The organism is Streptomyces sp. NPDC037389 (assembly GCF_040636475.1).
In the GTDB taxonomy this organism is placed as follows: Bacteria; Actinomycetota; Actinomycetes; order Streptomycetales; family Streptomycetaceae; genus Streptomyces; species Streptomyces hesseae.
Map to the genome: position 1 here is coordinate 190,272 of NZ_JBEZUS010000004.1, position 56,361 is coordinate 246,632.

The 56,361-nt window shown below is 71.1% G+C and carries 51 protein-coding genes, 3 tRNA genes and 1 pseudogene (2 of these 55 running past the window's edge); 21 read left to right on the plus strand and 34 right to left on the minus strand.

Annotated elements, in window-relative coordinates:
• Window positions 1–167 carry the end of a phosphotransferase gene (locus tag AB0E98_RS10490; protein WP_361700956.1) on the plus strand. Its footprint begins 901 nt before the window's first position, so 167 of the gene's 1,068 nt are visible here — the last part of the coding sequence; the start codon falls outside the window, past its left edge; it ends in the stop codon at window positions 165–167.
• Between the two features lie 78 nt (window positions 168–245).
• On the opposite strand, the gene AB0E98_RS10495 is transcribed toward AB0E98_RS10490, so the two are convergent.
• Window positions 246–1,880, minus strand: coding sequence for a protein kinase (locus AB0E98_RS10495; RefSeq protein WP_361700959.1), 1,635 nt, complete (start codon window positions 1,878–1,880; stop codon window positions 246–248).
• 360 nt (window positions 1,881–2,240) lie between these two features.
• Between AB0E98_RS10495 and AB0E98_RS10500 the strand changes: the two genes are divergently transcribed.
• Complete coding sequence (locus AB0E98_RS10500; protein WP_361700962.1) at window positions 2,241–3,986, plus strand: protein kinase; 1,746 nt, start codon at window positions 2,241–2,243, stop codon at window positions 3,984–3,986.
• A gap of 139 nt (window positions 3,987–4,125) precedes the next feature.
• On the opposite strand, the gene AB0E98_RS10505 is transcribed toward AB0E98_RS10500, so the two are convergent.
• The 9 genes from AB0E98_RS10505 to pdhA form a co-directional block, all read right to left on the minus strand.
• Window positions 4,126–4,686, minus strand: coding sequence for a bacterial proteasome activator family protein (locus AB0E98_RS10505; protein ID WP_361700965.1), 561 nt, complete (start codon window positions 4,684–4,686; stop codon window positions 4,126–4,128).
• A 97-nt stretch (window positions 4,687–4,783) separates the two neighbouring features.
• Window positions 4,784–5,308, minus strand: coding sequence for a hypothetical protein (locus AB0E98_RS10510; protein ID WP_361700968.1), 525 nt, complete (start codon window positions 5,306–5,308; stop codon window positions 4,784–4,786).
• A gap of 118 nt (window positions 5,309–5,426) precedes the next feature.
• Window positions 5,427–6,404, minus strand: coding sequence for an NAD(P)H-quinone oxidoreductase (locus AB0E98_RS10515; protein ID WP_361700971.1), 978 nt, complete (start codon window positions 6,402–6,404; stop codon window positions 5,427–5,429).
• A 90-nt stretch (window positions 6,405–6,494) separates the two neighbouring features.
• Window positions 6,495–7,610: a potassium channel family protein gene (locus AB0E98_RS10520; protein WP_361700973.1), complete on the minus strand. Its 1,116-nt coding sequence runs from the start codon at window positions 7,608–7,610 to the stop codon at window positions 6,495–6,497.
• A complete protein-coding gene (locus AB0E98_RS10525; protein WP_361701517.1) occupies window positions 7,607–9,136 on the minus strand; it encodes a molybdopterin molybdotransferase MoeA in 1,530 nt (509 codons plus the stop codon). The genes AB0E98_RS10520 and AB0E98_RS10525 overlap by 4 nt, the downstream gene beginning before the upstream one ends.
• Window positions 9,137–9,564: 428 nt before the next feature.
• The gene (locus AB0E98_RS10530) at window positions 9,565–10,419 is read right to left on the minus strand and encodes an NTP transferase domain-containing protein (protein ID WP_361700976.1); all 855 of its coding nucleotides are present in this window, start codon (window positions 10,417–10,419) and stop codon (window positions 9,565–9,567) included.
• Between the two features lie 78 nt (window positions 10,420–10,497).
• Window positions 10,498–11,934 carry a dihydrolipoamide acetyltransferase family protein gene (locus tag AB0E98_RS10535; protein WP_361700978.1) on the minus strand — a complete coding sequence of 479 codons (1,437 nt, stop codon included), beginning with the start codon at window positions 11,932–11,934 and terminating at the stop codon, window positions 10,498–10,500.
• Complete coding sequence (locus AB0E98_RS10540; RefSeq protein ID WP_361700980.1) at window positions 11,934–12,980, minus strand: alpha-ketoacid dehydrogenase subunit beta; 1,047 nt, start codon at window positions 12,978–12,980, stop codon at window positions 11,934–11,936. Before AB0E98_RS10540 ends, AB0E98_RS10535 begins: the two co-directional genes overlap by 1 nt.
• Window positions 12,977–14,146: a pyruvate dehydrogenase (acetyl-transferring) E1 component subunit alpha gene (pdhA, locus tag AB0E98_RS10545; protein WP_361700983.1), complete on the minus strand. Its 1,170-nt coding sequence runs from the start codon at window positions 14,144–14,146 to the stop codon at window positions 12,977–12,979. The genes AB0E98_RS10540 and pdhA overlap by 4 nt, the downstream gene beginning before the upstream one ends.
• Before the next feature lie 170 nt (window positions 14,147–14,316).
• Here pdhA and AB0E98_RS10550 point away from each other — a divergent pair, with 170 nt between their 5' ends.
• Window positions 14,317–14,823, plus strand: coding sequence for an Lrp/AsnC family transcriptional regulator (locus tag AB0E98_RS10550; protein ID WP_229348933.1), 507 nt, complete (start codon window positions 14,317–14,319; stop codon window positions 14,821–14,823).
• A gap of 54 nt (window positions 14,824–14,877) precedes the next feature.
• On the opposite strand, the gene AB0E98_RS10555 is transcribed toward AB0E98_RS10550, so the two are convergent.
• Both AB0E98_RS10555 and AB0E98_RS10560 read right to left on the minus strand, forming a co-directional pair.
• On the minus strand, window positions 14,878–15,471 hold the full coding sequence (locus AB0E98_RS10555; protein ID WP_361700987.1) for a TetR/AcrR family transcriptional regulator: 594 nt from the start codon (window positions 15,469–15,471) through the stop codon (window positions 14,878–14,880).
• Window positions 15,472–15,473: 2 nt separating this feature from the next.
• The gene (locus AB0E98_RS10560) at window positions 15,474–16,997 is read right to left on the minus strand and encodes a 3-hydroxyacyl-CoA dehydrogenase (RefSeq protein WP_361700990.1); all 1,524 of its coding nucleotides are present in this window, start codon (window positions 16,995–16,997) and stop codon (window positions 15,474–15,476) included.
• 138 nt (window positions 16,998–17,135) lie between these two features.
• On the opposite strand from AB0E98_RS10560, the gene paaN reads away from it, so the two are divergent.
• Window positions 17,136–18,839, plus strand: coding sequence for a phenylacetic acid degradation protein PaaN (gene paaN / locus AB0E98_RS10565; protein ID WP_361700993.1), 1,704 nt, complete (start codon window positions 17,136–17,138; stop codon window positions 18,837–18,839).
• A gap of 18 nt (window positions 18,840–18,857) precedes the next feature.
• Here the strand turns inward: paaN and AB0E98_RS10570 are convergent, their stop codons facing one another.
• The 3 genes from AB0E98_RS10570 to AB0E98_RS10580 are packed head-to-tail and all read right to left on the minus strand — an operon-like array spanning window position 18,858 to window position 21,654.
• Window positions 18,858–19,625: a TrmH family RNA methyltransferase gene (locus tag AB0E98_RS10570; RefSeq protein WP_361700995.1), complete on the minus strand. Its 768-nt coding sequence runs from the start codon at window positions 19,623–19,625 to the stop codon at window positions 18,858–18,860.
• 5 nt (window positions 19,626–19,630) lie between these two features.
• Window positions 19,631–20,980 (minus strand): HTTM domain-containing protein, encoded by a 1,350-nt coding sequence (locus tag AB0E98_RS10575; RefSeq protein WP_361700998.1) that lies wholly within the window; start codon window positions 20,978–20,980, stop codon window positions 19,631–19,633.
• Window positions 20,977–21,654, minus strand: a complete 678-nt coding sequence (locus tag AB0E98_RS10580) for a DUF5819 family protein (RefSeq protein WP_361701001.1) — start codon at window positions 21,652–21,654, stop codon at window positions 20,977–20,979. The genes AB0E98_RS10575 and AB0E98_RS10580 overlap by 4 nt, the downstream gene beginning before the upstream one ends.
• Window positions 21,655–21,870: 216 nt before the next feature.
• Here AB0E98_RS10580 and paaA point away from each other — a divergent pair, with 216 nt between their 5' ends.
• The 6 genes from paaA (at window position 21,871) to AB0E98_RS10610 (ending at window position 26,688) form a co-directional block, all read left to right on the plus strand.
• Window positions 21,871–22,833 carry a 1,2-phenylacetyl-CoA epoxidase subunit PaaA gene (gene paaA, locus AB0E98_RS10585; protein ID WP_361701003.1) on the plus strand — a complete coding sequence of 321 codons (963 nt, stop codon included), beginning with the start codon at window positions 21,871–21,873 and terminating at the stop codon, window positions 22,831–22,833.
• Window positions 22,830–23,117, plus strand: a complete 288-nt coding sequence (gene paaB, locus AB0E98_RS10590) for a 1,2-phenylacetyl-CoA epoxidase subunit PaaB (protein WP_126915001.1) — start codon at window positions 22,830–22,832, stop codon at window positions 23,115–23,117. The genes paaA and paaB overlap by 4 nt, the downstream gene beginning before the upstream one ends.
• Window positions 23,114–23,842 carry a 1,2-phenylacetyl-CoA epoxidase subunit PaaC gene (paaC, locus tag AB0E98_RS10595; protein ID WP_361701006.1) on the plus strand — a complete coding sequence of 243 codons (729 nt, stop codon included), beginning with the start codon at window positions 23,114–23,116 and terminating at the stop codon, window positions 23,840–23,842. Before paaB ends, paaC begins: the two co-directional genes overlap by 4 nt.
• On the plus strand, window positions 23,836–24,348 hold the full coding sequence (gene paaD / locus AB0E98_RS10600; protein ID WP_361701008.1) for a 1,2-phenylacetyl-CoA epoxidase subunit PaaD: 513 nt from the start codon (window positions 23,836–23,838) through the stop codon (window positions 24,346–24,348). Before paaC ends, paaD begins: the two co-directional genes overlap by 7 nt.
• A complete protein-coding gene (locus AB0E98_RS10605) occupies window positions 24,348–25,436 on the plus strand; it encodes a 2Fe-2S iron-sulfur cluster-binding protein (protein ID WP_361701011.1) in 1,089 nt (362 codons plus the stop codon). The genes paaD and AB0E98_RS10605 overlap by 1 nt, the downstream gene beginning before the upstream one ends.
• Window positions 25,437–25,539: 103 nt before the next feature.
• Window positions 25,540–26,688, plus strand: coding sequence for an acyl-CoA dehydrogenase family protein (locus AB0E98_RS10610; protein ID WP_361701013.1), 1,149 nt, complete (start codon window positions 25,540–25,542; stop codon window positions 26,686–26,688).
• A gap of 32 nt (window positions 26,689–26,720) precedes the next feature.
• Here the strand turns inward: AB0E98_RS10610 and AB0E98_RS10615 are convergent, their stop codons facing one another.
• The 3 genes from AB0E98_RS10615 to AB0E98_RS10625 all read right to left on the minus strand — a co-directional run bounded on the left by AB0E98_RS10615 (window position 26,721) and on the right by AB0E98_RS10625 (window position 29,452).
• Entirely contained in the window at window positions 26,721–27,068 is a 348-nt protein-coding gene (locus tag AB0E98_RS10615; RefSeq protein WP_361701016.1) for a rhodanese-like domain-containing protein, read from the minus strand.
• Between the two features lie 22 nt (window positions 27,069–27,090).
• Complete coding sequence (locus AB0E98_RS10620; protein WP_361701019.1) at window positions 27,091–27,906, minus strand: J domain-containing protein; 816 nt, start codon at window positions 27,904–27,906, stop codon at window positions 27,091–27,093.
• A 118-nt stretch (window positions 27,907–28,024) separates the two neighbouring features.
• Window positions 28,025–29,452: a DUF2252 domain-containing protein gene (locus AB0E98_RS10625; protein WP_361701021.1), complete on the minus strand. Its 1,428-nt coding sequence runs from the start codon at window positions 29,450–29,452 to the stop codon at window positions 28,025–28,027.
• Window positions 29,453–29,700: 248 nt separating this feature from the next.
• Between AB0E98_RS10625 and AB0E98_RS10630 the strand changes: the two genes are divergently transcribed.
• Entirely contained in the window at window positions 29,701–31,404 is a 1,704-nt protein-coding gene (locus tag AB0E98_RS10630; protein ID WP_361701023.1) for a proline--tRNA ligase, read from the plus strand.
• A gap of 146 nt (window positions 31,405–31,550) precedes the next feature.
• On the opposite strand, the gene AB0E98_RS10635 is transcribed toward AB0E98_RS10630, so the two are convergent.
• Window positions 31,551–31,634 (minus strand) — tRNA-Leu (locus AB0E98_RS10635).
• 345 nt (window positions 31,635–31,979) lie between these two features.
• Between AB0E98_RS10635 and AB0E98_RS10640 the strand changes: the two genes are divergently transcribed.
• From AB0E98_RS10640 to pknB, 6 genes are all read left to right on the plus strand, one after another.
• Entirely contained in the window at window positions 31,980–32,825 is an 846-nt protein-coding gene (locus AB0E98_RS10640) for a DUF3662 and FHA domain-containing protein (protein WP_361701025.1), read from the plus strand.
• Between the two features lie 10 nt (window positions 32,826–32,835).
• Entirely contained in the window at window positions 32,836–33,369 is a 534-nt protein-coding gene (locus tag AB0E98_RS10645) for an FHA domain-containing protein (RefSeq protein WP_361701028.1), read from the plus strand.
• Between the two features lie 75 nt (window positions 33,370–33,444).
• Complete coding sequence (locus AB0E98_RS10650) at window positions 33,445–34,977, plus strand: PP2C family serine/threonine-protein phosphatase (RefSeq protein ID WP_361701519.1); 1,533 nt, start codon at window positions 33,445–33,447, stop codon at window positions 34,975–34,977.
• Between the two features lie 23 nt (window positions 34,978–35,000).
• Window positions 35,001–36,419: an FtsW/RodA/SpoVE family cell cycle protein gene (locus tag AB0E98_RS10655; protein WP_361701031.1), complete on the plus strand. Its 1,419-nt coding sequence runs from the start codon at window positions 35,001–35,003 to the stop codon at window positions 36,417–36,419.
• The gene (locus AB0E98_RS10660) at window positions 36,416–37,870 is read left to right on the plus strand and encodes a penicillin-binding protein 2 (protein WP_361701034.1); all 1,455 of its coding nucleotides are present in this window, start codon (window positions 36,416–36,418) and stop codon (window positions 37,868–37,870) included. Before AB0E98_RS10655 ends, AB0E98_RS10660 begins: the two co-directional genes overlap by 4 nt.
• 162 nt (window positions 37,871–38,032) lie before the next feature.
• A complete protein-coding gene (gene pknB / locus AB0E98_RS10665; protein ID WP_361701037.1) occupies window positions 38,033–40,078 on the plus strand; it encodes a Stk1 family PASTA domain-containing Ser/Thr kinase in 2,046 nt (681 codons plus the stop codon).
• Window positions 40,079–40,245: 167 nt separating this feature from the next.
• Here the strand turns inward: pknB and AB0E98_RS10670 are convergent, their stop codons facing one another.
• From AB0E98_RS10670 to AB0E98_RS10700, 7 genes and pseudogenes are all read right to left on the minus strand, one after another.
• Window positions 40,246–40,833: an RICIN domain-containing protein gene (locus tag AB0E98_RS10670; protein WP_361701520.1), complete on the minus strand. Its 588-nt coding sequence runs from the start codon at window positions 40,831–40,833 to the stop codon at window positions 40,246–40,248.
• Between the two features lie 612 nt (window positions 40,834–41,445).
• Window positions 41,446–42,096: a class E sortase gene (locus tag AB0E98_RS10675; protein WP_361701522.1), complete on the minus strand. Its 651-nt coding sequence runs from the start codon at window positions 42,094–42,096 to the stop codon at window positions 41,446–41,448.
• 105 nt (window positions 42,097–42,201) lie between these two features.
• Window positions 42,202–42,915: pseudogene (locus AB0E98_RS10680) on the minus strand (class E sortase); the annotation flags it as partial.
• A gap of 278 nt (window positions 42,916–43,193) precedes the next feature.
• On the minus strand, window positions 43,194–43,832 hold the full coding sequence (locus tag AB0E98_RS10685; protein WP_361701040.1) for an aminodeoxychorismate/anthranilate synthase component II: 639 nt from the start codon (window positions 43,830–43,832) through the stop codon (window positions 43,194–43,196).
• Window positions 43,829–44,026: a hypothetical protein gene (locus AB0E98_RS10690; protein ID WP_361701042.1), complete on the minus strand. Its 198-nt coding sequence runs from the start codon at window positions 44,024–44,026 to the stop codon at window positions 43,829–43,831. Before AB0E98_RS10690 ends, AB0E98_RS10685 begins: the two co-directional genes overlap by 4 nt.
• 69 nt (window positions 44,027–44,095) lie before the next feature.
• The gene (locus tag AB0E98_RS10695) at window positions 44,096–44,941 is read right to left on the minus strand and encodes a class E sortase (RefSeq protein ID WP_361701045.1); all 846 of its coding nucleotides are present in this window, start codon (window positions 44,939–44,941) and stop codon (window positions 44,096–44,098) included.
• Window positions 44,942–44,962: 21 nt separating this feature from the next.
• A complete protein-coding gene (locus AB0E98_RS10700) occupies window positions 44,963–45,727 on the minus strand; it encodes a DUF881 domain-containing protein (protein WP_361701047.1) in 765 nt (254 codons plus the stop codon).
• 162 nt (window positions 45,728–45,889) lie between these two features.
• Here AB0E98_RS10700 and crgA point away from each other — a divergent pair, with 162 nt between their 5' ends.
• The gene (crgA, locus tag AB0E98_RS10705) at window positions 45,890–46,144 is read left to right on the plus strand and encodes a cell division protein CrgA (RefSeq protein ID WP_361701050.1); all 255 of its coding nucleotides are present in this window, start codon (window positions 45,890–45,892) and stop codon (window positions 46,142–46,144) included.
• Between the two features lie 280 nt (window positions 46,145–46,424).
• Here crgA and AB0E98_RS10710 read toward each other — a convergent pair whose 3' ends face one another.
• A complete protein-coding gene (locus AB0E98_RS10710) occupies window positions 46,425–47,285 on the minus strand; it encodes a rhomboid family intramembrane serine protease (protein ID WP_361701052.1) in 861 nt (286 codons plus the stop codon).
• Window positions 47,286–47,435: 150 nt separating this feature from the next.
• Window positions 47,436–47,963 (minus strand): peptidylprolyl isomerase, encoded by a 528-nt coding sequence (locus AB0E98_RS10715; protein ID WP_361701055.1) that lies wholly within the window; start codon window positions 47,961–47,963, stop codon window positions 47,436–47,438.
• A gap of 228 nt (window positions 47,964–48,191) precedes the next feature.
• On the opposite strand from AB0E98_RS10715, the gene AB0E98_RS10720 reads away from it, so the two are divergent.
• On the plus strand, window positions 48,192–48,842 hold the full coding sequence (locus AB0E98_RS10720; RefSeq protein WP_361701057.1) for a DUF5324 family protein: 651 nt from the start codon (window positions 48,192–48,194) through the stop codon (window positions 48,840–48,842).
• Between the two features lie 177 nt (window positions 48,843–49,019).
• Here the strand turns inward: AB0E98_RS10720 and AB0E98_RS10725 are convergent.
• A tRNA-Ala gene (locus tag AB0E98_RS10725) sits at window positions 49,020–49,092 on the minus strand.
• Window positions 49,093–49,210: 118 nt separating this feature from the next.
• Between AB0E98_RS10725 and AB0E98_RS10730 the strand changes: the two genes are divergently transcribed.
• The gene (locus AB0E98_RS10730) at window positions 49,211–49,756 is read left to right on the plus strand and encodes a DNA-binding protein (protein ID WP_229357762.1); all 546 of its coding nucleotides are present in this window, start codon (window positions 49,211–49,213) and stop codon (window positions 49,754–49,756) included.
• Window positions 49,757–49,807: 51 nt separating this feature from the next.
• The gene (locus tag AB0E98_RS10735) at window positions 49,808–50,950 is read left to right on the plus strand and encodes a serine/threonine-protein kinase (protein WP_361701060.1); all 1,143 of its coding nucleotides are present in this window, start codon (window positions 49,808–49,810) and stop codon (window positions 50,948–50,950) included.
• Window positions 50,951–51,106: 156 nt separating this feature from the next.
• Here the strand turns inward: AB0E98_RS10735 and AB0E98_RS10740 are convergent, their stop codons facing one another.
• The 5 genes from AB0E98_RS10740 to gyrB all read right to left on the minus strand — a co-directional run.
• Window positions 51,107–51,241 (minus strand): DLW-39 family protein, encoded by a 135-nt coding sequence (locus AB0E98_RS10740; protein WP_208809277.1) that lies wholly within the window; start codon window positions 51,239–51,241, stop codon window positions 51,107–51,109.
• A 210-nt stretch (window positions 51,242–51,451) separates the two neighbouring features.
• A tRNA-Ile gene (locus AB0E98_RS10745) sits at window positions 51,452–51,525 on the minus strand.
• A 77-nt stretch (window positions 51,526–51,602) separates the two neighbouring features.
• On the minus strand, window positions 51,603–52,370 hold the full coding sequence (locus tag AB0E98_RS10750) for a DUF3566 domain-containing protein (protein ID WP_361701523.1): 768 nt from the start codon (window positions 52,368–52,370) through the stop codon (window positions 51,603–51,605).
• 195 nt (window positions 52,371–52,565) lie between these two features.
• Window positions 52,566–55,193 (minus strand): DNA gyrase subunit A, encoded by a 2,628-nt coding sequence (gene gyrA, locus AB0E98_RS10755; RefSeq protein ID WP_361701062.1) that lies wholly within the window; start codon window positions 55,191–55,193, stop codon window positions 52,566–52,568.
• A 50-nt stretch (window positions 55,194–55,243) separates the two neighbouring features.
• A protein-coding gene (gyrB, locus tag AB0E98_RS10760; protein WP_361701065.1) for a DNA topoisomerase (ATP-hydrolyzing) subunit B crosses the window boundary here: on the minus strand, window positions 55,244–56,361 show its 3' portion. It continues 925 nt past the right edge of the window; 1,118 of the gene's 2,043 nt are visible here — the last part of the coding sequence; the start codon falls outside the window, past its right edge — the gene reads right to left on this strand; the stop codon is at window positions 55,244–55,246.

Here is a 56,361-nt window from a genome sequence, read left to right on the forward strand (position 1 = left end):
CCGCCGTGCACCGGGTGTGGTGGGAGCGGCTGAACGACTTCTGGATGCTGCGCTGGCGCTACCAGCTGCGCGACCACCGCGCCGACCCCGGCTTCCCGGCCTCGGCGGCGCTGGCGGTGTGGTGGACGGGCGCGTACGAGTCCGTGCGCGAGGCGTTCACGGACTGACGCGAGGTCTTCACGGGCGGGACGCCTTCACCGGACGAGGCCGGGCCCCCGATGGGGTCCGGCCTCGTTGGTGTCGGCTCAGCCGCCGACGGCGCCCTGGGCGGCGCCGCCCTGCGTGGAGCCGCCCGGGGTGCCCTTGTCCGGCGGGTCCGCCGTGTGGGTCGGCGGCTTCCCGTCGTCCGGGGACTTGGACGGGTTGGCCGACGGGTCCTTGTCACCCGACGGGTTGGGCGACGGATTGCCGCTCGGCTGCTTGCTCGGGTGCTTCGACGAGTCGTCGGAGGGCTCGCGCGAGCGGTCCCAGGTGTTGTCGTTCCAGTCGCCGGTGTCGCTGCCCGTGCCGGTGTTCGTGTCGGACGAGTGGCCCTTGGAAGGCTTCTTGCTGGGCTTCTCGCTGCTGGGCGTGGGCGCGCTGGGGGTGGTGGTGACCTTGTCGGAGGTCGTCTTCTGGTTGTTGCCGCTCGTCTTGTCCGGCTTGAGAATGAACGCGATGCCCGCCACGACCGCTACCACCGCGAGCGCGGCGACCAGCCACAGCTTGCCCTTGCCGCCGCCCGAACCGCCGCGGCCACCGTTGTAGCCACCGTTGTAGCCGTTGAAACCGCCGTCGTCGGCTCCCTGGCGGCGCGGGATCACCGGCTGCTGCGAGGTGTCGCCGTGCTGCGGGTGCGGCATGGCCGTAGTGGCGCCCACACCGCCGCCGATGCCCACGCCGCCCATGACCTGGGTCGCGGCGGTGACGTGGTCGATCGGGCCGGTGTTCCAGGCACCCGTGTGGCTGCCCGCCTCGTGCAGCATCTGGAGCGCGTACTGGACCAGCCCGCGCATCTCCTCCGCGCTCTGGAACCGGTCGTCCGGGTCCTTGGCGAGGGAGCGCATGACGAGCCCGTCCAGCTCCGGCGGCACCGAAGCCTGCACCTGGGACGGTGCCACGGGGGTGTCCTGGACGTGCTGGTAGACCACCGACAGCGGGGTCTCACCGGTGAACGGCGGACGCAGGGAAAGCAGTTCGTAGAGCAGACAGCCGGTGGCGTAGAGGTCCGAGCGGGCGTCGACGGTCTTGCCGAGGGCCTGCTCGGGGGAGAGGTACTGGGGCGTACCCATGACCATGCCGGTCTGGGTCATGGTGGACGCCGCGCCGTGGAGGGCGCGGGCGATGCCGAAGTCCATGACCTTGACCGCGCCCGTGTTGGTGATGATCACGTTGGCGGGCTTGATGTCACGGTGCACGATGCCGTGCTGGTGGCTGTAGGCCAGCGCCTCCAGCACCCCGGAGACGATGATCAGCGCCTGCTCCGGCGGCGGCGCCTCGGAGTTGAGCAGGAGGTCGCGAATGGTGCGGCCCTCGACCAGCTCCATGACGATGTACGGCACGACGCCGCGGCCGACGGTGTCCTCGCCGGAGTCGTAGACGGCGACCACGGCGTGGTGGTTCAGCCCGGCGACGGACTGTGCCTCGCGGGTGAAGCGCGCCTTGGAGACCGGGTCCTCGGCGAGGTCGGCGCGGAGCAGCTTCACCGCGACGGTACGGCCCAGCCGTACGTCCTCGGCGGCGAAGACCTCCGCCATGCCGCCGCGGCCCAGGCGGTGGGTCAGGCGGTAGCGGCCGTCACCGACCAGCCCTCCATTGCCCCACATTTCAGGCGCATCGGGCATTCCGCCCCCGTTGGCGTCAGGGTCGGACGGCCCCTGGGCGCTCTGCGTCTGTGCCATCAGTCCTCGCCGTCGTGTCTGGTCCGCCGCCGTCGCTTCGCGTCGGAAGGCGATTGCGCGGGGTAACTCGAGAAAGCAGTCTTCCGCTAGGGCACGCTACAGGCTTTGCGACGTGTCCCGGTCCGGGATGGACCGGTTATCAAACCCGTACCGGTACGAGCAAGGCAAATCCCGTGACACCTTGTCGCGCATCCGGTCACGGAACGGGCACGCGGCTTGACGTGCCCGGCGCCTCGGGCAGACTTGGCCGGGATACGTCGAAGAACAGCTGGATCAACGCGCCCGGGGCGCGTCACGAAACCACTCCAGCGACGCCAGTTTCGCCAGGCAGTGCGCCGAGGCCGAGGGGGAAGCAACACCATGAGCCAGGACGGCGCTCAGGGCCGCTACGCGGGACGATCTGTCGGCCGGGGCCGCTACCAGCTGCGTGACCTGCTCGGCGAGGGCGGCATGGCGTCCGTGCACCTGGCCTACGACACGGTGCTGGACAGACAGGTCGCGGTCAAGACCCTTCACACCGAGCTGGGCCGCGAGTCCTCGTTCCGCGAGCGTTTCCGCCGCGAGGCCCAGTCCGTGGCCAAGCTCACCCACACCAACATCGTCTCGGTGTTCGACACGGGCGAGGACGACCTCGACGGCTCGACGATGCCGTACATCGTCATGGAGTACGTCGAGGGACAGCCGCTGCGCTCGGTGCTCGACGCGGACGTCGCCCAGTACGGCGCGATGCCCGTCGGCAAAGCGCTCAAGATCACAGCCGATGTGCTGGCCGCGCTCGAGGTCAGCCATGAGATGGGCCTGGTCCACCGCGACATCAAACCCGGCAACGTGATGATGACCAAGCGCGGCGTGGTCAAGGTCATGGACTTCGGCATCGCCCGCGCCATGCAGTCGGGCGTCACCTCCATGACCCAGACCGGCATGGTCGTCGGCACCCCGCAGTACCTCTCGCCCGAGCAGGCCCTGGGCCGCGGCGTGGACGCCCGCTCCGACCTCTACTCGGTCGGCATCATGCTCTTCGAGCTGATGACCGGCCGGCTGCCCTTCGACGCGGACTCCCCGCTGGCGATCGCCTACGCGCACGTCCAGGAGGAGCCGGTCGCGCCCTCCACGATCAACCGCTCGATCCCGCCGGCCGTGGACGCGCTGGTCATGCGCGCCCTGAAGAAGAACCCGAACGAGCGCTTCCCGAGCGCCGAGGCCATGCGCGACGAGTGCGCCCGTGTCGCGGGCACCGCCCAGGCGGCACCCGCGCCGATCATCATCGCGGGCGGCCCGCCGGCCCGCAGCGGCGCCGGCGTCGGCTCGGCGGTCTTCCCGCCCGTGGACGGCCAGACGCCCGCTCCGGGCCCCCAGAGCGTCCAGACGCCGTACCAGCCCCACCCGGCCCCCGCGAGCCCGTACAACGGCGGCTACGGGCCTTCCACGCCCCCTCCGGCCCCGCAGGCCTACCCGACGCCCGCGTACACGGACGCGCCCGCGTACGCCGCTCCCTCGGCGCCTATCGGCGCCACCGGCGGCTCCGGCTCCGGCGGCAAGAGCAACAAGCCGGTGCTCATCGGCTCCGCCGTCGTCGCGGTGCTCGCGGTCATCGGTGTGATCGCCGCCTTCGCTCTCAAGGGCGGCTCCGACAACAACAAGACCGAGGCGGGCGGCAACGGCCAGAGCTCCGCCCCGGCCCCCGCCGACCCCGGCGGCGGCAACGGCAGCACCACCGGCGGCTCGGGCGGCGGCGCGGGCGGCTCGGCCGGCGGCAACGCCAACGGGACGGGCAAGGGCACCGGGAACGGCAACGCCAACGGTGCCCAGACGAAGGTCAAGGAAGGCGACAAGTCCAAGGTCATCGAAACGGACAAGTGCACGAAGGCCTACGACAACTTCCAGGACAAGACCAAGAAGAGCGCTCCGGGCTTCCAGTACATCTACATCGACTCGGTCAAGGAGTGCCTCCAGGCGGCCGGCTGGAAGTACCGCGTCGACAAGGTGAACGAGAACACCTGGGGCAAGGGCACCGTGATGACCCAGCAGCCGCAGTCGGGCGACCCGTTCGACCCGAAGACCGACCAGTTCGTCCTGACGGTGTCGACGGGCGAGTCGGGCTCCTGACGCCGTAACGGTTCGTAACGGCTCGTACGGAGCCGTGAAGCAGCACGAAGGCCGGTTGTCGCGTCTCATGCGACAACCGGCCTTCGCGTGTCCATGGCCCCGGCGGCCTTCGCGTGTCCATGGCCCCCGGCCGAAGTGACTACAGATACGGGCCGGAGCGGGCGCCGCCGTGCTGATGGACTTCGTGGTCGTCGTCGATGGAGACGCCGGCCGGCAGGGCCCGCCGCATCTGTTCCAACTGGGCGCGGGCGGCCATCTGCTGGGCGAACAGCGTGGTCTGGATGCCGTGGAAGAGCCCCTCCAGCCAGCCTACGAGCTGGGCCTGCGCGATCCGCAGCTCCGCCTCGGTGGGGATCGTGTCGTCGGTGAAGGGCAGCGACAGCCGCTCCAGCTCCTCCACCAGCTCGGGCGCGAGACCGTCCTCCAGCTCCCTGACCGAGCTGTGGTGGATCTCCTTGAGGCGCACCCGGCTCGCCTCGTCGAGAGGAGCCGCCCGGACCTCCTCCAGCAGCTGCTTGATCATGCTTCCGATGCGCATGACCTTGGCGGGCTGTTCCACCATCTCCGTCACCGGGACCTCGCGCGACTCGTCGTCGCCCTCCCCGCCGCCGGGGCTGGCGCTGCCGAGAGCCATGCCGTCCGGTCCCACGACCAGGACGTGCGGGCTCTCCTGCGACCGTTCATTCCTCGGCATATCCATGCCGCCATTCTCTCGCACAGGTGATTTCCCCCTCTTGATGCCCTCGTACACGCCTGATCCACCGTGGGGGGCGCATGGAAGCGCGCTGTGTTTCCGGCTATCTGCGCCGCAAACGGAGCGCGATAAAGCCCAGTCCCAGTCCCGTCAGCGTCATTCCGGTCCCCAGCGGGAGCACCCGCATCACCCGGTCCGGCTCTCCGGCGGCCTCCCGCCGCCCCGGCGCGTGAGCGGCGCCGCCCGGCACGGCACCGGGGCCCGCGCCGCCTGATCGCCCGCCCCGGGTGGCCCCGGCGGGGGCGGACAGCGACGGTGATGACGATGACGCCGGCGATATCGCGGACGGGGATATCTCCGTACGGCCGGGGTGCCCCCGCCCCTCGCCCGCGACGGTCCCGGCGAGCAGACCGGCCACGGGGGAAGACGGCGCGGACGGGAACACCGTGGTCGACGTCGTGGCCACGAGCGGAACGGAGGGCGCCGGGGCCGTCGGCTCCCGCTCGTCCGCCCACGCCCCCTGGGGGACGGCCAGCGCCATCGATGCCGCCGATATCGCCATCCCGAAAAGGAACGTCCTGCCCGTCCTGCCCGTCCTGCGCGGTCTGTTGGTCGATCCGGTGGTCATGGTCGCCGGCCTCCGTACGGGAGACCCCCCTACGGACCCCTCCACCCTCACACGCCGCCCGGCGCGAGGCGCGCTGGGCGGCGCGTACGAGGGTGAAGAGGGTGAAGAGGGTGAACGGTCAGACGGTCAGCAGGACCTTCCCGACGTGCGCGCTGTCCTCCACCACGCGATGGGCGGCCGCCGCGTCCCGCATCGGCATGGTGCGGTCGACCACCGCCCGTACCCGGCCGCCCGCGATCAGCGGCCACACGTGTTCGCGCACCGCCGCCACGATCGTGGCCTTCTCGGCGAGCGGGCGGCCGCGCAGCGAGGTGGCCGTGATCGCCGCGCGCTTGGCGAGCAGCTTCCCCAGGTCCAGTTCGCCCTTGCGGCCGCCCTGGAGGCCGATGATGGCGAGCCGGCCGTTGACGGCCAGGACGTCGAGGTTCCGCTCCAGGTACTTGGCGCCGATGATGTCGAGGACGACGTCCACGCCGATGCCGCCGGTGAGTTTGCGCAGCTCCTCGACGAAGTCCTGCTCGCGGTAGTCGATGAGGATGTCCGCGCCCAGCTCCCGGCAGCGCTCCAGTTTCTCCGCCCCGCCCGCCGTGACCGCGACGCGCGCGCCGACCGCCTTGGCCAGCTGCACGGCCATGGTGCCGATGCCGCTGCCGCCGCCGTGGACCAGGAAGGTCTCACCGGGCCGCAGATGGGCGATCATGAAGACGTTCGACCAGACCGTGGCCGTGACCTCGGGCAACGCCGCCGCCGAGATCAGGTCCAAGCCGTCGGGCACGGGCAGCAACTGCCCCGCCGGGACACAGACCTTCTCCGCGTAACCGCCGCCGGCCAGCAGCGCACACACCTCGTCGCCGACGGCCCAGCCGGTCACCCCGGGGCCGAGCGCGGCGATCCGGCCGGAAACCTCCAGGCCCGGGTAGGGGGAGGAGCCGGGGGGCGGGTCGTAGAAGCCCTGCCGCTGGAGCAGATCGGCGCGGTTGACACCCGCGGCCACGACCTCGACCAGGACCTCTCCCCCGCCGGGCGCGGGGTCGGGGACCTCGGCCCAGACCAGGGCCTCGGGTCCGCCGGGTACGGGAATGGTGATCGCATGCATGACCGCGAGGCTACTCCGGGGGCCGCCGACTCCCGGGGGACGCGCGGCGGTTCGTACGACCGTTCGTACGGCCGCGCGTCCCGCTCCCGGTCACTCGTCCGCCGCGGCCGGGCGGGCCCGGACGATCGTGATCAGCCGGTCCGTGGCCTTCAGGGGGCTGGCCTCGGGGTCGTCGTAGCCGAGCAGCCGGTGGCCGCGCAGCACGGAGACGACCAGATCGTCCGTGTCGCGCACGCTCCGCCCCACCTCGGCCTTGACCACGGGGCGTTCGACGAGGTCGAGGCCGCTGCCCTGCTGGATGAGGTCCTCCATGACCGTCCCGGCGCTGGGGCTGATCACGGACATGCCCAGCAGCCGGCCGGCGGCGCTCGCGCTGGTGATGACCGCGTCCGCGCCGGACTGCCGCAGCAGCGGGGCGTTCTCCTCCTCGCGCACGGCGGCCACGATCTTGGCGGCCCGGTTGAGCTGGCGGGCGGTGAGGGTCACCAGGACGGCCGTGTCGTCGCGCTGGGTGGCGACGATGACCTGACGCGCCTTCTGGACCTCGGCACGCAGCAGGACGTCGCTGCGGGTGGCGTCGCCGATGACGCCCGCGTAGCCGAGGGCGGTGGCCGACTCGACGACCTTGGGGTTGGGGTCGACGACGACGATCCGTTCCCTCTCCCGGGCCTGCCCGCCCGCGCAGAGGGCCTGTACGGCCGAACGGCCCTTGGTGCCGAAGCCGACGACGACGGTGTGCTCGCGCAAGGCGGACCTCCAGCGGGCCAGCCGCCACTGCTCACGGGTGCGCTCGGTGAGGACCTCGAGGGTGGTGCCGACCAGGATGATCAGGAAAAGGACACGGAGCGGCGTCACGAGCAGGATGTTCGACAGCCGCGCGCTGTCGCTGTACGGGACGATGTCGCCGTATCCGGTGGTGGACAGGGTGACGGTGGAGTAGTAGACGGCGTCGAGGAAGTCGACGCTGCCGTCGGCGTTGTCGTGATAGCCGCCGCGGTCGCCGTAGACGATGGCGACGGTGGCGACCATGACCAGCAGCGCGAGCAGCAGTCGCCGGCCCACCTGCCGTATCGGGGCCACGGTGTAGCGGGGCAGACGGACACGGGAGTCGGTGGCGTGCTGGTCGCGCGATCGGCCGTCCTGCTGGGCCTCGCGTTGGGCCTCACGTTGGGCGTCGCGCTGCGCGTCGTGCTCGGGGAGCTTCACCGGTCGCCCTCCCAGGGGAGGGCGAGGAGTTCGGCCTCACCATCCGGGCCCGGCCCGCCCGGCGGTACGACGGCCAGCGCGTCGGCAGCGGCCAGGCCGCGCAGCATGGCGGGGCCGTGGAAGCGCAGCGGCCGGGCGTACCCGTCGGACGTACGGACCACGGGCACCAGCCGGGTGCTGGTGGCGTGGCCGGGTACGTCCTCGGTGAGCGGGGCCCGGCACGGGCGCCGCGCGGGGCGGCCCGCGAGCGTACGGAGCAGCGGCTCGGCCAGCGTCAGCAGACCGGCGACGGCGGCGAGGGGGTTGCCGGGCAGCCCCACCAGATGACGGCCGGGCGCGAGGCGCGCGAGCAGCATCGGATGCCCCGGGCGCACCGCGACCCCGTCGACCAGGGGCTCGGCGCCCAGCAGGCGCAGCGTGGGGCGCACGTGGTCGACGGGCCCCGCGGCCGTGCCGCCGGTCGTCAGCACGAGATCGGCGTCCGACGCCTCCAGCGCGGTGCGCAGCACTGAGGCGTCGTCGCCGAGGCGGCGCGTCGCCACGACCTCGGCGCCGAGAGCGGCGAGCCAGGGCCCGAGCATGGGCCCGAGCGCGTCCCGGATCCGTCCGTCGTGCGGCAGCCCCTCGCGGAGCAGCTCGTCCCCGAGGACGAGCACCTCGACCCGGGGCCGTGGCACGACGGGCACCTCGTCGTACCCGCTGGCCGCCGCCAGCCCGACCACGGCGGGCGTCACGACGACCCCGGCGGGCAACAACTCGTCCCCCTCCCGGCACTCCTGCCCCCGGGGCCGCACGTCCTGCCCCTGCGTCAGGTGCCGGTCGGCGTACAGCTCTCCGTGCGGACGTACGACGCCGTGCTCGCTCCGCAGTACGGCGGTGGCACCGGGGGGCACCCGGGCCCCGGTGGCGATCGCGACGGCCTCGCCGTCGCTCAGCCGCAGATCACCGCCCTGCCCGGCGAGGATGCCGGGATGGCTGCCGGGACGGCTGCCGGAATGGTTCCGGCTGTCGGGCAACCGCCAGGGCCCGGGCCCGGCGACGGCCCAGCCGTCCATCGCGGAGGAGTCGAACGAGGGCAGATCGGTAAGCGCCACCAACGCCCCGGCGAGCGTCTGCCCCACAGCCCGATCGAGCGCCACCGTCCGAGCGGCTTCTTCCTTCCGCCCGGCTGCCCGTCGGGCTACGTTCCGCGCGACGTCCCAGGGGGTGACGGCCGAATGCCCGGGACGGGCTTCGTGGTGGGAGGGGGAGGGGGGTGTGGGTTCCTCGGGTGCGGGTGCGGGGGTGGGTTCCTGGGGTGCGGGGTCGGCGCCGGCGGTCGCGGAGTCCGTTGCGGCGGTGGCCGCACGGGACGGATCGGCCGACTCGGCGTCTACGGGCGCGACAGCGGCCCGACGCCGCTTGGCGGACGCGGGGCGCTTCTTCGGCTTGGCCGCGGCACGACCGCGATCGGCCGCATCGGCATCGGGCTGGTCAGCGGGCGAAGCCGGAGCGCCGGAACGGCGTACGGAGCCCTGCACGGCCAGGGGCCGGGTGTCCGGCTCCTGGCCGGGCGCGGGGATCGAGGCGGCCGGCGCGGAGGGGGTCCGGGGCGCAGCCCCGGTTTCGGGAAGGGGAGGGTCAGGGGCGAACAACGTGTCGTAAAACCGCACCCCCGCGAACGGCACATCCAGCCGCCCCGCGTCCACCACCCCCCGCTCGCCCTCGGGCGGCACAAACGGCTCCGCGAACGGATCCGCGTCGAAGTCGAAGCGGAACCGCCCGTCCCGTCCCCGGGACGCCTCCTCGGCCGCGACGGCCGCCTGAGCCGCCTCGGCCGGACGACCGCCCCGCGGCACCCAAGACGCATCCCGCCGCTCCCCGGCAAGCAGCGCCAGCGCCTCCTCCGTGGCGCGCTCGAGGGCGTCCTCGCCGTCCCGGTCCCGGCCACCCACGCGCCCGCGCTCGCCCCCGCTCACGACGGCTTCCCGTCCGCTTCCGCTTCCGCCGCCCACCGCTCGGCCAGCGCACCGGCCACGCGGGCCGCATCGGCCACGGCCTCCGCGCCCCCGCCCCGCAGCGCGGCGGCGTATCCGACGAGGAAGGTCGTCAGGGGCGCGGCGGGGCGGGCCACGCCGTGCGCGGCGTCGCGCGCGAGGTCCAGGAGACCGGCTCTGTCGACGTCGAGTTCGATGCCCAGCTCGGCCTTGACCGCGGAGATCCATTCATCCAGCACATGCCTATCGTCCCTGATGCGCGCGCGGGCCTCGCTGATGTCCTCCCAGGTGTCGCAGTCGAAGGAGGCGCCGGCGTGGGGCAGCCGGGCGAGCGCCAGCTCACCCGTGAGCATCCGCAGCGGCAGGCCGACGAGCGTGCCGTGCTCGGCGACGAGCAGCCCGAGCTCCCGCCGCAGCGCTTCCGCCCGGTACGCGGCGACCAGCGGCTGCTCCCGCCCGTCCCCGTCCACGAGAACCGCGCCTTCGGCACCCGCGACGCCGTCGTCGAGGGCGGCGACCAGCTCCCGCACCGCTCCCGCCGCCAGGAACGGCAGGTCGGCCGAGAGCAGGAGCACCCGCTCCGCGCGGACCTCGCGCAGCCCGGCGGCCAGGCCCGCGAGGGGCCCGCCGCCGGGCGGGTCCTCAAGGGCCCAGGTCACGGGCCGGACCGTGGGCCGCCGGGGGCCGACGACCACGGTCCGCCCGGCGTCGGCGCAGGCGCCCAGCACCCGGTCGAGCAGCGCCCGGCCGCCGACCCGCACGGCGGGCTTGTCCGCTCCTCCGAGCCGCCGGGCGGCGCCTCCGGCCAGTACTACCGCGTCGAAAACCGTCACCCGTCGAGTATGGCGACTCTGCCGCGACCGCCCGGATCAGCCCGCCCGGATCAGACCACCCCGATCAGGCCACCCCGATCAGACCGTCCGCAGCAGCACCGCCGGCTGCTCCACGCAGTCGGCCACGTACCGCAGGAAGCCGCCCGCCGTGCCGCCGTCGCACACCCGGTGGTCGAAGGTGAAGGACAGCTGCACCACATGTCGCACGGCCAACTCCCCCTCGTGCACCCATGGCTTGGGGACTATGCGGCCGACTCCCAGCATGGCCGCCTCGGGGTGGTTGATGATCGGCGTGGAGCCGTCGACGCCGAACACCCCGTAGTTGTTGAGGGTGAACGTGCCGCCGGCCAGCTCGGCCGGACTGATCTTGCCCGCCCGCGCGGCCTCCGTGAGCCGGGCCATCTCGACGGACAGCTCGACCGCGTTGCGCGCGCTGGCGTCGCGCACCACGGGCACGACCAGGCCGCGATCGGTCTGGGCGGCGAAGCCCAGATGGACGTCCGGCAGCCGGACTATCTCCTGGGCCTCGGTGTCCACGGTCGCGTTGAGCTCGGGGTACTTGGCGAGCGCCGCCGTGCAGATGCGGGCCAGCAGGGCGAGCAGGGACACCTTGGCGCCGCCGGAGGCGTTCATCGCCCGGCGCGCGGCCAGCAGTTCGGTGGCGTCCGCGTCCACCCAGCACGTGGCGTCGGGTATCTCTCGGCGGCTGCGGCTGAGTTTCTCGGCGACCACGCCGCGCACGCCACGCAGCGGTACGCGCAGGCCGTCGGCCACCCGTCGCCCGCCGGAGGCGCGGCGGGCGGGCCGGGCCGCCTCGGGGCGGGCGGTGTGCCGCGCCGCCTGGCCCACCGGCGCCGTGCGGGGGGCGTGCGCGGTGAGCGCGGTGAGCGCGGTGAGCGCCGCCTCCTCGACGTCGGCGCGCAGGATCAGCCCGTCGGGTCCGGTACCCCGGACCCGGGTCAGGTCCACGCCGCGCTCGCGGGCGAGTCGCCGGACGAGCGGGGAGATCACCGCCACGGCCGTGGGCGCCGGTGCCCGTTCGGCCGGGCGTTCGGTCTCGCGGGCCTGTGGCCTGACCCGGCGGCGACGCGCCGCGGGGGCCTGGGTGCCGTAGCCGACCAGCACATTGCCCGAGCCCTCCTCACCGTTGGCCTTGGCCCCGGTGGTGACCCCGGCGGCGTCGCCGCGGTCCCCCGGCGACGCCTCGACGACCGCCGGGCCGGCCGGAGACGTGGCGTCCGTGCCATCCGTGCCGCCCGTGGGCGCCGTCTCCCCGACCGCCACGGTCAGCAGCGGTGCTCCGACGGGGAGTTCCTCCCCTTCCTCACCGAAGCGGGCGGTGACCACGCCCCCGTAGGGGCAGGGCACCTCCACCATCGCCTTGGCCGTCTCCACCTCGACCACGGGCTGGTCGACGGCGACCACGTCGCCGATCTTCACCAGCCAGCGGACGACCTGCGCCTCCGTGAGGCCTTCGCCCAGGTCGGGCAGCGTGAACTCGCGCACCACCGCCATCAGCGCGCACCACTCTCATTTTCGTCAGGGGTCCATTCCGATTCCCATTGCAGCCGTGCCACCGCGTCCAGGACCCGGTCCACGCCCGGCAGATGGTGCTTCTCCAGCATCGGCGGCGGGTACGGGATGTCGAAGCCCGCGACGCGCAGCACCGGTGCCTCCAGGTGGTGGAAACAGCGCTCCGTGATCCGGGCCGCCAGCTCCCCGCCCGGGCCGCCGAATCCGGTCGACTCGTGGACGACCACCGCGCGCCCGGTCCGCCGTACGGACGCGCAGACGGTCTCCTCGTCGAAGGGGACAAGCGACCGGAGGTCGACGACCTCCAGGTCCCAGCCCTCCGCCACGGCCGCCTCGGCGGCCTCCAGGCAGACGGGCAGCGACGGCCCGTAGGTGATGAGCGTCGCGGACGTGCCTCGTCTGCGGACGACCGCCTTGCCGATGCCCGGCACGTCGTCGGGGTGGTCCGGGTTCCAGTCGGCCTTGGACCAGTAGAGCCGCTTGGGCTCCAGGAAGATCACCGGGTCGTCGGAGGCGATCGCGGCGCGAAGCAGCCCGTAGGCGTCGGCGACGGTCGCCGGGGCGACGACATGGAGGCCGGGGGTGGCCAGGTAGTAGGCCTCGGAGGAGTCGCTGTGGTGCTCGACGCCGCCGATGCCGCCGCCGTAGGGGACGCGGACGGTGATGGGCATGGGCATGGCTCCCCGCGTGCGGTTGCGCATCCGGGAGACATGGCTGACGAGTTGCTCGAAGGCGGGGTAGGCGAAGGCGTCGAACTGCATCTCCACGACGGGCCGCAGCCCGTACATGGCCATGCCCACGGCCGACCCGAGGATCCCGGCCTCGGCCAGGGGGGTGTCCGTGCAGCGGTCCTCGCCGAACTCCTTGGCCAGCCCGTCGGTGACCCTGAAGACGCCGCCGAGGGCGCCGACGTCCTCGCCGAGGACGTGGACCGCGGGATCCTCGGCCATGGCGTCGCGCAGCGCGCGACCGAGCGCCTGCGCCATGCTGGCGGGCCTGCGGCCGGTTTCGACGGAAGCGGTGGTCATCGCTGGCTTCCTTCCTGGGGGCCACCCGTGTGGGCGCCCGGGAGCTCTCCCGCGGCGGACAGCTCAGCACGCAATTGTGCTGCCTGCTCGCGCAGTTGGGCAGTCTGCTCGGCGTAAACATGCGTGAACAGTTCCATCGGATCGAGCACCGGGTCCTGGTGCATCCGCTCGCGGAGATCGGCCGCCATGCGTTCGGCGGCGTCCTGTTCGGCCCGTATGGCGGCGTCGTCGAGCAGCTCGCGGTCGCGCAGTTCGCGCTCCAGCAGGGCGATGGGGTCATGGGCGCGCCAGGCCTCGACCTCGGCGTCGCTGCGGTAGCGGGTGGCGTCGTCGGCGTTGGTGTGGGCGTCGATGCGGTAGGTGACGGCTTCGACCAGGGTGGGGCCGCCGCCGGTCCTGGCCCGGTGGACCGCCTCGGTCAGGACCTGGTGGAGAGCGGCCGCGTCGTTGCCGTCGACGAGCCGGCCCGGCATGCCGTAGCCGACGGCCTTGTGCGCCAGGGAGGGGGCGGCGGTCTGCTTGGCGAGGGGGACGGAGATGGCGAAGCCGTTGTTCTGCACGAAGAAGACGACGGGGGCCCGCCAGACGGCCGCGAAGTTCAGCGCCTCGTGGAAATCGCCCTCGCTGGTGCCGCCGTCGCCGACCATGGCGAGGGCCACGACGTCGTCGCCCTTGAGGCGGGCGGCGTGTGCGAGCCCGACCGCGTGCGGCAGCTGGGTGGCCAGCGGGGTGCACAGCGGGGCGACGCGGTATTCGTGCGGGTCGTAGCCGGTGTGCCAGTCGCCGCGGAGCAGGGTCAGGGCCTGCACGGGGTCCATGCCGCGGGCGACGGCGGCGAGGGTGTCGCGGTAGCTGGGGAAGAGCCAGTCCCGGGACTCCAGGGCCAGGGCCGCGGCGACCTGGCAGGCCTCCTGGCCCGTGGAGGAGGGATAGACCGCGAGCCGGCCCTGCCGCGTCAGCGCGGTGGCCTGTGTGTTGTAGCGGCGGCCGCGTACGAGCTGTCCGTACAGCCGCAGCAGAAGTGCCGGGTCGGACCCGCCGGCGGCCGGGGTGCCGAGCACCCGGAACGGCTCCGCGTCGGGCAGCAGCGGCGCGGGGTCGGTACGGGGTTGCCAGGCCGGGGGCGGGGTGGGCCGGTACGAGCCGGGCTGCTCCAGAACCGTCATGGCGAGCACCTCCTCTTGGGACGAGCTTGACCGGAAAGCGTCCTGCGCTCTCCCTACCGATTGTTCGGTCGTCGGCACTTTTTGGCTACAGGCGACCCGAGCCTGTGGACAAACGGTTCTCCACAACCTGAGATATGGGCAGGACGTCCATGAAGGGGAGGCAGGGCGGTATGCCGGACGAACAGATGGCCACTTCGGGCGGCAGACCGCCCGCCCGCCCGCTCGACGACATAGACCGCTCGATCCTGCGCATGCTCCAGACGGACGGCCGGGCCTCGATACGGTCCGTGGCCGAGCGGGTACACGTGTCGCGAGCCAACGCCTACGCGCGGATCAACCGGCTCATCGACGACGGCGTGATCAAGGGGTTCGGCGCCCGGATCGATCAGGAGCGGGCCGGGCACGGCGCCTCGGCCTACATCACGTTGAAGATCGTCCAGAATTCCTGGCGCACGGTCCGCGAAAAGCTCCGGGAGCTGCCGGGCGCCGCTCACATCGCCCTGGTGAGCGGGGACTTCGACGTCCTGCTGCTCGTCCACACCAAGGACAACCGCGCCCTGCGCGAGCTCGTCCTGAGCCGTATCCAGGCGATCGAAGAGGTCCTGAGCACGCGGACGCTGCTGGTCTTCGAGGAGACGGACCTCAAGGAGGACCGCCCGCTCGACGACGGCCGCTAGGGCGCCCGGGGGCGCGGTGCGGCCGCCGACGGCGGGCGGTGACGGGCGGAGGCGTCAGCGGTAGGTGCGCAGGCCCGCGAAGGCCGTATGGACCACCGCGTCGGCCACCTCGTCGCTCGTGGCGGCCCCGCCCCGCTCCGGCCGGTACCACTCCACGACCGAGTTGATCATTCCGAAGAGCAGCCGGGTCGCCAGCCGGGCGTCCACGTCCTGCCGGAGGTCGCCGTCGTCGGCGGCCTCCTTCAGCAGTCCGGCGACGCGGTGGTCGAATTCGCGCCGCCGCTCCATCGCCCAGCGCTCGGTGTCCGTGTTGCCCCGTACGCGCAGCAGCAGCGTCACGTAGGGCAGCTCCGTGAGCAGCACCTCGACGGTCCGCCGGGTGACGTACTCCAGCCGCTCGACCGCCCGCCCGCCGGTGGCGCCCGGCTCGTCCAGGACCGCGAAGAGACCGTCCAGCGCGCGGCTTATGGCAAGCCGCAGCAGCTCCTCCTTGCCCTTGACGTGGTGGTAGATCGAGGACTTGGAGATCCCGGCCGCCTTGGAGAGGTGCTCCATGGAGGTGCCGTCGTAGCCCCGCTCGTTGAACACCTTGACGGCGACCGCGAGCAGCGATTCGGGCGTGTAGGTGTCGCGCTTGGCCATGGTCATGATTACAGCAGGCTCTCTTCGACGGCCGCTCGGCGGCGGAGGGACTGGCAGGCGCCGTAGCGCCCGCCGGGGTACTCGTGGTCCATGTTCAGCAGGAACTGCCGCAGCCAGGTGATGTGGAGCGACCGTCCCCATTCCAGCGGGCCGGCTGGGTAGTTCACCCCGAGGCGCATGGCGGTGTCGATGTCCTCGGGGGTCGCGACGCCCCGGCCGGCGGCGTCCTCGGCGAGATCGACGAGAAGCGCGACCGTACGGGCGACGATCATTCCGGGGAGGTCGCCGATGACGCTGACCTTCTTGCCGAGTGCCTGGAACAGGCCGATGGCCGCCCGTACGTCCGCCTCCGGCGCGGTCCCGGAGGGGGCGAGGGCGACACGGGCGCAGGTGCGGTAGTCCAGGGCGAGGTCGAAGTCGATGCGGGGGCCGAGGTAGGCCACGTTGGTGGGTCCCCGGCCGTCCGTGAGACACAGCTCCGTCCCGCCGGGCAGGACGATCGAGCCGTCGTACGTGTCCTGACCGCCGTCCCGAGTGATCTTGATGCCCGCTTCCTCGATCATCCGGGGCAGGGCCGCGGCGGGGCCGGTGAGACGGTGGCGATACCCCACCTCCACAGGGGCCTCGCAGGGTCCCGCCGTACTCGGCTCGGGCCTCTCCCCACCGTCGGCGTACGGGAACCATCCCGCGCCGGTCTTCCGGCCCAGCAGCCCGGCCTGTACGAGCCGCCTCTGTGCCAGCGACGGCGTGAACTTCGGGTCGTGGGAGAACGCCTCGTGGACCGAACGGGTGACGGCGTCGTTCACGTCCTGGCCGATGAGGTCGGTCAGCTCGAAGGGGCCCATCGCGAAGCCGCCGCTCTCCCGGAGCACGGCGTCGATGGTGGCGGGGTCGGCGCCCCGCTCCTCGTACACGCGGAAGGCCTCGGCGTAGAAGGGCCGGGCCAGGCGGTTCACGATGAAGCCCGGGGTGTCGGCGCAGGCCACGGGGGTCTTGCCCCATGCGGCGACGGTGGCCCGGGCCCGCTCGGCGGCCGCGTCGTCGGTGGCGTGGCCGCGCACGACCTCGACGAGGGGGAGCACCGGGGCGGGGTTGAAGAAGTGCAGGCCGACGAAGCGGCCGGGCAGGCGCAGGGCCCCTGCGACGGCGGTCACCGGCAGGGACGAGGTGTTGGTGGCGAGCAGGCAGTCGTCGGCGACGGCTGATTCCAGCTCCTGGAAGAGCTTCTGTTTGGCGTCCAGCCGCTCCACAATCGCTTCGATGACGAGCGCGGAGTCGGCGAGTTCGGCGAGCCGCGCGGCGGGCCGCAGACGGGCGAGAGCCGCGTCCCGGCCGGCCGCGTCGAGCCTGCCCTTGTCCACCAGGCGGCCGAGCCGGGCGGCGATCGCCCGGGCCGCCTCCTCCGCCTGGCCTGGCACCGCGTCGTACAGCCGTACGGGGTGGCCCGCGACCAGGGCGACCTGGGCGATGCCCTGGCCCATGGTGCCGGTGCCGACGACGGCGACGGCTCGGGCCGGGTCGATTGCGGTCATGACAGTGATCCTCCCCGATGAGTTGTCCACAGGTTCGCCGGGCCCCCTTGCCCCGACCGATCGTTCGGTTACTGTATCCACCGGGGGCGCGTCTGATCCCCCGTATCGGAGCCCCGCTCGACGAGGAGTTGGTCTGACGTGACCACCGGACTCACCACCGCCCAGCTGATCGAGAAGCACCGCCCCACTCTTGACCAGGCCCTGGACGCCATCCGTTCGCGCGCGTACTGGTCCCCGCACGCCGAACACCCGAAGGCCTACGGGCCCGAGGGCGCGCCCGGCAGCCTTGGCGCCGCCGAGGGCCAGGCCGCCTTCGACGCGCAGCGCGGCAAGCGCTTCGAGCTGGACCAGCCCGGCACCGACGGCTGGACGGGCTCGGAGGTCTCGCCGTACGGCTTCGAGCTGGGCATCGAGTATCCGCACGCCGATGTCGACGTCCTCCTGCCCACCCTGCGCGCGGCGATGCCCGCGTGGCGGGAGGCGGGCCCGCGGGCGCGGGCGGCGGTCTGTCTGGAGATCCTGGCCCGGATCAACGCCCGGACGCACGAGTTCGCGCACGCGGTCATGCACACCAGCGGTCAGGCGTTCATGATGGCCTTCCAGGCCGGCGGGCCGCACGCGCAGGACCGCGGCCTGGAGGCCGTCGCCTACGCCTACGCCGAGCAGACGGGCGCCGCCCCGGAGACCGCCGAGTGGGTCAAGCCGCAGGGCAAGCGCGATCCCCTGAAGCTGAACAAGCAGTTCACCGCCGTGCCGCGCGGTGTCTCCCTGCTCATCGGCTGCAACACCTTCCCCACGTGGAACGGCTACCCGGGCCTGTTCGCCTCGCTGGCCACCGGCAACGCCGTCCTGGTCAAGCCCCACCCGCGCGCGGTGCTGCCGCTCGCGCTGACCGTGCGTGTCGCCCGCGAGGTGCTGGCCGAGGCCGGTTTCTCCCCCGATCTGGTCGCGCTGGCCGCCGAGCGGGACGGCGAGGGCATCGCCAAGTCCCTGGCCGTCCGGCCGGAGATCCGCATCATCGACTACACGGGTTCCACCGCCTTCGGCGACTGGCTGGAGGCCAACGCCCGCCAGGCGCAGGTCTTCACGGAGAAGGCGGGCGTCAACACCGTCGTCGTCGACTCCACCGACGACTACAAGGGCATGCTCTCCAACCTGGCCTTCTCGCTGTCCCTCTACAGCGGCCAGATGTGCACCACCCCGCAGAACCTGCTCGTCCCGCGCGAGGGCATCTCCACGGACGCCGGGCACAAGTCCTTCGACGAGCTCGTCGCCGACCTCGCCACGGCCGTGGAGCGGCTCCTGGGCGACGACGCCCGGGCCAACGCCCTGCTCGGCGCCATCGTCAACGACCAGGTCAAGGCCAGGGTCGACGCCGCCTCACAGCTCGGCGAGGTCGCTCTCGCCTCCCGTACCGTGGCCAACCCCGACTTCCCCGGCGCCACGGTCCGCACCCCGGTCATCGTCAAGCTCGACGGCGCCAAGCCGGATGCCGAGGCGGCCTATCTCTCGGAGTGCTTCGGCCCGGTGTCCTTCGCCGTGGCGGTCGACTCCATCGCCGACGCGGTGGAGCTGCTGCGCCGCACGGTGCGGGAGAAGGGCGCGATGACGGTCGGGGCGTACACGACCTCGGCCGATGTCGAGCGGCTGATCGAGGACGCCTGCCTGGAGGAGTGCGCCCAGCTCTCCCTCAACCTCACCGGCGGGGTGTACGTCAACCAGACGGCCGCGTTCTCCGACTTCCACGGCTCGGGCGGCAACCCCTCGGCCAACGCGGTCCTGTGCGACAGCGCCTTCGTCGCCACCCGCTTCCGCACGGTGGAGGTACGCCGCCAGGCCTGAGCCGGCCGGGGCCGGGGCTCAGCCCGCCGCGGGCGCCGCCCCGCCCCAGTGGAACAGCGCCATCGCCACACTCGTGGCCAGGTTGTAGCTGGACACCTGCGGTCGCATCGGCAGGGCGATCAAGTGGTCCGCCCTGCCCCGCAGCTCCGCCGAGACCCCGTGCCGCTCCGACCCGAACACGAGCAGCGCGTCGTCGGGCAGGGGGACGCCCCGGATGTCGTCGCCCTCCGGGTCCAGGACGTACAGCGGCCCCGGGGGCAGCTCATCGGCCGGCAGCCGTTCCACGGCCGTCGCGTAGTGCAGCCCGGCCCCCGACCGCACGGCGTTGGGGTGCCAGGGGTCGATGTCCCCGGTGGTGACCACGCCGGTCGCGCCGAAGCCGGCCGCCAGCCGGACCACCGCCCCGACGTTGCCGAGGTTGCGCGGGTTGTCCAGGACGACGACGGGCGCGGGCCGGGGCAGCCGGGCCAGTGTGCCGAGGTTGGCCCGGCGGTCCCGCCGCGCGGCCAGGGCGGCGACGCCCGTGGGGTGGATCCTGGGCACGAGTGCCCGCAGCGTCGCCGCGGGCACCTCCACCAGGAGGTCGTCGAGGGTGTCCGTCAGATCGCCGGCCAGGTCGGCGGAGAGCGCCAGGACGGAGGCCTTGTCGCTGGTGAGGGCGGGCCCCACGGGCGCCCCGAAGCGCAGGGCGTGCTTGAGCGCGTGGAAGCCGTCGAGCAGCACGGCGCCGGGCGCGTCGGCGGCCCACCGCCGCAGCGCGGCGGTACCGGGATCGTCCTGGGTCATGGGCCTCAGCCTACGGTCCGCCGGCCGGGCCCCGGCACGGCGGCCGGGCCGTCCGCCGAGCCGTCGACCGGGCCGTCGGCCTTCTCCTCGGCCTCCTCGGCCGGGGTCCGGGGAGCGGGGCAGGGCCCCACCGGCTCCGGCCGCCTATGGACCAGGGGCAGAGGCAGCAGACGCCGGGCGCCCTCCAGCCGGCGCAGGAAGGACGTCGGCAGGAACACCGCGTCCGCGACGATCATCGCGAGGGAGAAGAAGGGCAGGCCCAGCAGCACGGCGATGCCGAGATGCTCGGCCATCATCAGCGCCAGCAGCACGTTCTTCACCCGCCGGTTGAGCAGGGTGAAGGGGAACGCGACCTGGACGGCCACCGTGCCGTAGCTGAGCAGCAGGACGACGAGGCTGCTGGCGGCGAGGGCGTGGGAGAGCCAGGGCCAGGGCGAGAAGTAGTCGATGTGCATCGGGTAGAACAGCGCGGTTCCGTCCTGCCAGCGCGTTCCCTGAACCTTGTACCAGCCGGCCGTGGCATAGATCAGACAGACCTCCGCCATGATCACCAACAGGGCGCCGTTGTGCGCCAGATGGGCCAGCGCGTCGAGTACGGCGCGCGGCTCTCCGGGGGCGTGGCGCCGCACGGCCCACCACAGTCCCTGGACGGCCCACAGCCCCCACAGGGCGACGGGCCAGGAGAGGCCGGGCAGCGGTCCCTCTCCGGTCCAGGACATGCGGTCGTCGCCCAGGAACTGCGCGAGGACGAGCCCGAGCCCGCACACCACCCACAGCACGACGCCCGTCAGGTCCCACAAGCCCGCGCCAAATCTCTGGCCGCTCTCGTCACGCTTGCCACCCTCGTCGCCGCCGTCGCCGCCGTCGCCAGCGGCACCCTCCCGCGCCCGGCGGGCCGCGCACCGGGCGTCGAGGGACCAGACCTGGCCGCAGCGGGTCAGGACCATGTAGAGCGCCATCAGATGGACGACGTTGTCGCCGCCGTCCCCGATGAACACGCTGCGGTTCTGGATCGACAGCACGCCGAGCATGGAGAGGACCGACATGGTCCGGGTGCGCCACCCGAGCATCAGCAGGGCGCTGAAGACGATGGCCAGCGCGTAGACGGTCTCGAACCACACGGAGCTGTCGGACCACATCAGCGCGGTGAAGGCGTGGTTGTCGCCGGTGAGCTCGCGGGCCATCTCCCAGCTCCAGGGGGCGTTCGGCCCGTACAGCTCATGGCGGTTGGGCCATTCGCGGAGCAGGTAGCACAGCCAGGTGAAGGAGAGCCCGATCCGCAGGAGGGCCGTCTGATAGGGGCCCAGGGAGGCGCCGGTGACGCGGGCGAGAGCGCGCGACAGTGAGGTGGTCATCGGTTCCTCGCCTCCGCGAGATCGGCGGTGGTCACCGGCCACCAGCCCAGCACCCGGTACACCGGCTTGGTGTCGGCCTTCTCGTCGCTCCAGGGCGGTGGCGCGATGGGGGTGGACACGGACCGCACCTGGACGCGCTCGACCGGCCGGCCGTCCTGGACCGCGCCCAGCCGGGAGACGGCGATGCGGCGGACGTACTGCTCGGCGAGGCGACCGCGCAGGCCGCTGGGGTGCTCCTGAGCATCGTGGGTGCCCGCGTAGAAGTCCCAGGCGCGGCGGAGCTCGTTCTGCCGGGTGTGGCTGGGGACGGGGTTGTGGAGTATGTCGGCGCCGTCGCGGGCCGACAGGTCGGTCCAGGGGGTGACGGTGGTCCGGCCGTCCTGGCCGGTCAGCTCGGCACGCGCCTGGACGGCGACGTTCTGCTGGAGCGGGTTGGGGGCGAAGAACTTCCAGTTCTGCTCGAACTCCGGGTAGACGTAGTCGTCTATCTCCGCCGCGTGCTGTTTGCTGACCGTGTTCGGCGGCGCCACGTGCAGGAACATCATCGTCAGGTGCACCGCGACCGCCAGCGTCACCACCGCGGCGCCCGCGGCGACGACGACGCGTGACGGCAGGGACAGCCCTTCCGGCCCGGCGGCGCCGCCGGCCCGCTCGCGCGCCTCGTCCGTCTCCATCGCCCCGCCCCGATCCCGTGTCCGCCGGTCCATGCGCCCGTGGCGCGCCGCCGGGCGCCCGAGTGCCCCGGCGTGCACCCGAACCGTACCGACGTGGCCCCACGAGGCCCAGCCGTCCACGGGTTATCCACAGGCTTGACAGGGTCTGGGGCTCGCCCCACCATTGAACCGAACGATCGGTCGGTAGGGAGAGTCATCAAGGCGAGGGGGCACGGCATGACCACGACGGCGCCGGAGACGGAAACGCTGGAGGCGGTGTTCCAAGCCGCCGTGGCCTCCGACGAGCGCATCGAGCCACGCGACTGGATGCCCGACGCCTATCGCGCCACGCTCGTCCGGCAGATCGCCCAGCACGCGCATTCCGAGATCATCGGCATGCAGCCCGAGGCCAACTGGATCACCCGTGCGCCCTCGCTGCGCCGCAAGGCGATCCTCATGGCCAAGGTGCAGGACGAGGCGGGCCACGGCCTCTATCTCTACAGCGCCGCCGAGACCCTCGGCACCGGCCGCGACGAGCTGCTCGACAAGCTCCACGCCGGCCGCCAGCGCTACTCCTCGATCTTCAACTATCCGACTCTGACCTGGGCGGACGTCGGCGCCATCGGCTGGCTCGTGGACGGCGCGGCCATCACCAACCAGGTCCCCCTCTGCCGCTGCTCCTACGGCCCCTACGCCCGGGCCATGGTCCGCATCTGCAAGGAGGAGTCCTTCCACCAGCGCCAGGGCTACGAGCTGCTGCTCGCCCTCAGCCGGGGCACCGAGGCCCAGCACGCGATGGCGCAGGACGCGGTGGACCGCTGGTGGTGGCCGTCCCTGATGATGTTCGGCCCGCCCGACGACGAGTCCGCGCACTCCGCGCAGTCAATGGCCTGGAAGATCAAGCGGCATTCCAACGACGAGCTGCGCCAGCGCTTCGTGGACATCTGCGTCCCCCAGGCCGAGTCCCTGGGCCTCACCCTCCCCGACCCGGACCTCCGGTGGAACGAGGAGCGCGGCCACCACGACTTCGGCGCCATCGACTGGGACGAGTTCCACGAGGTCCTCCGCGGCAACGGCCCGTGCAACGAACAGCGGATCACCCAGCGCCGCAGAGCCCATGAGGAGGGCGCCTGGGTCCGCGAGGCAGCCGCCGCGTACGCCACCAAGCACGCGGCCGAACACGGAGAGGCGACAGCATGACCGGCACCGACTGGCCCCTGTGGGAAGTGTTCGTGCGCAGCAGGCGGGGCCTGTCCCACACCCACGCCGGCAGCCTCCACGCCCCGGACGCCGAGATGGCCCTGCGCAACGCCCGCGACCTCTACACCCGGCGCTCCGAAGGCGTCTCCATCTGGGTGGTGCCGTCCACGGCCGTCACCGCCTCCTCCCCGGACGAGAAGGACCCCTTCTTCGAGCCCGCCGCCGACAAGCCCTACCGCCACCCGACCTTCTACGACATCCCGGAGGGGGTGAAGCACCTGTGACCGCCCCCGTGAAGGCTCCCGCGAGCGCCGCCCTCTCCCTCGGCGACGACGCTCTGGTGCTCTCCCACCGGCTGGGCGAGTGGGCCGGGCACGCCCCCGTGCTGGAGGAGGAGGTCGCCCTCGCCAATATCGCGCTCGACCTGCTCGGACAGGCCCGCGTCCTGCTCTCCCTCGTGGGCGACGAGGACGAGCTCGCCTACCTCCGCGAGGAGCGCGCCTTCCGCAACGTCCAGCTCGTCGAGCAGCCCAATGGCGACTTCGCCCACACCATCGCCCGCCAGCTCTTCTTCTCCACCTACCAGCAGCTGCTGTACGAGCGGTTGGCGGTCGACGGGGAGTCGCCCTTCGCGCCGGTCGCGGCGAAGGCCGTCAAGGAGGTCGCCTACCACCGGGACCACGCCGAGCACTGGACCGTGCGGCTCGGCGACGGCACGGCGGAGAGCCACTCCCGGACGCAGCACGCCCTCGATGCCCTGTGGCGGTTCACCGGCGAGCTCTTCGAGCCCGTGGAAGGGCTGTCCGTCGATCCGGCCGCGCTCCGCGACGGCTGGCTGACCTCCGTGACCGACATCCTCCGGCGCGCCACGCTGACCCTGCCCGAGGGCCCCCAGGCCGGTGGGTGGACGGCCGGCGCGGGCCGGCAGGGCATCCACACCGAACCGTTCGGGCGGATGCTCGCGGAGATGCAGCATCTGCACCGCAGCCACCCGGGGGCGACATGGTGAGCACGTCCGCGGGAGCCCCCGCCTCCCGCCTCGAAGAGGAGCTCCTGGCCCTGGCCGGGTCCGTCCCCGACCCCGAGCTGCCCGTGCTCACCCTGGCCGAGCTGGGCGTTCTGCGCGGTCTGCGCGTCACCGGCCCCGGCAGGGTCGAGGTGGAGCTCACCCCCACCTACACCGGCTGCCCCGCCGTCGAAGCGATGTCCGCCGACATCGAACGCGTTCTCAATGAACAGGGGCAGCCCGAGGTCACCGTCCGTACGGTCCTCTCCCCGCCCTGGTCCACCGACGACATCACGGCCGAAGGCCGCCGCAAACTGGAGGAGTTCGGCATCGCGCCACCGGGGCCGACGGGGGCGAAAGGCCCTGTCATGGTCGGCCTGGCCATTCGGTGCCCGCACTGCGGATCCACCGACACCACGCTGCTGAGCCGTTTCTCCTCCACCGCCTGCAAGGCGCTGCGCCGCTGCGAGGCATGCCGCGAACCGTTCGACCACTTCAAGGAGTTGTGATGGCAGCGGCCCGCCATGGCGCCTTCCACCCGCTGCGAGTGACGGCCGTCGAGCCCCTCACCGACGACTCGGTCGCCGTCACCCTCGCGGTCCCGCCCGCCCTGCGCGCCGGTTTCCGGCACGCGCCCGGCCAGCACCTCGCCCTCCGCCGGACCGTGGACGGCATGGAGATACGCCGCACCTACTCCATCTGCGGCCGGGCCCCCGGCCCCGACGGGCCCGAGACGCTACGGGTCGCGGTACGGCTGGTGGACGGCGGGGCGTTCTCGACGTACGCCCTCAAGGAGCTGGCCGCAGGGGACACGGTGGAGGTGATGGCCCCGGCAGGACGGTTCGTGCTGCGGCCCCGGCCCGGCCGCTTCGCCGCGATAGTCGGCGGCAGCGGGATCACGCCCGTCCTCAGCATCGTCTCGACCCTGCTGGCGAGCGAGCCGGAGGCCCGGTTCTGCCTGATACGCAGCGACCGCACCACCGCCTCGACGATGTTCCTCGACGAGGTCGCCGACCTCAAGGACCGCTACCCCGACCGGCTCCAGCTCGTACAGACCCTCTCCCGCGAGGAGCAGCAGGCCGGGCCCGCCTCCGGCCGGCTGGACGAGGAGCGGCTGACCCGGCTGCTGCCCGCGCTGCTGCCGGTCGGGACGATCGACGGCTGGTTCCTGTGCGGCCCCCATGGGCTGGTGGAGGGCGCGGAGCGGGCGCTACGCACCCTGGGTGTCCCACGCGAGCGGATCCACGAGGAGATCTTCCATGTGGAGGAGACCCCGACGGGCGCCACGGCCCCGCCGGCGGGCACGGCGACGTCCCTCACCCACAGCAAGGTGACAGCCAAGCTCGACGGCCGCAGCGGCAGTTGGCCCGTGCGTGACGGGGAAACGCTGCTGGAGACGGTGCTGCGCAACCGCGCCGACGCGCCCTACGCCTGCAAGGGCGGCGTCTGCGGCACCTGTCGCGCGTTCCTGGTGTCGGGCGAGGTAAGGATGGACCGCAACTTCGCTCTGGAACAGGAGGAGTTGGACGCGGGATACGTACTGGCCTGCCAGTCCCACGCCACCACGGAGAAGGTGGAACTGGACTTCGACCGCTGACCGCATTCCCAATCACTTCCCCCTGCCCTACCTTGACGGATCGTCAGATCGGAATAAGGCAAGGATCTGATTCATCGGATATCCGTACGAGGAAGGGGCGGCCATGGACTTCACCTTCACCGAGGAGCAGCAGGCGGCGGCCGAGGCGGCCCGGGCCGTCTTCGGCGGGGTGAGCATCGGCGGGGTGCCCAGCCCCGCCCTGGTGGCGGGAGCGGTCGCCGAGGACCTCGACCGCCAGCTGTGGCGCCGCCTCGCCGACGCGGACCTGCTGAGCCTGCTCCTGCCCGAGGGGCACGGCGGTGCGGGGCTCGGGCCGATCGCCCTGTGCCTGGTGCTCCGCGAGGCCGGCCGGGTCCTGGCCCGCGTCCCCCTGCTGGAGACCAGCGCCGCCGCCCTCGTCCTGGGCGCGTACGGCGGCGCCGCGACGAGCCCGCTACTGGATGCCATCGGCCGGGGCGAGCTCGTCGTCACGGCCGCCGCCCAGGGGCGCACCGGGCATGACGCCCCCGAACGCGCCGTCACCGCCCGGCAGGACAGCGACGGCCACTGGATCCTCGACGGGCAGCAGACCGCCGTGCCCTGGGCGCCCACCGCCGACCGGATCCTGTCGCCCGCCCACACCGGGGACGGCCGCACGGTCCTCGCCCTGGTGCCGCCCGGCCGCCCCGGGGTCACACTGGACGACCAGGTCTCCACCAACGGCGAGCGATACGCCCGGGTGACCCTGGACGCGGTGCGCGCGGGGGAGGACGAGGTGATCACGGCGGACGGCGCCTGGGCACGGCTGCGCGAGCTGCTCACCGTCGGCACCTGCGCCCTGGCGCTCGGCGTCGGCGAGGCGGCCGCCCGGATGACCGGTGACTACACGAGCAAGCGGGAGCAGTTCGGCTTCCCCCTCGCCACGTTCCAGGCCGTGGCGGTCCAGTGCGCGGATCGCTATATCGACTTGAGGGCGATGGAGGCCACACTCCTCCAGGCGGCCTGGCGCATCGAGACCATCGAGAACCACACGACGGACACGGACGCCCTGCCCGTCGACGCCGACATCGCCGTCGCCAAGGTCTGGGCCTCCGAGGGCGTACGCCGCGTCGTCCAGACCGCCCAGCATCTGCACGGCGGCTTCGGCGCGGACACCGAGTGCGCCCTCCACCGCTATCACGCCTGGGCCAAGCAGCTGGAGCTCTCCCTCGGCCCGGCGGCCGCCCACGAGGAGGCCCTGGGCGACCTGCTGGCCGCCCACCCCCTGAGCTGAGGAACGGCTAGATCAACGGCTGGATCACAGCACTAGATCACAGCGCCCGGAGCGCCGACGGCGTCCACGACCGGACGGCCGGCGGCCTCCCACACCTGCATCCCGCCCTCGACGTTCGCCGCGTCGAGGCCCTGCTGCACCAGATAGGCCGTGACCTGCGCGGAACGGCCCCCGGACCGGCAGATGACATTGATCCGGCCGCCCTCGGGGGCCTTCTCCGTCAGCTCACCGAAGCGCGCCACGAACTCGCTCATCGGGATGTGCAGCGCGCCCTCGGCATGCCCCGCCTGCCACTCGTCGTCCTCACGCACGTCCACCAGGAAATCGTCGGCGGACAGGGCGTCGACGCCGACCGTGGGCACTCCGGAACCAAAAACCATGCCCCCGACGCTACCCGACCGGCTAGCCGGTCAGCGAGGCCAGATGAGCCTCCCGTTCCGCGATCTGCGCCAGCAGCCCGTCGGCGATCTCCACCAACAGCCCGTCCGGGTCCTCCGGCGCCATCCGCAGCATCGCGCCGATCGCGGAGGCCTCCAGTTCGGCGGCCACCGCCGACAGCATGTCCTTCCGCCGCGCCAGCCACTCCAGCCGCTCGTACAGCTCCTCGCTGGGGCTGGCGCGCCGCTGCGCCGGCACGGGACCCGCGGCCCACTCCTCGGCGAGCTCCCGGAGCAGCGCCTCGTCGCCGTCGGCGTAGGCGGCGTTCACCCGCACGATGAAGGCCTCGCGGCGCAGCCGGTCCGCCTCGTCCGGGGCCAGGTCCGGATGGGCCTTGCGGACCAGCTCGCGGTAGGCGCGCCGGGCCGCGTCGCTGGGCCGCACCCGGGCCGGCGGGCGCACCCGCTGCTCGGTGAGCATGGCCGCGGCCTCCGGCGACATCCCGGAGTCGTCGATCCAGCCGCCCAGCAGGTCGGCGACCCCCGGCATGGGCTGCACCAGCGCCCGGGCCTCCCGGGCCCGCCGGGCGTCCTCGGGGTCGCCCGAGCGTGCCGCGACGGCCTCCGCGATCAGCGCGTCGAGCTCGTCGAGGCGGGCGTACATCGGGCCGAGGCGCTGGTGGTGCAGGCGGGAGAAGTTCTCCACCTCGACCCGGAAGGTCTCCACCGCTATCTCGAACTCGATCAAGGCCTGTTCGGCCGACCGCACGGCCTGGGCAAGCCGCTCGGTACCGGGTTCCTCCGCACGCGGCTCGTCGGCCGTCTCAGCTTCCGGGTTCATCACCAGCCCAGGGTACGAGGTGGCCTCCGGCCCGGGCCCCGGGTTCCGGCCGGACCGCCCCACCGGCGCGAGGGCCGGGCCCCCACCGACGCCCCGGGACCGGAGGGCTCCGCGCCCGTCAGACCCCCGTCTCCGCCGCCACCCGCCCGGTACGCACGGCCGCCGCCAGCTCCGTGTGGTCGGCTTCCATGCGGTCCGCGTACGTGACGGCGAAGGCGGCGATCGCCTCGTCCAGCTCCTCGCCCTTGCCGCAGTAGCCGGCGATCAGCAGCGGGTCGGCGCTGTGCGCGTGCGCCCGTGCCAGCAGGGCGCCCGTCATCCGCCCGTAGTCGTCGAGCTCGCCGGGGGCCAGCGCCGCCGGGTCCACGCTGCCCTTGCGGTTGCGGAACTGCCGTACCTGGTACGGGCGTCCCTCGACCGTCGTCCACCCCAGCAGCACATCGCTGACGACCTGCATCGACTTCTGTCCCAGCACCACGCGCCGCCCCTCGTGCCCGGCGGGCGGGGCCTCGAAGCCCGTCTTCTCCGCGTAGGGCAGCAGCGCCGACGGCCGGGCCTCCTTCACCTGGAGCACCAGCGGCTCGCCCCGGTGGTCGTGCAGCAGCACCACGTACGACCGCAGCCCCACGCTTCCGGTGCCCACGATCCGGAACGCCACATCCTGGATCGTGTACCGGGCCAGCAGCGGCAGCAGCTCCTCCGGCAGCGTGCCCAGGTACGGGCCGAGCGAGGCCGCGACGGCGGCCGCCTCCTGGTCCGGCACCCGGCGCAGCACGGGCGGCGCGTCCACGAACCGGCGGCCGCCCAGCCCGTCCTCCTCCGTCGCCTTGGCGGCGAAACGGGCGCTGGTGTTCCGCCGGGCCTTCGCCCCGACCCGCTCCAGCGTGCCCACCAGCTGGTGGGCGTCGGCGTGGGAGACGAGTTCCTCGTCGGCGATGGCGTTCCAGGCCTCGGACGCGGGCATCCGGGCCAGCAGCCGCATCGTGTGCCGGTAGGCGCCGGCGGCGTCGCGCGCCGCCGTGCGGCAGGTGTCCTCGTCGGCCCCCGCCTCGCGCCCGGCCAGCACCAGGGAGGCGGCGAGGCGCTTCACGTCCCACTCCCACGGCCCGTGGAGGGTCTCGTCGAAGTCGTTGAGGTCCATGACTATTTCGCCCCGCGCGTCGCCGTAGAGGCCGAAGTTCGCGGCGTGCGCGTCCCCGCACAGCTGGGCGCCCACGCCCGTGACGGCCGTGTCCGTCAGGTCGTACCCCATCAGCCCGGCCGAGCCGCGCAGGAAGGCGAAGGGGGAGGCCACCATGCGGCCCACGCGGATCGGGACGAGCTCGGACAGCCGCCCGGCGTTGGCCTCCTCGACGCTCTCGACCGCGCCGGGGCGCCCGGCGGCGGGCCGCCACCGGGCGTGCGCGGCGCGCGGCACCGCGTCGCGCAGGGCCTTGCCCGCCACCTGGGCGGCCTTACCAGGCCGGCGACCGGCCCTGCGCGCGGGCCCGGCCGGCTCTCCGGCCGTCGGCTGGGCGAAACCCGGTACGTACGGCAGTCGCGTCATCGCGGCGCCACCTCCCCCATCGGCGTCAACCGCCCGTTGGTGTCGATCTTCCCCGACCGTACCGCCCCACCGGGGGCCGTGTCCGGCCGGACCGCCGCCCGGCAAGTCCCCTCGCGCGCGGGACCATTGACCCGTCACGCATATCAGACCTTCCCCATGAAATCCGCTTCTGGGCGATGGGGATCGCTGGATACCCTGCACACCCATCGCATCGTTCGTATCGCTCTCCCCCCTCGCAAGGAGTCATCGTGTCCCAGGTCCAGCGCATGTCCCGGCTGATGGTGAAGACTCTGCGCGACGATCCGGCCGACGCCGAGACGCTCAGCCACAAGCTGCTGGTGCGGGCCGGTTATGTGCGCCGCAACGCGGCCGGCGTCTGGACCTGGCTGCCCCTGGGCAAGAAGGTCCTGGACAACGTCTCGGCCGTCGTGCGCGAGGAGATGGACGCCATCGGCGCCCAGGAGGTGCTGCTCCCGGCGCTGCTGCCCAAGGAGCCGTACGAGGCGAGCGGCCGCTGGGAGGAGTACGGCGAGCTGCTGTTCCGGCTGAAGGACCGCAAGGGCGCGGACTATCTCCTGGGCCCGACGCACGAGGAGATCTTCACGCAGACGGTCAAGGACCAGTGCGTGTCCTACAAGGACCTGCCGGTGATGCTCTACCAGATCCAGACGAAGTACCGGGACGAGGCCAGGCCGCGCTCCGGGGTGCTGCGCGGCCGGGAGTTCCAGATGAAGGACTCGTACTCCTTCGACATCACGGACGAGGGCCTGGCCGAGTCGTACGCCCTCCACCGGGCCGCCTACCAGCGGATCTTCAACCGCCTGGGGCTGGACCACCGGATCGTGTCGGCGGTGTCGGGCGCGATGGGCGGCTCGGCCTCGGAGGAGTTCCTGGCCCCCGCCGCGGCCGGTGAGGACACCTTCGTCGACTGCCCGGCGTGCGGGTACGCGGCGAACACGGAGGCGGTGACCTTCCCCGCGGACCGGGCGGAGCCGGCGGACGGTTCCGGGACCGGCCCGATGGAGGAGCTGGACACCCCGGACACCCCGACGATCGAGTCCCTGGCCCGGCAGCTGGACGTCCCCGCCTCCGCGACGCTGAAGAACCTCCTGGTCAAGGTGGACGGGGAGATCGTGGCCGTGGGCGTGCCCGGGGACCGCGAGGTGGACCTGGGCAAGCTGGGCGAGCACCTGGCCCCGGCGGTCGTCGAGCTCGTCACCGCCGAGGACTTCGCCGGCCGCCCGGACCTGGTGCGCGGCTACGTGGGCCCGCAGGGCCTCGAAAAGGTCCGCTACATCGCCGACCCGCGCGTCGCCCCCGGCACCGCCTGGGTGACGGGCGCCAACAAGCCGGACACCCACGCGCGCGACGTCGTCTGCGGCCGGGACTTCGAGGTCGACGACTATCTGGACGTCGTCGTGGTCGAGGAGGGCGACCCCTGCCCGTCCTGCCGCGCGGGCCTCCGGCTCGGCCGGGCGATCGAGATCGGGCACATCTTCCAGCTCGGCCGCAAGTACGCCGACACCTTCCAACTGGACGTGCTGGGCCCGCAGGGCAAGCCGGTGCGGGTGACCATGGGTTCGTACGGCATCGGCGTCTCACGGGCGGTGGCGGCGCTGGCGGAGCAGACCGCCGACGCCAAGGGCCTGTGCTGGCCCGCCGAGGCCGCCCCGGCCGACGTCCATGTGGTCGCGGCCGGCAAGGCGGCGCAGATCGAGCTCGCCCTGGACGCCGCCGAGCGGCTGCGCGCGGCGGGCCTGCGGGTGCTGGTCGACGACCGGGCCGGGGTCTCTCCCGGGGTGAAGTTCACCGACGCGGAACTGATCGGCGTCCCGAGGATCCTGATCGTCGGCCGCCGGGCCGCCGAGGGCGTGGTGGAGCTCAAGGACCGCCGCAGTGGGGAGAGCGAGGAACTGCCGCTGACGGAGGCGGTCACGAAGCTGACAGCCTGATCGTCCGCCGGTCCGACCGGTCAGACCGTTCCGCGCTCCGCTCCGCCCGGTGCCCCCGGGTGGAGCGGAGTGTGAGCACTCCCACATACCGGACGAGGACATAGCAAGACGGTCGGCATCGTGAACGATGCCGACCGTCTCGTCTGTGCGCGAGGGGGGAGTTGAACCCCCACGCCCTTTCGGGCACTGGAACCTGAATCCAGCGCGTCTGCCTATTCCGCCACCCGCGCATGGGTGTGTCTTCCGCTTTCCGGACCGTTCCCCCGGCGTTTCCGCCCGGTTCTTGTCCGTTCGCCTTCCGACATCGAGAACATTAGCACGCCCTCGACGGTGCGTTCACACCCATTGCCCCCGGCCCATGCCCGGAGGAGGGCCCGGGGAGGGCTCCGGTTGCGGGACACTGGCTTCGGGGCACCTCTACGATCCGCGTGGAGGCGATCCGCGTGGAGGCGACACTCGTCACTCCTGGCGTCGAAGGGGAACCAGCCGTTTTCCCGACGCGTGGATACGATCAGTAAGCAGTATCAGGAACGACACTGAGCATCAGAGACGTCACTGAGGGAAGGAGGTGCCCCGTGGGAGTACTGAAGCGTTTCGAGCAACGACTCGAGGGTCTCGTGAACGGCACCTTCGCCAAGGTGTTCAAGTCCGAGGTGCAGCCGGTCGAGATCGCGGGCGCACTCCAGCGGGAGTGCGACAACAACGCCACCATCTGGAACCGTGACCGCACCGTCGTCCCCAACGACTTCATCGTGGAGCTGAGCGCCCCGGACTTCGAGCGCCTCAGCCCCTACTCCGGCCAGCTCGGCGACGAGCTGTCCGGCATGGTCCGCGACTACGCCAAGCAGCAGCGGTACACCTTCATGGGGACCATCAAGGTCCACCTGGAGAAGGCCGACGATCTCGACACCGGTCTGTACCGGGTGCGCAGCCGCACCCTCGCCTCCAGCGAGTCGCAGGACCCGCATGCCCGGCAGCAGCAGCCCGCGCGCCCCGGCCCCGGCCCGTCCGGTGCCACCCAGGGCGCCGGCCATCCGCCGCAGCCCTCCGGCGTGCCGCCCATGCCCGCGTCGCCGCCGCCCGGCGGCCGTCCCCAGCCGCGCACCGGCGGGCCGGGTCCCGGCGCGGTGCCCGGGGCACAGACGCGCCGCTGGATCGAGATCAACGGCACCCGCCATCAGATCTCGCGGTCCACGCTCGTGCTGGGCCGCAGCACCGAAGCGGACGTACGCATCGACGACCCCGGCGTCTCCCGCCGGCACTGCGAAATCCGGGTCGGCACCCCCGCGACGGTCCAGGACCTGGGGTCGACCAACGGGATCGTGGTGGACGGGCAGCACACCACGCGCGCTACGCTCCGCGACGGCTCACGGATCGTCGTGGGCAGTACCACCATCGTTTATCGGCAAGCCGAAGGGTGAAGCGGGGGCAATGTCAGAGCTGACCCTCACGGTCATGCGGTTGGGTTTCCTCGCCGTACTGTGGCTGTTCGTCATCGTGGCCGTCCAGGTCATCCGCAGCGATCTGTTCGGCACTCGCGTGACCCAGCGCGGTTCCCGCCGCGGCGGGGAGGCCCGCCCGCAGCGCGCGCAGGCCCCGTCCGCGCCGCCGCAGCAGCGCCAGCAGCAGCAGCCCGGCGGCGGCCGTCGCGCCGACCGCGGCCGCCGTGGCGCGCCCACCAAGCTGGTGGTCTCCGAAGGCAGCCTGACCGGCACCACGGTGGCCCTCCAGGGCCAGACCATCTCCCTCGGCCGCGCCCACGACTCGACGATCGTGCTGGACGACGACTACGCCTCCAGCCGGCACGCCCGGATCTACCCCGACCGCGACGGCCAGTGGATCGTCGAGGACCTCGGGTCGACCAACGGCACCTACCTCGACCGGACCCGGCTGACCACCCCGACCCCGATTCCGCTCGGCGCGCCGATCCGTATCGGCAAGACCGTCATCGAGCTGCGGAAGTAGTAGGACCATGACGACCGGAGGGTGGGCAGCGTGGCTGGGAAGGGGCTGTACCCGGAGCCGACGGGCGAGGTGCGCATGAGTCTGTCACTGCGCTTCGCCGCCGGATCGCACAAGGGCATGATCCGGGAGGGCAACGAGGACTCCGGTTACGCCGGCCCCCGGCTGCTCGCCATCGCCGACGGCATGGGCGGCCAGGCGGCCGGCGAGGTCGCCTCCTCCGAGGTGATCTCCACCCTCGTCGGGCTCGACGACGACGTCCCGGGCTCCGACATCCTCACCTCCCTCGGCACCGCCGTGCAGCGCGCCAACGACCAGCTGCGCGTCATGGTCGAGGAGGACCCCCAGCTGGAGGGCATGGGCACCACGCTCACGGCCCTGCTGTGGACCGGTCAGCGGCTCGGTCTCGTCCACGTCGGCGACTCCCGCGCGTACCTCCTCCGCGACGGTGTGCTCACGCAGATCACCCAGGACCACACCTGGGTGCAGCGGCTGGTCGACGAGGGCCGGATCACCGAGGAGGAGGCCACCACCCACCCGCAGCGCTCCCTGCTGATGCGCGCGCTGGGCAGTGGCGACCATGTGGAGCCGGACCTGTCGATCCGCGAGGTGCGGGCCGGCGACCGCTATCTGATCTGCTCCGACGGACTCTCCGGTGTCGTCAGCCATCAGACGATGGAGGAGACCCTCGCCAGCTACCAGGGTCCCCACGAGACGATCCAGGAGCTGATCCAGCTCGCCCTGCGCGGCGGCGGCCCGGACAACATCACCTGCATCGTGGCCGACGTCCTCGACGTCGACGGCGGGGACACCCTCACCACCGAGTTCAACGACACTCCGGTGATCGTCGGCGCGGTGGCCGAGAACCAGCTGCACATCATCGACAAGCGGGCCATGCAGACCCCGGCCGGCCGCGCCGCCGGGCTGGGCCGGCCCGTGCCCCCGCAGGAGGCGGCGCCCGGCGGCTTCGGCCCGCCCGGCAGCGGCGACCCGGGGACGGCCGGCATGCCGGACGGCGCCTTCGGCCCGTTCACGGACGAGGACTTCGTCAAGCCGCGGCGCAAGGGCCGCTGGCTCAAGCGCTCGCTGATCATCACCCTGGCGCTGGGCGTCGTCGGCGGCGGTCTGTACGGCGGCTACCAGTGGACCCAGACGCAGTACTACGTGGGCGCGAAGGACAACGACCACGTGGCGGTCTACCAGGGCATCAACCAGGACCTGGCGTGGGTGAGCCTGAGCAAGCTGTACAAGGACCACCCCGAGATCGAACTCAAGTACCTTCCGGTCGACCAGCGCAGTCGTGTCGTGGACACGATCGCCGTCGGCAGCCGGGACCAGGCCGTGCAGAAGGCCAAGGAGCTCGGCACGCTCGCCGGCGCCTGCAAGAAGGAAGCCGAGCGGCACAAGGCCGAGCAGCAGCAGCGCGAGAGCGAGAAGCAGAACAGCGACCGCACCGGCGGGGCCACGAACGGCACCGCCAAGGACACGGCGAAGGAATCCGGCGAGGCCCGCTCCCACGCCGCCCAGGCCACCCCGGCTCCCACCCCGGGCCCCACCCTCAGCGAGGAAGAGCAGAAGTTGGTCCCGCAGTGCAGCAGCGCTCAGCAGTGAAGCCGTAGGGGGCCACCACCGCCATGTCAGCGATTTCACCCATTCCCAACTCCGGCAGCAATACGACGACGATCAGCACCGTGGGCCCGCCGAGCCGGCGCAACACCGAGCTCGCGCTGCTGGCCTTCGCCGTCATCCTGCCGTGCTTCGCCTACGCCAACGTGGGCCTGGCCCTCGACGGCGAGATGCCCTCCGGCATGCTCGGCTACGGCATCGGCCTCGGCCTGCTGGCGGGCGTCGGCCACCTGGTCGTCCGTAAGTTCGCCAAGTACGCCGACCCGCTGCTGCTGCCCCTGGCGACACTGCTCAACGGCATCGGCCTCGTCATCATCTGGCGGCTGGACCAGTCGCCGCGACTGATGGCCCGTAAGGCCTTCGCCCCCGCCGCGACCAACCAGCTGCTGTTCTCGGCGCTGGGCATCGCGCTGTTCGTGGCCGTCCTGATCTTCCTCAAGGACCACCGGATCCTCCAGCGCTACACCTATATCTCTATGGCGGTCGCGCTGGTCCTGCTGATCGCCCCGATGTTCTTCCCGGCGGTCTACGGCGCCCGCATCTGGATCACCATCCCGGGCCTGGGCTCGATCCAGCCCGGTGAGTTCGCCAAGATCGTCCTGGCGATCTTCTTCGCGGGCTACCTGATGGTGAAACGCGACGCGCTGGCCCTGGCCAGCCGCCGCTTCATGGGGCTCTACCTGCCGCGCGGCCGTGACCTCGGCCCGATCCTGGCGGTCTGGGCGTTCTCGATCCTCATCCTCGTCTTCGAGACCGACCTCGGTACGTCGCTGCTGTTCTTCGGCATGTTCGTCGTGATGCTCTACGTCGCGACCGAGCGCACCAGCTGGATCGTCTTCGGTCTGCTGATGTCGGCCGTCGGCGCGGTGGCCGTGGCCAGCTTCGAGCACCACGTCCAGGAGCGCGTCACCGCCTGGCTCCACCCCTTCGACGCCTTCAAGGACGGCAGCTCCGACCAGATCGCCCAGGCCCTGATGGCCTTCGGCTCCGGCGGGGTCTTCGGCACGGGCTGGGGCCAGGGTCACTCCGACCTCATCGGCTTCGCCGCCAACTCCGACTTCATCCTGGCCACGGTCGGCGAGGAGCTCGGCCTGGCCGGCGTCATGGCGATACTCCTGATCTACGGCCTGATCGTGGAGCGCGGCGTGCGTACCGCCCTCGCCGCTCGCGACCCCTTCGGCAAGCTGCTCGCCACGGGCCTGTCCGGCGCCTTCGGCATCCAGGTCTTCGTGGTCGCCGGCGGTGTCATGGGCCTCATCCCGCTGACCGGTATGACCATGCCGTTCATGGCTCAGGGTGGCTCCTCCGTCATCGCGAACTGGGCGCTGATCGCCGTGCTCATCAAGATCAGCGACACCGCGCGGCGGCCCGCGCCGGCCCCCGCCCCGTCCCCCGACGCCGAGATGACCCAGGTGGTCCGCCCGTGAACAAGCCCGTGCGCCGGATCGCCATCTTCTGCGGTCTCCTCGTCCTCGCCCTGATGATCAGGGACAACTGGATCCAGTTCGTCCAGGCCGACGAGCTCAAGACGAACAAGCACAACCGTCGCGTCACGATCGCCCGCTACAGCCAGCCGCGCGGCAACATCATCGTCGACGGCCAGACGATCACCGGCTCCCAGGAGACCGGCGGCATCGACTTCAAGTACAAGCGCACCTACAAGAACGGCCCGATGTGGGCTCCGGTCACGGGCTACAGCTCACAGGTGTTCGACGCGAACCAGATCGAGAAGCTCGAGGACAAGGTCCTCACCGGTGACGACGACCGGCTGTTCTTCAACCGCACGGTCGACATGATCACCGGCAAGGGCAAGAAGGGCGGTGACGTGATCACCACCCTGAACGCCAAGGCCCAGGAGGCCGCCTTCAAGGGCCTCGGCGACAAGAAGGGCGCGGTCGCCGCCCTCGACCCGCGCACGGGCAAGATCCTCGCGCTGGCCTCCACCCCCTCGTACGACCCGTCGACCATCGCCGGGGCCCAGGACAGCAAGGCGTGGAACGCGCTCCAGGCCGACAAGAACCAGCCCATGCTCAACCGGGCGCTCAAGCAGACCTACCCGCCGGGCTCGACCTTCAAGGTCGTCACCGCCGCCGCGGCGCTGGAGAACGGTCTCTACAAGGACGTCGACGCCAAGACGGACTCGCCGCTGCCGTGGATCCTTCCGGACACCCGCGTGGAGCTGAAGAACGAGGGCAGCCTGCCCACCTGTAAGGACGGCTCCCTCCGGGAGGCGCTGCGGATCTCCTGCAACAGCGTCTTCGGCAAGATCAGCGCCGACCTCGGCAACCAGAAGATGATCGAGCAGGCGAACAAGTTCGGCTTCAACAAGCCGGTCGACACGCCCGTCCGCGCCGTGCCCAGCATCTTCCCCAAGGACAACCGCCCGCAGAACGCGATGGCCGGCATCGGCCAGGCGTCCAACCGGGTGACCCCGCTCCAGATGGCCATGGTGGCCTCGGCCGTCGCCAACAACGGCAAGCTCATGGAGCCGTACATGGTCGACAAGCTGCGCGCGCCCAATCTGAACGTCATCGAGCACCACCAGCCCAAGCAGATGAGCCAGCCGGTCTCCGCGGAGAACGCCCAGAAGCTCCAGAGCATCATGGAGACGGTCGTCGAGCAGGGCACCGGCAAGAACGCCCGCATCGACGGCGTCAAGGTGGGCGGCAAGACCGGTACCGCCCAGCACGGCGTCGACAACAGCGGCAACCCCTACGCGTGGTTCATCTCCTACGCGAAGACCGACAAGGGCTCGCCGGTGGCCGTCGCCGTCGTCATCGAGGGCTCGGACACCACCCGTGACGACATCGCCGGTGGCGAGCTCGCCGCCCCCATCGCGAAGAACGTCATGGAGGCGGTCATCAACTCGGAGAAGTGATCCGGCTCACTCGCCACGGCCGAACCACTCCTCCGTCTGTACCGGTCGTATATCGGGTGCCGGTGGCGCCCCGAAGGCGCCCCGAGCGCCGGGTACGGTATGCCGGACAGCACACCGCCGGACCCACGCCGGTGAGGTCAGGAACACGGAAGGGCTGGAGCTATGGAAGAGCCGCGTCGCCTCGGCGGCCGGTACGAGCTGGGCTCGGTGCTCGGCCGCGGTGGCATGGCCGAGGTCTACCTCGGGCACGACACCCGGCTCGGCCGCACCGTCGCCGTGAAGACGCTGCGGGTGGACCTCGCCCGCGATCCGTCCTTCCAGGCCCGGTTCCGTCGTGAGGCCCAGTCGGCCGCCTCGCTCAACCACCCGTCGATCGTCGCCGTGTACGACACCGGCGAGGACTACGTGGACGGGGTCTCGATCCCGTACATCGTCATGGAGTACGTCGACGGGTCGACGCTGCGCGAGCTGCTGCACTCCGGCCGGAAGCTGCTGCCCGAGCGGTCGCTGGAGATGACCATCGGCGTGCTCCAGGCTCTGGAGTACTCCCACCGGGCCGGCATCGTCCACCGGGACATCAAGCCCGCCAACGTCATGCTCACCCGCACGGGTCAGGTCAAGGTCATGGACTTCGGCATCGCCCGGGCCATGGGCGACGCCGGCATGACCATGACGCAGACGGCGGCCGTCATCGGCACCGCCCAGTACCTCTCGCCCGAGCAGGCCAAGGGCGAGCAGGTCGACGCGCGGTCCGACCTCTACTCCACCGGCTGTCTGCTCTACGAGCTGCTGACGGTCCGGCCCCCGTTCATCGGCGACTCGCCGGTGGCCGTCGCGTATCAGCACGTGCGGGAGGAGCCGAACCCGCCGAGCACGTACGACCCCGATGTCGCGCCCGAGATCGACGCCATCGTCCTCAAGGCGCTGACCAAGGACCCGGACTACCGCTACCAGTCGGCCGACGAGATGCGCGCCGACATCGAGGCGGCCCTGGACGGCCGTCCGGTGGCCGCGATGACCGCGCTCGGCGGCATGGGCGCTGGCGGCTACGGCATGGAGGAGCAGCCGACCACCATGCTCCGGCCCCAGGAGCCGGGGCACATGGCCCAGACGTCGATGATGCCCCCCGTGGCCGACGGCGGGGGCTACGGCGGCTACGACAACGGCTCCCACGGCGGCCGGCGCGCCGCCGGCGGGAACGGCCGCAAGAGCAACCTCTCGACGATCCTGCTGGTCGTCGCGGGCGTGCTGGTGCTCGTCGGCGCGATCTTCATCGGCAAGTCGCTCTTCAGCGGCGGCGGCAACAACTCCAAGGTGACCGTCCCCAGCCTTCTCGGCCAGACCCTCGCCGAGGCCAAGCGCTCCGGCGACAACGGCGGCTTCAAGGTCACCGAGGGCGAGCAGAAGAACTGCGACCAGCCCAAGGGCAAGGTCTGCGACCAGGACCCCAAGGCCAACACCAAGGTCGAGCGGGACAGCGAGGTCAAGGTCTCGCTCTCCAAGGGTCCGGTCCAGATCGACGTCCCGAGTGTGGTCGGGCAGTCGTTCGACAAGGCCAAGTCGCAGCTGGAGGCCCTGGGCTTCACGGTGACGCAGAAGCAGGAGGAGTCCAGCCAGCCCGCCGGCACGGTCACCAAGCAGGACCCGGACGCCGGTGAGAAGGCCGACAAGGGCACGGAGATCACCCTCACCGTGGCCACCCAGGCGGCGAGCAAGACGGTGCCGTCCGTGACCGGCCAGCCCTTCGACCAGGCGCAGAAGCAGCTCAAGGACCTCGGCTTCACCGTGACCCGCGAGGACGAGGACTCCCCGCAGCCCGCCGGCACGGTCACCCGGCAGAGCCCCGACGGCAACACCTCCGCGCGGCCCGGCTCCACGGTCACCCTGTTCGTCTCCAAGGGCGCGGCCCAGCAGAAGGTCGGTGTGCCTCAGGTACTCGGCCAGAAGCTCAAGGACGCCAAGAACGCCCTCACGGGTGCCGGCCTGAAGGTCGGCAACATCGCCGGCCCGCAGGACGACAACGCCACGGTGATGGTCTCCGACCCGGGCGCGGGCGCCCAGGTGCCCAAGGACACCCCGGTCAACCTGACGACCATCGCCGCCGCGCCGAACCCGGGCGGCAACCCCGGCGGTCAGCAGGGCCAGCCCGGCGGTACCGACCAGGACACCGGCTTCTTCGGCGGCATCATCGGCGGCCGTCGCCACTGAAGCCTGGGCCTTGGAATCTATGGCCTTAACGACCGTTGACGCGGCGAAGCCCCGGTCACCCCATTTGAGGGTGACCGGGGCTATTAGTTTCGATAGCGCGAGCTCGCAGTGGCTCTTGGCTCGAAATATAAAGTTACACCATGCAGACAGCAGCTCTATCGCAAGCGCTACGCGCCGTAGATATACCAATTCTGACCAGTCGCACTTGAACCTGCGCCCCATTGCTGAGCGGGGGCACCATTGATGCGACTAGAGTTCTCGATTTCCAGAAGCTGACCGCTGTTGGAGTTGACAAAAAGCGCCCCGTACTGACTGTCCAAGTGCAACACCTCCCAGAACGCCCCGGGCTGGTCGCCACATTTCCACTGCTGAGCACGAGCACCGTAAGACTTGCTGGAATTGTTGATCTCGAGGCACTTTCCGGAATTGTCATTCACAATCCAGAACCGGCCACGATCCTGCTGGTAAACACTCCAGTAAATCCCAGCCTGCCCGTTACAGTCCCACTGCTGCGCTGGAGCGCCATTCTCCGTGCTGGAATCTCGAATCTCGAGACACTTTCCACTGCCTCTATTTACGAGCTTAAACGACCCATCCGTCCATGAACCCGCGTGGCTCGCCCCTGGGGTCATAAGCGCAACAAATACAGCAGATACCGCCACTGCGGCGACTTTCTGAAAAAACTTCACAATTTGACCCGATCTCAAGCGTATAACACATTCACACAAATGCGCGAAATGATCATAGCGCCACATTTTGAGATGCGGACCAAACGGAGTAATCAATTCCACTTAGTGGCCGAAAATGCATCGCGATGGCTAAAATAGGCCAGAATCCCCCTTGATGGCCAGGCCTACGCTCAGCAGGAAGACATGCCGATAGACCGAAAAAGAAGCGGGCCGCCCTGTTGACAGGATGAAGCGAGTCGGATCTGGTACCTACTTCTGACGGGCTAGTTTCGCGGGTCGAAGCTCGCACGAGTTCACCATGGATCCCACTGAGTGAGTTGCAGGAACTGCTGAAGCAGTGCCGCCAACAAAGGGGCTCATCCCTGCACAGGCTGCAAATTGCTGCCACAGCCAAGGGAGCCCAACCTTGGCCGCACTGCTGCTGGATTCCATCGGAACTATGCGCGCGATACTCTCGCTTAGAGAGTACTTACCATCTCGAGGTAAGTACTCGAGTGAACAGTAAGTTTCCCCGAGTTTAGGCCTATAACACTAGGGAACACCAACTCCCTTCAGCGCTATACTCCGATGCAGGGTGGCAGTTCGATGAGGCTGCAAATAATCATCAGATGCATCACAGGCACTATTTCCGATCAGCAGACCGAAATGGCAAATCGGAAATCCCCACCCTGCCAGCTCTTAGCGCAATTCCTTGGGCGGAGTGCGCTTGGCGTCGACCTTCTCCGTGCGCACCAGCTCGGCCCAGACGATGTAGCGGTAGTCGGAGGTGTAGACCGGCGTACAGGTCGTCAGGGTGAGGTAGCGGCCCGGCCGGGTCTTCCCGGACTCCTTCGGCACGGTGTCCAGGACGTCGACGTTGAAGCGGGAGGTCTCCTTGAGGTCGGCGTAGACCTTGTAGACGTACCAGGTGTCGCGGGTCTCGAAGACGACCGGGTCACCGGTCTTGATCTTGTCGATGTTGTGGAACTTGGCGCCGTGGCCGTCGCGGTGGGCGGCGAGGGTGAAGTTGCCCTGCTTGTCCCAGGGCATGCCCGCCTTGACGGGCTCGCGGTAGAAGCCGGCGACGCCCTCGTTGAGGACCTTGCCGCCGGTGCCGGGCTTGACCAGCACCTCGCCGTTCCTCATGGCCGGTACGTGGAGGAAGCCGATGCCGTCCTTGGTGTCCAGCGCGCCGGGGCCGCCGGCCGAGGCGGGCGCCTTGGCCCAGTTGTCGCGCACGTGGCTGCCCTGGCGCTTGGCCTCGCGGTCGGCGAGGACGTTCGTCCACCACAGCGAGTAGGCCACGAAGAGGGCCATGATCACGCCCGCTGTGATCAGCAGCTCACCCATGACGCCGACGGCGGCGGCGATCCGCCTCCGCGTCCGGTCCTGCCGCTGTGGCTCGTCGCCCTCGGTCCGTGCCACCGCGCCCGTACCCCGTTCTCCGCTGTGCCGTCACTCCACGAGCGCGTCCGGTTTTCCCTTGCTCCGGGGCCGCTCGTCGACCATCTTGCCCCACACCACCAGGCGGTACGTACTGGTGAACTCCGGGGTGCAAGTGGTCAGCGTGATGTAGCGGCCGGGCCGGGTGAAGCCGGAGCCGGCCGGAACGGGCTCGATGACCTTGGTGTTCGCCGGGGACGTCTGATCCAGACGGCTTGTCATCTCATAGGTGTAGAAGGCGCTCCCGGTCTCCACCACGATCTTGTCGCCGGGCTGCAACCTGTTGACGTAGCGGAACGGTTCGCCATGGGTGTTGCGATGGCCCGCGAGCGCGAAGTTGCCCTGCTTGTCCCACGGCATCGCGGTCTTGAGGGCTCCGGTGGCGTAGTGGCCGACCATGCCCCGGTCCAGCACCTGGTGCTTGCCGACGCCCTCGGCGATGGGGGCCTTCACATCCAGCTTGGGGATGTAGACGATCGCGAAGCCCTGGCCCGGGGAGAACTCCCCCGCGTCCCGGGCCGCACCCTGGGCACCGTTCTTGTCCCAGCTGTGCCGCAGGCTGTCGGCCGTACCGCCCGCCTGGCGATGGGCGATGACGTTCGTCCACCACAGCTGGTAGGCGACGAACAGCAGCATGACCACGCCCAGGGTGATGAACAGCTCGCCCACGGCCCGGCTGGCTATCACCCCGGGGCTGTCCCTGCGGGCGCGTGCGGCCCGTTGGGCGGCGCGGCGGCGCTCCGCGCGCCCGCCGGTCACCACCGGCCGCTCCGGCTCGGCCAGGCGCAGCGCCATCGTCGCGTCGTCCTCGGGCGGCAGCGGCTGGGCCACGGCCCCGGGGGTGTACGTGCCGGAGCCGTACGGCTCGGAGCCATGCGCCCCGGCATCGAACGCCCCGGAGCCGTACGGCTCGGAGCCGTGCGTCGCGCCGGTGCCGTACGTCGTCGTCCGCCGGGGGACCAGCCCGGAATCCCGCAGTGGGTCCTGTTCCGGGCGGAGCGCGGTCACGCCCCGGCCTTGCCCACCACCGGGGCGAGCCCTTCCGACCGTTCCACCGCCCCCATGTCGCCGCAGGCGACCAGCCAGTTGGCGAGCATGCGGTGGCCCCACTCGGTGAGCACGGACTCCGGGTGGAACTGCACGCCCTCGACCGGCAGATCGCGGTGGCGCAGGCCCATGATCACCCCTGTGTCGGTCCAGGCGGTGATCTCCAGCTCGTCCGGCCATCTGTCGCGCTCCGCGGCCAGCGAGTGGTAGCGGGTGGCCGTGAAGGGCGACGGGAGGCCGTGGAAGACGCCCTTGCCCTCGTGCGTCACGGGCGAGGTCTTGCCGTGGAGCAGCTCGGGCGCCCGGTCGACGACGCCGCCGTAGGCGACGGCCATCGACTGCATGCCCAGGCAGACGCCGAAGACCGGCACTCCGGTGTTGGCGCAGTGGCGCACCATGTCGATGCAGACCCCGGCCTCCTCGGGCGCGCCCGGGCCGGGCGAGAGGAGGACGCCGTCGAAGCCGTCCTGGGCGTGCGCGGGCTCGACCTCGTCGTTGCGGCGCACCTCGCATTCGGCGCCGAGCTGGTAGAGGTACTGGACGAGGTTGAAGACGAAACTGTCGTAGTTGTCCACGACGAGGATGCGTGCGCTCACCGGACCACCGCCACCATTCCGTTGCTCACCGGCATGCCGTTGTCGACCGTGACGTCGTTGAACGGCAGCAGCGGTTCCGCCCAGGGGAAGACGTACTGGAAGAGGACGTAGACGGTCGCCAGCACGAGCAGCAGCGAGACCAGCGCCTTCGCCCACGCGTTGCCCGGCAGATGACGCCAGATCCAGACGTACATGCTCTACCCACTCGCCGATGATTGGATGTTTGGGCACCAGACTAAGGGTCGGCACCCCGGCCGCGGGGGTCAGCCGGACAAAGCCGCGGGCCTGCCGCCGGAGACCGGACGGGTCTCGGCCAAATGGCCCCAGACGATGAGCCGGTGGCTGTGCCCCCACTCCGGTTCACAGGTGGTCAGGGTCAGATAGCGGCCCGGCTCCCGGTATCCGGGCCCGGCGGGCACCGGGTCGATCACGGCGACGTCGGTGGGCAGCGTCCGGTGGGGCCGGGTGTCGACGCGGTACGTGAACCAGGTCGTCCCGTCGTTGATGACCACCGCGTCGCCGGGGCGGAGCTCGTCGAGGTCCTTGAACGGGTCGCCGTAGGTGCGTCGGTGGCCGGCGACGGCGAAGTTGCCGGTGCCGCCGGGGGACGCGGTGCCCGCGTAGTGGCCGAGTCCCCGTTTCAGCAGCTCGGTGCCGGTGCCCTCCAGAACGGGCTTGGCCCAGCCGGCGCCCAGGCGGGGGACGTACATCACGGCGAAGGCCGCTCCGGGGCGTTGGCCGGCCGGGGGCGCGGGTGGTGTTTCCGCGCCGCCCCCAGCAGTGGCCGGCGCGTCATCGACGCGGGGCGCCGGGGAGACCAAGGGGCCCTCGGCCGGCGATGGGGCCGCGCCGGGGACAGGTGCGGAGGACGGTGCCGCGGCGGGCGGTGCCGCGGCGGGCGGTGCCGCGGCGGGCGGTGCCGCGGCGGGCGGTGCCGCGGCGGGCGGGCCGGCGGCCCACCGTTCCCGGAGGCGGCCGATCTCGTCGTCCATGGCGCTGTCGGCGCGGATGCCGGTCCAGTAGAGGAGGTAGACCACGAAGAGCACGATCAGCGTGCCGGCGGTCAGGCAAAGCTCGCTGAGCGTCCGTACGACGAGGCGTGATCGCACCGGCCGGACACCTCCCGGGGGTCATCCCATGGGCTTGGCGTAGTGGAGATCCACTGTGCCCGAGTAGCCGGGGAGAGTCACCGCCTCGTGCTGGTCGACTTTCCAGCCGAGGCCGTAGGCGGCGACGTACTGGAGGTAGTTCTGGATCGCCGGGGAGCCGTCCAGGGCCTTGCGGAGCGCGCCCCGGTCACCGACTGCGGTGATCTTGTACGGAGGCGAGTAGACGCGACCCTGGAGGATGAGGGTGTTGCCCACGCAGCGGACCGCGCTGGTGGAGATCAGCCGTTGGTCCATCACCTGGATGCCCCGGGCGCCGCCCTGCCAGAGGGCGTTGACGACGGCCTGGAGGTCCTGCTGGTGGATGACGAGGTCGTTGGGCTGGGGCTGGGGCACCCCGGGGATCTTCGCGGTGGCGTTGGGCGGGGCGTCCATGAGCGTGACGGTCAGGCCCTGGCCCGCGAGCTTGCGGGTGCCGGCGCCTTCCTCCAGCGCGGCGAGCTTTCGCTGCTCGGCCGCCGTACCGCCGTTGTCGCGCCGGGCGAGGGCGTCGACCTGGGCGCGGGCCGCCGCGGCGCTGTCCTCGAGGTCGCCGTTCTTGCGGCTGCGCTCCCGGATGAGGTCCGACAGCCGGAGCATGGAGTCGTCGGTGCGGATGTTGGTGCCCTGGGCCGTGTTGAAGCTCGTCCAGAAGATGAGGCCCGCGAGGGCGAAGACGCCGCCGGTCAGCAGCCGCACCGGGCGGAAGCGCCGGACGGGCCCGCTGGTGGAGTCCGCAGAATTACTCACCGTACCCTTATCCTCTCCGACGCCGCGGAAGCACTACGCTAACGGACGCCCGGGGGAACGAAGCGCTCCCGTCGCTCCCGCCCCGGCGGACAGCCCATGTGATACCCAGCCCCATGTGAACCCCAGCGCGGTCACGCAGCGCATCGACAGGAGAGTTCCCTCGTGCCGAAGTCACGGATCCGCAAGAAAGACGACTTCACGCCGCCGCCGGTGAAGCAGCAGAGCATCAGGCTGGCGACGGGGCGTCGCTGGGTGGCGCCGCTGATGCTGGCGCTGTTCCTGATCGGCCTGGCCTGGATCGTCATCTTCTACGTGACGAGCGGCGACATGCCGGTGGAGTCCCTGAAGAACTGGAACATCGTGGTCGGCTTCGGCTTCATCGCGGCGGGGTTCGTCGTCTCCACCCAGTGGAAGTAGCGCGGTAGCGCGAGTTATCCACACCCTCGTCCACAGTGGGGAAAACTCAGAAGATCTGTGGATAACTTCCCTGGCATTGACGCCGGTGTGACTGATCGCAAGCGCTGCGTATCCATGGTCACACCGGCGCCTTCCAGCGAAAACGCAGCTCGGCGGGGGTGGGAGAACCCAGAACACCCGTTCCCGTATGGCGTGCACAAGATCCGCGCCCATTGTGGACAACCCATGCGTCCACCGATGTGGGTGACCCGCGCCCCTCGGGCGCGGGCCCACGGCCGGATCAGGCGAGCTGTGCCGTCCGTACGACCACCATGGCGACGATCACCAGCAGGGCCGCCGCACAGGTCAGCCGCTGGACCAGCAGCCGCTTGCCGCGCGGGGCGTGCACCATCCCGTAGGCCACCGCCGTGCCCACCACCAGGCCGCCGACGTGCGCCTCCCAGGCGATGTTGCTCCAGGTGAAGGTGAAGATCAGATTGAGCACGAGCAGCGCGATGACCGGCCGCATGTCGTACTTCAGACGCCGCATCAGCACGGCCGTCGCACCCAGCAGACCGAAGATCGCGCCCGAGGCGCCGAGCGACGGCTGGTTGGGCGCGGCGACGAAATAGGTGAGCGCGCTGCCGCCCAGACCGGCCAGCAGATAGAGGGCCAGATAGCGGACACGGCCCAGCGCCGCCTCCAGCGGCGGGCCCAGCCACCACAGCGAGAGCATGTTGAAGGCGATGTGCATGACCTGCTGATGGAGGAACATCGCGGTCAGCAGCCGGTACCACTGCCCCTCGGCGACGCCCTCCAGCGGGCCGAAGTCCGACAGCGTCGCCCGCCCGAACAGCTCCAGGCTGTCCATCAGCCGGTCCCCGGTGGCCATCACCGCGATCCACACGGCGATGTTGATCCCCAGCAGGACCTTGGTGACCAGTCGCGGATCGCTCGTGTGCACCCCGCCGGCGACCGTGCGCGCGGCCGTCGCCCGGGGGTCGTGGCCCGTACCGGAACCGCTGCTCACACACTCCGGGCACTGGAATCCCACGGAGGCGCTCACCATGCACTCAGGGCAGATGGGGCGCTCGCAGCGGACGCAGCGGATGCCGGTCTCCCGGTCCGGATGCCGGTAGCAGCGGACGGCCTGCTCGTTCATGCTCTCCCTCGCCCCTGTGTCGGGCCGGTGTGCCCACTGCACAACGCACGGCCCCGCCCGTCATACGGACGGGCGGGGCGCCAGGTTCCCATGAGACGCCGGGGCCCGGGGGCCCTACAGCGGATCTTCGCGGGGTGTGCGGAGCGGTCGTCAGCGGGTCTCGACGACGACCGACTCGATGACCACGTCGTTGACCGGACGGTCGGTGCGCGGGTTGGTGGCGGTTTCGGCGATGGCGTCCACGACCTTCTTCGAGGCGTCGTTGGTGACCTCGCCGAAGATGGTGTGCTTGCCGGTCAGCCAGGCGGTGGGGGACACGGTGATGAAGAACTGCGAGCCGTTGGTGCCCGGACCGGCGTTGGCCATGGCCAGCAGGTACGGCTTGGTGAAGGCGAGGTCCGGGTGGAACTCGTCCTTGAACTGGTAGCCCGGGCCGCCGGTGCCGTTGCCCAGCGGGTCGCCGCCCTGGATCATGAAGCCGCTGATGACGCGGTGGAAGACCGTGCCGTCGTACAGCTTGTCCTTCGTCTTGGCGCCCGTCTCCGGGTTCACCCACTCGCGCTCGCCGTTCGCCAGCTCGACGAAGTTCTTGACCGTCTGGGGGGCGTGGTTCGGCAGAAGCCGGATCTCGATGTCGCCCTGGTTGGTCTTCAGGGTGGCGTAAAGCTGCTCGGCCACGATCTACCTTCCATAGTGTTCACTGACAGCCACCGATCCTCGCACGGCGGGATCGCGGCGAGTAGCCGACAAAGCCCGGCGCGCGGCGGCGAACCGTGGCATTGTCGACCGGAGCTCCCCTGATGACCCGGATGCCCGATCGCACATGCCGGACCGCCCATCGGCAGGCATGATTTTTCCACTGGGTGGAAAGGCGACAAACCATACGCCACCGAGGAGGAGGATCCCGTGACCCGCAAGGACAGCGTGCGCGCCGCGACCAGCACCGCCAAGGACAGCGTGCGCCACGCCGCGGAAGTGGTGGCGCCCTACGCCGGCACGGCCAAGGACGCCGCCGTGCATTACGCCCATGAGGCCCGCACCCGGCTCGCGCCCAAGGTCGCCGAAGCCGCTCACCAGGCCCGCGCGCAGTACGACACCCATCTCCACCCGCGCATCGAGCACGCGCGGGACGCCCTGCCGCCGAAGGTCGAAGAGGTCGCCACCCGGGCCCGCGCCGCCGCCGAGCCCGTCCGGGACGAGGCACTCTCCCGGGGCACCGCCGCCCTCGCCGCGCTGCGCGGCCAGGTGTCCGCCGAGGACGTGGAGAAGCTGAGCCGCCGCCGGGACCGCCGCTGCCGCACCGGGCGCGTGGCCAGGCGGCTCGCGCTGTTCGGGCTCCTCACGGCCGGCGCCGTCGTCGCCTGGAAGTGGTGGGACCGGCAGGCCAACCCGGACTGGCTCGTCGAGCCCCCGGAGGCCACCGAGCCCGCCGACCGTCCGCACCTGTCCTCCGTCGACGGCAGCGGTGACCGTTCCGCCCTCGACCCGGAGGTCCAGGCCAAGCAGGACCGGGCGGACACGGAGGCCTCCACCGAGGGCGACGACGACCGCCCCTGACGGCCACCCCCGACGACCGTCCCGACGACCGCCTCCGAGGGACGGCGAAACGGGCACCGGCACAGGCCCTCCACACGGCTCGCACACAGTCGGCACACGAGTCGGCCGCAACACCCGGACCCCGGGGAAGACAAAGCCCCTCCGACCACGTTTCCGCAGGTCGGAGGGGCTTTTCTGTGGAGCCTAGGGGAGTCGAACCCCTGACATCTGCCATGCAAAGACAGCGCTCTACCAACTGAGCTAAGGCCCCGTCGGGGACCAGACTACCCGGTGTCGACGCTCTTTCCCGACCGGGTATCGCCGCGACCCACCACTCTCCGTAGGATGCACCGCAAGATTCGCGGCAGCGAAGCGAAGGGGAGAGCGTGATGGACGCAGCACAGCAGGAAGCCACCGCCCGCGCACGGGAGCTACAGCGCAGCTGGTACGGGGAGCCGTTGGGGGCACTCTTCCGCCGTCTCATCGACGACCTCGGCCTCAACCAGGCCCGCCTCGCGTCCGTTCTGGGCCTTTCCGCCCCCATGCTCTCCCAGCTGATGAGCGGTCAGCGCGCCAAAATCGGCAATCCGGCCGTGGTGCAGCGGGTACAGGCGCTCCAGGAGCTCTCCAGCCAGGTCGCGGACGGCACCGTGAGCGCGGCCGAGGCGGCCGAGCGGATGGAGGAGGTCAAGAAGAGCTCGGGCGGCTCCGTCCTCAACTCCACCCAGACCACGGCCAGCAGCGGGGCGCCGACCGTGCGCCGGGTGGTGCGCGAGATCCAGTCGCTGCTGCGGTCGGTGGCGGGCGCGGGGGACATCATCGACGCCGCCGAGACCCTTGCCCCCACCCATCCCGAACTCGCCGAGTTCCTCCGGGTGTACGGCGCCGGGCGGACCGCCGAGGCGGTCGCCCACTACGAGGCGCACCAGAACTGACCGTGCCGGGGGGAGCCGGCGCACGGCGGAGGCGGGGGTGACGCGCGCGACATGGGTGAGCTCTTCGCTGGGCGGTACGAGCTGGTGGACCCGATCGGGCGGGGCGGGGCGGGCGCCGTCTGGCGGGCCTGGGACCAGCGGCGGAAGCGCTACGTGGCCGCGAAGGTGCTTCAGCAGAGCGACGCCCACACACTGCTGAGGTTCGTCCGCGAGCAGGCCCTGCGCATCGACCATCCCCATGTGCTGGCCCCGATGAGCTGGGCGGCCGACGACGACAAGGTGCTGTTCACCATGGAGATGGTGGGCGGCGGCTCGCTCGCCCATCTCATCGGCGACTACGGGCCGTTGCCGCCGCATTTCGTCTGCGTATTGCTGGATCAGCTGCTGTCCGGGCTCGCGGCGGTGCACGCGGAAGGCGTGGTGCACCGGGACATCAAACCGGCCAACCTCCTTTTGGAGGCGACCGGTACGGGCCGCCCGCATTTACGGCTCTCCGATTTCGGGATCGCCATGCGCAAGGGCGAGCCGAGGCTCACGGACACCAACTTCGTCATGGGGACGCCGGGTTACTTCGCGCCCGAGCAAATGCTGGGCGAGGAACCGGACTTTCCCGCCGACCTCTTCGCCGTCGGGCTGGTGGCCCTCTATCTCCTCACGGGCCGTAAACCGGACGCCGAGGCGCTGGTCGAGCTGTTCCCCGAGCAGGGCGTGCCGAGCGCTCCCCAGGAGGTGCCGGAGCCGCTCTGGGAGGTCGTCGCCAGTCTGCTCCACCCGGATCCGTACGCCCGCTTCCGTACGGCCACGGGGGCGCGCAAGGCCCTCGCGGCGGCCGTGGAGCTGCTGGATCCGCCCGACGCCGACGAGGAGCGGATCGAGGTCTTCGACCAGTTGGGCCCGTTGCCGCCGGGCTTCGGCCGGGACGGCCCGGAGCGGCAGCCGATCGCGGAGCCCCCCATGGCTCCACCGCTCCCCGCCTACCCGCCCACACGCCCCTACACGACCCCGCGGCCGCTCCCCCCGCCGCTGCCTCCGCCGCCCGCTCAGGAGCCCGTCCAGGAGCCCGCCGTGGCGCCCTCACGGGGGTCTCGACGACCCTCGGGACCGCCGTCGAAGGTGGTGGTGCCGGTGCTGGTCGTGGCGTTGCTCAGCCTCGCGATCGGGGTGTGGGCGCTCCTCGCCGGCCAGGGCGGATGATCTTTACGTTCGCAATCATTTTATTTGCGTACGCAATCAAACCCTCGGTGCAAACGGACGCGCAAACGGACCGGGCCCGAACGCATGAGCAGGGCCCCGGCCGCTTCCGCGGCCGGGGCCCTGCTTCAGTTCAGTTCGTGTCGCGGATCCGGCGACTCACACACCCGAACCCGAGGGAACGGAGTCGGTCGCCTCCGTCCACAGGTCCTGCTCGGCACGATCCGCCTGGATCTGCCGGTACACGAGGAGCCCGCCGATGGCGGCCAGTGCGACCAGGAGCAGCTTCTTCACCGCGCGACCTCGTCTTTCCTTGACGTGAGGGAGCCTCTGGTGGCCGATGATACACACCGGCCGATACCGATCGGTGACCTGTGCCCGCTCCCCCTCCGGGACCACCCCGGCCGGCACCCGGCGCCCGGGCCCGCCGGCGGCAGTGCCCGGCCGTGAACTCCCAAAAGCGATCGGCCCGGACGGAGAATTCCGTCCGGGCCGATCGTACTGTGGGGCTAACAGGACTTGAACCTGTGGCCTCTTCCTTATCAGGGAAGCGCTCTAACCGTCTGAGCTATAGCCCCGCGCCTTGCGACACCGAAAGATTAGCGCACTTGGGGCCCAGTCCCAAAATCGCCCGGGCCCCGTGCCCCGGGAAGCTCTATTCGTCCTCGGCGAGCGTCAGCTCAACGCCGCCCACGAAACCGGCGGCGAGGTTGTAGACAAAGGCGCCGAGCGTGGCCAGGGCGGTCGCCAGCACGACGTCGACCACCGCGATGACGGTGGTGAAGAGCAGCACGTGCGGCAGCGACAGGAACGACTCCAGATCGAAGCCGCCGCCCTCACCGGAGGCGGTGGCGTCGCTGACGGTACCGCCGACGGCCTGGAAGACGCCCATCGCGTCCATGACCGTCCACAGGACGGCCGCGGCCACGATCGTGCAGACGCCCAGGGCGACCGACAGCAGGAAGCTGACCTTCATCACCGACCACGGGTCGGCCTTGGCCACCCGCAGCCTCGCCTTGCGCGTACGCGGGCCCGTGGCGGCCGTACGGACCGCGGGGCGCTGCGCGGGGGCCTGCTCCTGGCCGGCGGCGCGGTCGGCCGGCTGGGCGGGCCCGGGCACCTTGGCGGCCTTCCCGTCCTCGCCCGCCTTCGCGGCCCGAGCGGACTGGCCGGACTGGCCGGTCTTGGTGGCCTGAGCGGTCCGGGCGGCCTTGGTGGGCTTCCCGTCCTTGCCGTCCTTGGCGCCCTTGCCGTCCTTGGCACCCTTGGCCGCACCGCCGGAGGCCTCGGCGGCCTTGGCGGCCTCAGAAGCGGAACGGGATTCGGAATCGGCTTCGGAACCGTCCTCGGAATCGGAGCGTTCGGCCGGAGGCTCGTACGCCTTCGGCGGGTGATACGGCTGTGGACCTCGGGTCTCCGTCATGGTCTTCCCCCTGCCTGCGGTCCTGGTGCCACCGGCCCGGGAGCCCGCGCCGTCCTTGTCGGCCGCGCCGTCCTTGTCGGCCGTGCCGTCCGCGACCGAGCCACGGGCCTCCACCTTGTCGGTGTCGGGTGGGGCGGGATCCCGCCGCTTGGCACCCGCGCCGCTCTCGGCGGTGCCCGTGGCTCGACTCACGAATTACTCCTCGGTGTGCTCGGCCTGAGGCATGGTGCCCTCGGCCGCCTCGGACCCGCCCTCGGCCGCGTCGATCGCCTCGTCGACACCCTCAGCCTCGCGACCGGCCTCGGCGTTCCGGGCGATGCCCACGACGGCATCGCGCTTGCCCAGGTTGATCAGTTGGACGCCCATGGTGTCACGGCCCGTCTCCCGGACTTCGGCGACCCGGGTGCGGATCACACCGCCGCCCAGAGTGATGGCCAGAATCTCGTCGCCCTCCTCGACCACCAGGGCGCCGACCAGGGAACCGCGGTCCTCCACGATCTTGGCGGCCTTGATGCCGAGGCCGCCTCGGCCCTGAACGCGGTACTCGTCGACGTTGGTGCGCTTGGCGTACCCGCCGTCGGTGGCGGTGAAGACGAACGTACCGGGACGGACCACATTCATCGAGAGGAGCTCGTCACCCTCACGGAAGCTCATGCCCTTGACACCGGAGGTGGCACGGCCCATGGGACGGAGGGTGTCATCCGAAGCGGTGAAGCGGATGGACTGCGCCTTCTTGCTGATCAGCAGCAGGTCGTCGGTGGCCGAGACCAGCTCGGCGCCGATCAGCTCATCCTCGACGCCACCGTCCGTCTCCCGGAGGTTGATGGCGATGACACCGCCGGAGCGCGGCGAGTCGTAGTCCTTGAGCGGGGTCTTCTTCACCAGGCCCGACTTGGTGGCCAGCACCAGGTAGGGCGCCACGTCGTAGTCGCGGACGGCGAGGATCTGGGCGATCTTCTCGTCCGGCTGGAAGGCCAGCAGGTTGGCCACGTGCTGACCACGCGCGTCCCGGCCGGCGTCCGGCAGCTCGTACGCCTTGGCCCGGTAGACCCGGCCCTTGTTGGTGAAGAAGAGCAGCCAGTGGTGGGTGGTGGAGACGAAGAAGTGGTCGACGATGTCGTCCTCGCGCAGCTTCGTACCGCGCACGCCCTTGCCACCGCGCTTCTGCGAGCGGTAGTCCTCGGTCTTGGTGCGCTTCACATAGCCGCCGCGGGTGATCGTGACGACGATGTCCTCCTCGGCGATCAGGTCCTCGATGGACATGTCGCCTTCGAAGGGCACCAGCTGGGAGCGCCGGTCCTCGCCGAACTTCTCGACGATCGCCGTCAGTTCCTCGCTGATGATGCCGCGCTGCCGCTCGGGCGAGGCCAGGATGGCGTTGTACTCGTTGATCTTCGCCTGGAGCTCGTCGTGCTCGGCGGTGATCTTCCGGTGCTCCAGGGCGGCCAGTCGGCGCAGCTGCATCTCGAGGATGGCGTTGGCCTGGATCTCGTCGATCTGGAGCAGGCCCATCAGGCCCGTACGGGCGACGTCGACGGTGTCGCTGCGCCGGATGAGCGCGATGACCTCGTCGATGGCGTCCAGGGCCTTGAGCAGACCGCGCAGGATATGGGCGCGCTCCTCCGCCTTGCGCAGCCGGAAACGGGTGCGCCGGACGATGACCTCGATCTGGTGCGTCACCCAGTTGCGGATGAACGCGTCCAGCGAGAGGGTGCGCGGCACGCCGTCGACCAGCGCCAGCATATTGGCGCCGAAGTTGGTCTGGAGATCGGTGTGCTTGTAGAGGTTGTTGAGGACGACCTTGGCGACCGCGTCCCGCTTGAGGACGACGACCAGGCGCTGGCCCGTGCGGGAGGAGGTCTCGTCGCGGACGTCGGCGATGCCGCCGACCCTGCCGTCCTTCACCAGGTCGGCGATCTTCTGCGCGAGGTTGTCCGGGTTGACCTGGTAGGGCAGCTCGGTGACCACCAGGCACTGGCGGTTCTGGATCTCCTCGACCGCGACGACCGCGCGCATGGTGATCGAGCCGCGGCCGGTGCGGTAGGCCTCCTCGATGCCCTTGCGGCCCACCACGAGGGCGCCGGTCGGGAAGTCGGGGCCCTTGATCCGCTCGATGAGCGCGTCGAGGAGCTCCTCGGCGGAGGCCTCGGGGTTGGCCAGGAACCACTGGGCGCCCTCGGCCACCTCGCGCAGGTTGTGCGGCGGGATGTTGGTGGCCATACCGACGGCGATACCGGCGGAACCGTTCACCAGCAGGTTGGGGAAGCGCGACGGCAGGACCGTCGGCTCCTGGTTGCGGCCGTCGTAGTTGTCCTGGAAGTCGACGGTCTCCTCGTCGATGTCCCGGACCATCTCCATCGACAGCGGCGCCATCTTGCACTCGGTGTAGCGCATGGCGGCGGCCGGGTCGTTGCCCGGGGAGCCGAAGTTGCCGTTGGAGTCGACGAGCGGCATCCGCATGGCCCAGGGCTGGGCGAGGCGGACGAGCGCGTCGTAGATGGAGGCGTCGCCGTGCGGGTGGTACGTACCCATGACGTCACCGACGACGCGGGCGCACTTGTAGAAGCCCTTCTCGGGCCGGTAGCCGCCGTCGTACATCGCGTAGAGCACGCGGCGGTGCACCGGCTTGAGGCCGTCGCGGACGTCGGGGAGCGCACGCGAGACGATGACGCTCATCGCGTAGTCGAGGTACGAGCGCTGCATCTCCGTCTCGAGCCCGACGGGCTCGACGCGCATGCCCACGCCCTCCAGGGGTGCCGGGGCACCCTCGGGCGTGACCTCGGGGACGGGAGCGGTGGGAGTCTCAGGGGTCTCGTCGGCCATTGCTGTTCAAAGTCCTTTCGCGCTGCGGCTGTTTCGGGTGGCCGACAGGCTCAGATGTCGAGGAAGCGGACGTCCTTGGCGTTGCGCTGGATGAAGGAGCGCCGTGCCTCGACGTCCTCGCCCATGAGCACCGAGAACAGGTCGTCCGCCTGCGCGGCGTCGTCCAGCGTGACCTGGCCGAGCACACGGTGGTCGACGTCCATGGTGGTGACGCGCAGCTCCTCGGCGTTCATCTCGCCGAGACCCTTGAAGCGCTGGACCGAGTCGTCCTTGATCCGCTTGCCGTTCTCCCGGCCCAGCTGGATCAGGGCGTCGCGCTCGCGGTCGGAGTAGGCGTACTCGAAGTCGTCCTTGCCCCACTTGATCTTGTAGAGCGGGGGACGGGAGAGGTAGACGTGCCCGGCCTCGACCAGTGGACGCATAAAGCGGAAGAGGAAGGTGAGCAGCAGGGTGTTGATGTGCTGACCGTCGACGTCGGCGTCCGCCATCAGGATGATCTTGTGATAGCGGAGCTTCGAGATGTCGAAGTCCTCGTGCACACCGGTGCCGAAGGCGGAGATCAGCGCCTGGATCTCGGTGTTCTGGAGGATCTTGTCGATCCGGGCCTTCTCGACGTTGAGGATCTTGCCTCGGATCGGGAGGATCGCCTGGTACTGCGGGTTGCGGCCGGACTTGGCCGAGCCGCCGGCGGAGTCACCCTCGACGATGAAGATCTCGCACTTGGCCGGCTCGTTCGACTGGCAGTCGGACAGCTTGCCCGGCAGCGACGCCGTCTCCAGCAGGCCCTTGCGGCGGGTGAGGTCGCGCGCCTTGCGGGCCGCCACCCGGGCGGTGGCCGCCTGGATGGACTTGCGGATGATGTCCGAGGCCTCGTTGGGGTTGCGGTCCAGCCAGTCCGTGAGCTGCTCGTGGACGACCTTCTGGACGAAGGTCTTGGCCTCGGTGTTGCCCAGCTTGGTCTTGGTCTGGCCCTCGAACTGCGGCTCGCCGAGCTTGACGGAGATGATCGCCGTCAGGCCCTCGCGGATGTCGTCGCCCGTGAGGTTGTCGTCCTTCTCGCGGAGCAGCTTCTTGTCGCGCGCGTAGCGGTTGATCAGACCGGTGAGCGCCGCGCGGAAGCCCTCCTCGTGGGTGCCGCCCTCGTGGGTGTGGATGGTGTTGGCGAAGC

Coding starts and splice junctions, on each gene's coding strand:
- AB0E98_RS10495 (WP_361700959.1), bottom strand. CDS start 1,880: ATGGCACAGACGCAGAGCGCCCAGGGGCCGTCCGACCCTGACGCCAAC.
- AB0E98_RS10500 (WP_361700962.1), top strand. CDS start 2,241: ATGAGCCAGGACGGCGCTCAGGGCCGCTACGCGGGACGATCTGTCGGC.
- AB0E98_RS10505 (WP_361700965.1), bottom strand. CDS start 4,686: ATGGATATGCCGAGGAATGAACGGTCGCAGGAGAGCCCGCACGTCCTG.
- AB0E98_RS10510 (WP_361700968.1), bottom strand. CDS start 5,308: ATGACCACCGGATCGACCAACAGACCGCGCAGGACGGGCAGGACGGGC.
- AB0E98_RS10515 (WP_361700971.1), bottom strand. CDS start 6,404: ATGCATGCGATCACCATTCCCGTACCCGGCGGACCCGAGGCCCTGGTC.
- AB0E98_RS10535 (WP_361700978.1), bottom strand. CDS start 11,934: ATGGCGGTGGTGCGCGAGTTCACGCTGCCCGACCTGGGCGAAGGCCTC.
- AB0E98_RS10540 (WP_361700980.1), bottom strand. CDS start 12,980: ATGACCACCGCTTCCGTCGAAACCGGCCGCAGGCCCGCCAGCATGGCG.
- pdhA (WP_361700983.1), bottom strand. CDS start 14,146: ATGACGGTTCTGGAGCAGCCCGGCTCGTACCGGCCCACCCCGCCCCCG.
- AB0E98_RS10550 (WP_229348933.1), top strand. CDS start 14,317: ATGCCGGACGAACAGATGGCCACTTCGGGCGGCAGACCGCCCGCCCGC.
- AB0E98_RS10555 (WP_361700987.1), bottom strand. CDS start 15,471: ATGACCATGGCCAAGCGCGACACCTACACGCCCGAATCGCTGCTCGCG.
- AB0E98_RS10560 (WP_361700990.1), bottom strand. CDS start 16,997: ATGACCGCAATCGACCCGGCCCGAGCCGTCGCCGTCGTCGGCACCGGC.
- AB0E98_RS10570 (WP_361700995.1), bottom strand. CDS start 19,625: ATGACCCAGGACGATCCCGGTACCGCCGCGCTGCGGCGGTGGGCCGCC.
- AB0E98_RS10575 (WP_361700998.1), bottom strand. CDS start 20,980: ATGACCACCTCACTGTCGCGCGCTCTCGCCCGCGTCACCGGCGCCTCC.
- AB0E98_RS10580 (WP_361701001.1), bottom strand. CDS start 21,654: ATGGAGACGGACGAGGCGCGCGAGCGGGCCGGCGGCGCCGCCGGGCCG.
- paaA (WP_361701003.1), top strand. CDS start 21,871: ATGACCACGACGGCGCCGGAGACGGAAACGCTGGAGGCGGTGTTCCAA.
- paaB (WP_126915001.1), top strand. CDS start 22,830: ATGACCGGCACCGACTGGCCCCTGTGGGAAGTGTTCGTGCGCAGCAGG.
- paaD (WP_361701008.1), top strand. CDS start 23,836: ATGGTGAGCACGTCCGCGGGAGCCCCCGCCTCCCGCCTCGAAGAGGAG.
- AB0E98_RS10605 (WP_361701011.1), top strand. CDS start 24,348: ATGGCAGCGGCCCGCCATGGCGCCTTCCACCCGCTGCGAGTGACGGCC.
- AB0E98_RS10610 (WP_361701013.1), top strand. CDS start 25,540: ATGGACTTCACCTTCACCGAGGAGCAGCAGGCGGCGGCCGAGGCGGCC.
- AB0E98_RS10615 (WP_361701016.1), bottom strand. CDS start 27,068: ATGGTTTTTGGTTCCGGAGTGCCCACGGTCGGCGTCGACGCCCTGTCC.
- AB0E98_RS10620 (WP_361701019.1), bottom strand. CDS start 27,906: ATGAACCCGGAAGCTGAGACGGCCGACGAGCCGCGTGCGGAGGAACCC.
- AB0E98_RS10625 (WP_361701021.1), bottom strand. CDS start 29,452: ATGACGCGACTGCCGTACGTACCGGGTTTCGCCCAGCCGACGGCCGGA.
- AB0E98_RS10645 (WP_361701028.1), top strand. CDS start 32,836: ATGTCAGAGCTGACCCTCACGGTCATGCGGTTGGGTTTCCTCGCCGTA.
- AB0E98_RS10650 (WP_361701519.1), top strand. CDS start 33,445: ATGAGTCTGTCACTGCGCTTCGCCGCCGGATCGCACAAGGGCATGATC.
- AB0E98_RS10655 (WP_361701031.1), top strand. CDS start 35,001: ATGTCAGCGATTTCACCCATTCCCAACTCCGGCAGCAATACGACGACG.
- pknB (WP_361701037.1), top strand. CDS start 38,033: ATGGAAGAGCCGCGTCGCCTCGGCGGCCGGTACGAGCTGGGCTCGGTG.
- AB0E98_RS10670 (WP_361701520.1), bottom strand. CDS start 40,833: ATGTGGCGCTATGATCATTTCGCGCATTTGTGTGAATGTGTTATACGC.
- AB0E98_RS10675 (WP_361701522.1), bottom strand. CDS start 42,096: ATGGGTGAGCTGCTGATCACAGCGGGCGTGATCATGGCCCTCTTCGTG.
- AB0E98_RS10690 (WP_361701042.1), bottom strand. CDS start 44,026: ATGTACGTCTGGATCTGGCGTCATCTGCCGGGCAACGCGTGGGCGAAG.
- AB0E98_RS10710 (WP_361701052.1), bottom strand. CDS start 47,285: ATGAACGAGCAGGCCGTCCGCTGCTACCGGCATCCGGACCGGGAGACC.
- AB0E98_RS10730 (WP_229357762.1), top strand. CDS start 49,211: ATGGACGCAGCACAGCAGGAAGCCACCGCCCGCGCACGGGAGCTACAG.
- AB0E98_RS10735 (WP_361701060.1), top strand. CDS start 49,808: ATGGGTGAGCTCTTCGCTGGGCGGTACGAGCTGGTGGACCCGATCGGG.
- AB0E98_RS10750 (WP_361701523.1), bottom strand. CDS start 52,370: ATGACGGAGACCCGAGGTCCACAGCCGTATCACCCGCCGAAGGCGTAC.
- gyrA (WP_361701062.1), bottom strand. CDS start 55,193: ATGGCCGACGAGACCCCTGAGACTCCCACCGCTCCCGTCCCCGAGGTC.